This window comes from Mesorhizobium sp. B2-3-12, from assembly GCF_006442205.1.
GTDB lineage: Bacteria > Pseudomonadota > Alphaproteobacteria > Rhizobiales > Rhizobiaceae > Mesorhizobium.
In genome coordinates, this window is the sequence record NZ_VFVR01000006.1 from 336,164 (window position 1) to 391,449 (window position 55,286).

General features: G+C 63.7%; 57 protein-coding genes and 2 tRNA genes (2 of these 59 running past the window's edge). 23 read left to right on the forward strand and 36 right to left on the reverse strand.

The annotated features are described in order from the left end of the window. Window positions 1–2,785: the 5' portion of an autotransporter domain-containing protein gene (locus FJ948_RS30915; protein ID WP_281405366.1), read on the reverse strand. It extends 1,283 nt beyond the left edge of the window; 2,785 of the gene's 4,068 nt are visible here — the first part of the coding sequence; it begins with the start codon at window positions 2,783–2,785; its stop codon lies off the left edge, out of view. A 309-nt stretch (window positions 2,786–3,094) separates the two neighbouring features. On the opposite strand from FJ948_RS30915, the gene FJ948_RS19490 reads away from it, so the two are divergent. Next, window positions 3,095–3,991, forward strand: a complete 897-nt coding sequence (locus FJ948_RS19490; protein WP_140707177.1) for a helix-turn-helix domain-containing protein — start codon at window positions 3,095–3,097, stop codon at window positions 3,989–3,991. Window positions 3,992–4,091: 100 nt separating this feature from the next. Here the strand turns inward: FJ948_RS19490 and FJ948_RS19495 are convergent, their stop codons facing one another. Further along, the gene (locus FJ948_RS19495) at window positions 4,092–4,745 is read right to left on the reverse strand and encodes a glutathione S-transferase family protein (RefSeq protein ID WP_140707179.1); all 654 of its coding nucleotides are present in this window, start codon (window positions 4,743–4,745) and stop codon (window positions 4,092–4,094) included. Window positions 4,746–4,891: 146 nt separating this feature from the next. Here FJ948_RS19495 and FJ948_RS19500 point away from each other — a divergent pair, with 146 nt between their 5' ends. After that, window positions 4,892–5,071 carry a CsbD family protein gene (locus FJ948_RS19500; RefSeq protein WP_140707182.1) on the forward strand — a complete coding sequence of 60 codons (180 nt, stop codon included), beginning with the start codon at window positions 4,892–4,894 and terminating at the stop codon, window positions 5,069–5,071. Between the two features lie 34 nt (window positions 5,072–5,105). Here the strand turns inward: FJ948_RS19500 and FJ948_RS19505 are convergent, their stop codons facing one another. Together FJ948_RS19505 and FJ948_RS19510 are read right to left on the reverse strand one after the other, a co-directional pair. Further along, window positions 5,106–6,239, reverse strand: coding sequence for a metallophosphoesterase (locus tag FJ948_RS19505; protein WP_140707185.1), 1,134 nt, complete (start codon window positions 6,237–6,239; stop codon window positions 5,106–5,108). Window positions 6,240–6,320: 81 nt separating this feature from the next. Beyond that, window positions 6,321–6,953 carry a TetR/AcrR family transcriptional regulator gene (locus FJ948_RS19510; RefSeq protein WP_181173721.1) on the reverse strand — a complete coding sequence of 211 codons (633 nt, stop codon included), beginning with the start codon at window positions 6,951–6,953 and terminating at the stop codon, window positions 6,321–6,323. 38 nt (window positions 6,954–6,991) lie between these two features. Here FJ948_RS19510 and FJ948_RS19515 point away from each other — a divergent pair, with 38 nt between their 5' ends. Together FJ948_RS19515 and FJ948_RS19520 are read left to right on the forward strand one after the other, a co-directional pair. Further along, window positions 6,992–7,873, forward strand: a complete 882-nt coding sequence (locus tag FJ948_RS19515) for an NIPSNAP family protein (RefSeq protein WP_348642998.1) — start codon at window positions 6,992–6,994, stop codon at window positions 7,871–7,873. Between the two features lie 186 nt (window positions 7,874–8,059). Then, window positions 8,060–8,851 (forward strand): SDR family oxidoreductase, encoded by a 792-nt coding sequence (locus FJ948_RS19520; protein ID WP_140707189.1) that lies wholly within the window; start codon window positions 8,060–8,062, stop codon window positions 8,849–8,851. A gap of 12 nt (window positions 8,852–8,863) precedes the next feature. Here FJ948_RS19520 and FJ948_RS19525 read toward each other — a convergent pair whose 3' ends face one another. After that, on the reverse strand, window positions 8,864–9,829 hold the full coding sequence (locus tag FJ948_RS19525) for a LysR family transcriptional regulator (RefSeq protein ID WP_140707191.1): 966 nt from the start codon (window positions 9,827–9,829) through the stop codon (window positions 8,864–8,866). A gap of 105 nt (window positions 9,830–9,934) precedes the next feature. Between FJ948_RS19525 and FJ948_RS19530 the strand changes: the two genes are divergently transcribed. From FJ948_RS19530 to FJ948_RS19545, 4 genes are all read left to right on the forward strand, one after another. Continuing rightward, window positions 9,935–10,414: a cupin domain-containing protein gene (locus FJ948_RS19530; RefSeq protein WP_140707193.1), complete on the forward strand. Its 480-nt coding sequence runs from the start codon at window positions 9,935–9,937 to the stop codon at window positions 10,412–10,414. A 155-nt stretch (window positions 10,415–10,569) separates the two neighbouring features. After that, window positions 10,570–11,967 carry a class II fumarate hydratase gene (gene fumC, locus FJ948_RS19535; protein WP_140707195.1) on the forward strand — a complete coding sequence of 466 codons (1,398 nt, stop codon included), beginning with the start codon at window positions 10,570–10,572 and terminating at the stop codon, window positions 11,965–11,967. A gap of 364 nt (window positions 11,968–12,331) precedes the next feature. Beyond that, on the forward strand, window positions 12,332–12,754 hold the full coding sequence (locus tag FJ948_RS19540) for a DoxX family protein (RefSeq protein WP_140707197.1): 423 nt from the start codon (window positions 12,332–12,334) through the stop codon (window positions 12,752–12,754). 123 nt (window positions 12,755–12,877) lie between these two features. Beyond that, a complete protein-coding gene (locus FJ948_RS19545) occupies window positions 12,878–13,282 on the forward strand; it encodes a DoxX family protein (protein ID WP_140707199.1) in 405 nt (134 codons plus the stop codon). 7 nt (window positions 13,283–13,289) lie between these two features. Here the strand turns inward: FJ948_RS19545 and ppx are convergent, their stop codons facing one another. Both ppx and FJ948_RS19555 read right to left on the reverse strand, forming a co-directional pair. After that, a complete protein-coding gene (gene ppx, locus FJ948_RS19550; protein WP_140707200.1) occupies window positions 13,290–14,825 on the reverse strand; it encodes an exopolyphosphatase in 1,536 nt (511 codons plus the stop codon). Then, entirely contained in the window at window positions 14,825–17,017 is a 2,193-nt protein-coding gene (locus FJ948_RS19555) for an RNA degradosome polyphosphate kinase (protein WP_140707202.1), read from the reverse strand. The genes ppx and FJ948_RS19555 overlap by 1 nt, the downstream gene beginning before the upstream one ends. Before the next feature lie 168 nt (window positions 17,018–17,185). On the opposite strand from FJ948_RS19555, the gene FJ948_RS19560 reads away from it, so the two are divergent. The 3 genes from FJ948_RS19560 to FJ948_RS19570 all read left to right on the forward strand — a co-directional run bounded on the left by FJ948_RS19560 (window position 17,186) and on the right by FJ948_RS19570 (window position 18,930). Then, window positions 17,186–17,431, forward strand: a complete 246-nt coding sequence (locus tag FJ948_RS19560; RefSeq protein ID WP_015318409.1) for a zinc-finger domain-containing protein — start codon at window positions 17,186–17,188, stop codon at window positions 17,429–17,431. 10 nt (window positions 17,432–17,441) lie between these two features. Next, the gene (locus tag FJ948_RS19565; protein ID WP_140707203.1) at window positions 17,442–18,680 is read left to right on the forward strand and encodes an FAD-dependent monooxygenase; all 1,239 of its coding nucleotides are present in this window, start codon (window positions 17,442–17,444) and stop codon (window positions 18,678–18,680) included. Between the two features lie 64 nt (window positions 18,681–18,744). Beyond that, the gene (locus FJ948_RS19570; protein WP_140707205.1) at window positions 18,745–18,930 is read left to right on the forward strand and encodes a hypothetical protein; all 186 of its coding nucleotides are present in this window, start codon (window positions 18,745–18,747) and stop codon (window positions 18,928–18,930) included. 10 nt (window positions 18,931–18,940) lie between these two features. Here FJ948_RS19570 and FJ948_RS19575 read toward each other — a convergent pair whose 3' ends face one another. The 7 genes from FJ948_RS19575 to FJ948_RS19605 form a co-directional block, all read right to left on the reverse strand. Beyond that, the gene (locus FJ948_RS19575) at window positions 18,941–19,606 is read right to left on the reverse strand and encodes a TIGR02117 family protein (protein ID WP_140707207.1); all 666 of its coding nucleotides are present in this window, start codon (window positions 19,604–19,606) and stop codon (window positions 18,941–18,943) included. 140 nt (window positions 19,607–19,746) lie between these two features. Further along, complete coding sequence (locus tag FJ948_RS19580; protein WP_010915400.1) at window positions 19,747–20,550, reverse strand: amino acid ABC transporter ATP-binding protein; 804 nt, start codon at window positions 20,548–20,550, stop codon at window positions 19,747–19,749. A 75-nt stretch (window positions 20,551–20,625) separates the two neighbouring features. Further along, on the reverse strand, window positions 20,626–21,783 hold the full coding sequence (locus FJ948_RS19585) for an amino acid ABC transporter permease (protein WP_140707209.1): 1,158 nt from the start codon (window positions 21,781–21,783) through the stop codon (window positions 20,626–20,628). Between the two features lie 4 nt (window positions 21,784–21,787). Continuing rightward, on the reverse strand, window positions 21,788–22,975 hold the full coding sequence (locus FJ948_RS19590) for an amino acid ABC transporter permease (protein ID WP_140707211.1): 1,188 nt from the start codon (window positions 22,973–22,975) through the stop codon (window positions 21,788–21,790). Window positions 22,976–23,037: 62 nt separating this feature from the next. Beyond that, a complete protein-coding gene (locus FJ948_RS19595; RefSeq protein WP_140707213.1) occupies window positions 23,038–24,066 on the reverse strand; it encodes an amino acid ABC transporter substrate-binding protein in 1,029 nt (342 codons plus the stop codon). A gap of 436 nt (window positions 24,067–24,502) precedes the next feature. Then, window positions 24,503–25,387, reverse strand: a complete 885-nt coding sequence (locus tag FJ948_RS19600; RefSeq protein WP_140707215.1) for a DUF2182 domain-containing protein — start codon at window positions 25,385–25,387, stop codon at window positions 24,503–24,505. Window positions 25,388–25,396: 9 nt separating this feature from the next. Next, on the reverse strand, window positions 25,397–26,032 hold the full coding sequence (locus FJ948_RS19605; RefSeq protein WP_140707217.1) for a DUF1326 domain-containing protein: 636 nt from the start codon (window positions 26,030–26,032) through the stop codon (window positions 25,397–25,399). Between the two features lie 346 nt (window positions 26,033–26,378). Between FJ948_RS19605 and FJ948_RS19610 the strand changes: the two genes are divergently transcribed. Together FJ948_RS19610 and FJ948_RS19615 are read left to right on the forward strand one after the other, a co-directional pair. Beyond that, the gene (locus FJ948_RS19610; RefSeq protein WP_140707218.1) at window positions 26,379–27,566 is read left to right on the forward strand and encodes a cystathionine beta-lyase; all 1,188 of its coding nucleotides are present in this window, start codon (window positions 26,379–26,381) and stop codon (window positions 27,564–27,566) included. A gap of 207 nt (window positions 27,567–27,773) precedes the next feature. Next, entirely contained in the window at window positions 27,774–28,853 is a 1,080-nt protein-coding gene (locus tag FJ948_RS19615; RefSeq protein WP_140707220.1) for an HPP family protein, read from the forward strand. Between the two features lie 88 nt (window positions 28,854–28,941). Here the strand turns inward: FJ948_RS19615 and FJ948_RS19620 are convergent, their stop codons facing one another. Beyond that, window positions 28,942–29,838, reverse strand: a complete 897-nt coding sequence (locus tag FJ948_RS19620) for a crotonase/enoyl-CoA hydratase family protein (protein ID WP_140707222.1) — start codon at window positions 29,836–29,838, stop codon at window positions 28,942–28,944. 84 nt (window positions 29,839–29,922) lie between these two features. Between FJ948_RS19620 and FJ948_RS19625 the strand changes: the two genes are divergently transcribed. Beyond that, window positions 29,923–30,516 (forward strand): TetR/AcrR family transcriptional regulator, encoded by a 594-nt coding sequence (locus tag FJ948_RS19625; protein ID WP_181173722.1) that lies wholly within the window; start codon window positions 29,923–29,925, stop codon window positions 30,514–30,516. Window positions 30,517–30,637: 121 nt separating this feature from the next. Here the strand turns inward: FJ948_RS19625 and FJ948_RS19630 are convergent, their stop codons facing one another. The 5 genes from FJ948_RS19630 to FJ948_RS19660 all read right to left on the reverse strand — a co-directional run bounded on the left by FJ948_RS19630 (window position 30,638) and on the right by FJ948_RS19660 (window position 35,945). Beyond that, a complete protein-coding gene (locus FJ948_RS19630) occupies window positions 30,638–31,864 on the reverse strand; it encodes an anion transporter (protein WP_140707224.1) in 1,227 nt (408 codons plus the stop codon). Between the two features lie 143 nt (window positions 31,865–32,007). After that, on the reverse strand, window positions 32,008–32,838 hold the full coding sequence (locus FJ948_RS19635; protein ID WP_246677551.1) for a glycosyltransferase: 831 nt from the start codon (window positions 32,836–32,838) through the stop codon (window positions 32,008–32,010). 318 nt (window positions 32,839–33,156) lie between these two features. Further along, complete coding sequence (locus FJ948_RS19640) at window positions 33,157–33,945, reverse strand: GGDEF domain-containing protein (protein ID WP_140707228.1); 789 nt, start codon at window positions 33,943–33,945, stop codon at window positions 33,157–33,159. 198 nt (window positions 33,946–34,143) lie between these two features. Then, window positions 34,144–34,362, reverse strand: coding sequence for a hypothetical protein (locus FJ948_RS19645; RefSeq protein WP_140707230.1), 219 nt, complete (start codon window positions 34,360–34,362; stop codon window positions 34,144–34,146). A gap of 1,241 nt (window positions 34,363–35,603) precedes the next feature. Continuing rightward, on the reverse strand, window positions 35,604–35,945 hold the full coding sequence (locus tag FJ948_RS19660; RefSeq protein WP_140707234.1) for a metalloregulator ArsR/SmtB family transcription factor: 342 nt from the start codon (window positions 35,943–35,945) through the stop codon (window positions 35,604–35,606). A gap of 437 nt (window positions 35,946–36,382) precedes the next feature. Between FJ948_RS19660 and FJ948_RS19665 the strand changes: the two genes are divergently transcribed. After that, window positions 36,383–36,658 carry a hypothetical protein gene (locus FJ948_RS19665; RefSeq protein ID WP_140707236.1) on the forward strand — a complete coding sequence of 92 codons (276 nt, stop codon included), beginning with the start codon at window positions 36,383–36,385 and terminating at the stop codon, window positions 36,656–36,658. Between the two features lie 720 nt (window positions 36,659–37,378). Here the strand turns inward: FJ948_RS19665 and FJ948_RS19670 are convergent. Further along, window positions 37,379–37,455: transfer RNA gene (locus FJ948_RS19670), tRNA-Arg, on the reverse strand. Between the two features lie 44 nt (window positions 37,456–37,499). After that, window positions 37,500–37,805, reverse strand: coding sequence for an ETC complex I subunit (locus tag FJ948_RS19675; protein ID WP_127276639.1), 306 nt, complete (start codon window positions 37,803–37,805; stop codon window positions 37,500–37,502). A gap of 124 nt (window positions 37,806–37,929) precedes the next feature. On the opposite strand from FJ948_RS19675, the gene FJ948_RS19680 reads away from it, so the two are divergent. Next, window positions 37,930–38,006 (forward strand) — tRNA-Pro (locus tag FJ948_RS19680). A 21-nt stretch (window positions 38,007–38,027) separates the two neighbouring features. On the opposite strand, the gene FJ948_RS19685 is transcribed toward FJ948_RS19680, so the two are convergent. Next, entirely contained in the window at window positions 38,028–38,894 is an 867-nt protein-coding gene (locus FJ948_RS19685; RefSeq protein WP_140707238.1) for an NAD(P)H-binding protein, read from the reverse strand. A gap of 125 nt (window positions 38,895–39,019) precedes the next feature. On the opposite strand from FJ948_RS19685, the gene FJ948_RS19690 reads away from it, so the two are divergent. Further along, window positions 39,020–39,922 (forward strand): LysR family transcriptional regulator, encoded by a 903-nt coding sequence (locus tag FJ948_RS19690; RefSeq protein ID WP_140707240.1) that lies wholly within the window; start codon window positions 39,020–39,022, stop codon window positions 39,920–39,922. A 105-nt stretch (window positions 39,923–40,027) separates the two neighbouring features. Continuing rightward, a complete protein-coding gene (locus FJ948_RS19695) occupies window positions 40,028–40,288 on the forward strand; it encodes a hypothetical protein (protein ID WP_246677552.1) in 261 nt (86 codons plus the stop codon). A gap of 192 nt (window positions 40,289–40,480) precedes the next feature. Here FJ948_RS19695 and hdaA read toward each other — a convergent pair whose 3' ends face one another. The 3 genes from hdaA to FJ948_RS19710 all read right to left on the reverse strand — a co-directional run bounded on the left by hdaA (window position 40,481) and on the right by FJ948_RS19710 (window position 42,996). Further along, the gene (hdaA, locus tag FJ948_RS19700) at window positions 40,481–41,185 is read right to left on the reverse strand and encodes a DnaA regulatory inactivator HdaA (RefSeq protein ID WP_140707336.1); all 705 of its coding nucleotides are present in this window, start codon (window positions 41,183–41,185) and stop codon (window positions 40,481–40,483) included. A gap of 1 nt (window position 41,186) precedes the next feature. Next, window positions 41,187–42,362, reverse strand: coding sequence for an AI-2E family transporter (locus FJ948_RS19705; RefSeq protein WP_140707338.1), 1,176 nt, complete (start codon window positions 42,360–42,362; stop codon window positions 41,187–41,189). Window positions 42,363–42,441: 79 nt separating this feature from the next. After that, on the reverse strand, window positions 42,442–42,996 hold the full coding sequence (locus tag FJ948_RS19710) for a CDP-alcohol phosphatidyltransferase family protein (RefSeq protein WP_140707244.1): 555 nt from the start codon (window positions 42,994–42,996) through the stop codon (window positions 42,442–42,444). 217 nt (window positions 42,997–43,213) lie between these two features. On the opposite strand from FJ948_RS19710, the gene purM reads away from it, so the two are divergent. The 3 genes from purM to FJ948_RS19725 are packed head-to-tail and all read left to right on the forward strand — an operon-like array spanning window position 43,214 to window position 45,555. Then, window positions 43,214–44,323: a phosphoribosylformylglycinamidine cyclo-ligase gene (gene purM / locus FJ948_RS19715; protein ID WP_140707246.1), complete on the forward strand. Its 1,110-nt coding sequence runs from the start codon at window positions 43,214–43,216 to the stop codon at window positions 44,321–44,323. After that, complete coding sequence (gene purN / locus FJ948_RS19720) at window positions 44,320–45,033, forward strand: phosphoribosylglycinamide formyltransferase (RefSeq protein WP_140707248.1); 714 nt, start codon at window positions 44,320–44,322, stop codon at window positions 45,031–45,033. The genes purM and purN overlap by 4 nt, the downstream gene beginning before the upstream one ends. A 12-nt stretch (window positions 45,034–45,045) precedes the next feature. After that, complete coding sequence (locus FJ948_RS19725; protein WP_140707250.1) at window positions 45,046–45,555, forward strand: histidine phosphatase family protein; 510 nt, start codon at window positions 45,046–45,048, stop codon at window positions 45,553–45,555. A 38-nt stretch (window positions 45,556–45,593) separates the two neighbouring features. Here the strand turns inward: FJ948_RS19725 and FJ948_RS19730 are convergent, their stop codons facing one another. The 5 genes from FJ948_RS19730 to FJ948_RS19750 form a co-directional block, all read right to left on the reverse strand. Then, window positions 45,594–45,836 (reverse strand): DUF680 domain-containing protein, encoded by a 243-nt coding sequence (locus FJ948_RS19730; protein ID WP_140707253.1) that lies wholly within the window; start codon window positions 45,834–45,836, stop codon window positions 45,594–45,596. A gap of 209 nt (window positions 45,837–46,045) precedes the next feature. After that, window positions 46,046–46,279, reverse strand: coding sequence for a DUF680 domain-containing protein (locus tag FJ948_RS19735; protein WP_140707255.1), 234 nt, complete (start codon window positions 46,277–46,279; stop codon window positions 46,046–46,048). Window positions 46,280–46,709: 430 nt separating this feature from the next. Continuing rightward, the gene (locus tag FJ948_RS19740) at window positions 46,710–46,937 is read right to left on the reverse strand and encodes a DUF680 domain-containing protein (protein WP_140707257.1); all 228 of its coding nucleotides are present in this window, start codon (window positions 46,935–46,937) and stop codon (window positions 46,710–46,712) included. 44 nt (window positions 46,938–46,981) lie between these two features. Next, the gene (locus FJ948_RS19745; RefSeq protein ID WP_140707259.1) at window positions 46,982–47,185 is read right to left on the reverse strand and encodes a DUF680 domain-containing protein; all 204 of its coding nucleotides are present in this window, start codon (window positions 47,183–47,185) and stop codon (window positions 46,982–46,984) included. 43 nt (window positions 47,186–47,228) lie between these two features. Next, a complete protein-coding gene (locus tag FJ948_RS19750; protein ID WP_140707261.1) occupies window positions 47,229–47,432 on the reverse strand; it encodes a DUF680 domain-containing protein in 204 nt (67 codons plus the stop codon). Between the two features lie 474 nt (window positions 47,433–47,906). Here FJ948_RS19750 and FJ948_RS19755 point away from each other — a divergent pair, with 474 nt between their 5' ends. Together FJ948_RS19755 and FJ948_RS19760 are read left to right on the forward strand one after the other, a co-directional pair. Further along, the gene (locus tag FJ948_RS19755) at window positions 47,907–48,584 is read left to right on the forward strand and encodes a response regulator (protein ID WP_140707263.1); all 678 of its coding nucleotides are present in this window, start codon (window positions 47,907–47,909) and stop codon (window positions 48,582–48,584) included. Beyond that, entirely contained in the window at window positions 48,581–49,933 is a 1,353-nt protein-coding gene (locus tag FJ948_RS19760) for a sensor histidine kinase (protein WP_140707265.1), read from the forward strand. The genes FJ948_RS19755 and FJ948_RS19760 overlap by 4 nt, the downstream gene beginning before the upstream one ends. Window positions 49,934–50,106: 173 nt before the next feature. On the opposite strand, the gene FJ948_RS19765 is transcribed toward FJ948_RS19760, so the two are convergent. The 5 genes from FJ948_RS19765 to FJ948_RS19785 all read right to left on the reverse strand — a co-directional run. Next, window positions 50,107–50,985 carry an ABC transporter permease gene (locus FJ948_RS19765; RefSeq protein ID WP_140707267.1) on the reverse strand — a complete coding sequence of 293 codons (879 nt, stop codon included), beginning with the start codon at window positions 50,983–50,985 and terminating at the stop codon, window positions 50,107–50,109. Window positions 50,986–50,997: 12 nt separating this feature from the next. Beyond that, on the reverse strand, window positions 50,998–51,852 hold the full coding sequence (locus FJ948_RS19770; protein WP_140707269.1) for an ABC transporter ATP-binding protein: 855 nt from the start codon (window positions 51,850–51,852) through the stop codon (window positions 50,998–51,000). Window positions 51,853–52,010: 158 nt separating this feature from the next. Beyond that, window positions 52,011–53,015 (reverse strand): ABC transporter substrate-binding protein, encoded by a 1,005-nt coding sequence (locus tag FJ948_RS19775; protein ID WP_246677558.1) that lies wholly within the window; start codon window positions 53,013–53,015, stop codon window positions 52,011–52,013. A 184-nt stretch (window positions 53,016–53,199) separates the two neighbouring features. Next, the gene (gene dapB / locus FJ948_RS19780; protein ID WP_140707340.1) at window positions 53,200–53,979 is read right to left on the reverse strand and encodes a 4-hydroxy-tetrahydrodipicolinate reductase; all 780 of its coding nucleotides are present in this window, start codon (window positions 53,977–53,979) and stop codon (window positions 53,200–53,202) included. Window positions 53,980–53,987: 8 nt separating this feature from the next. Then, on the reverse strand, window positions 53,988–55,286 hold the 3' portion of the coding sequence (locus FJ948_RS19785; protein WP_140707273.1) for an ATP-dependent helicase. The gene runs 795 nt beyond the window's last position; only the last 1,299 of its 2,094 coding nucleotides appear in the window; its start codon lies beyond the right edge, outside the window — the gene reads right to left on this strand; the stop codon is at window positions 53,988–53,990.

Genomic DNA, 55,286 nt, shown 5'->3' on the forward strand with positions numbered 1-55,286 from the left:
TGACGTAGCGGCGCTCGATGTAACCGCCGTTTGCGTAGACCGCGTCAACCGTTGCCCCGCCGAGCGCGGCAGCGCCGCCGACATTGGCCGCCGAAGCCGTCTGCGGATCGAGATCGACGCGGTATGTCGCCGCTGCAGTCATGGTCAGCGATCCCGACACTGTCATCGACGAGCCCGGCGTGCCATCGCCAGGCGCGAACGTGCCGCCGGTGACGTTGATATCGGCGGCGCTGCCGGTGCCGCTCAGCGTCCCGCCATTGAGCGTGGTCAGCCCCGCGATGCCGCCGTTGTTGATGGCCACGCCGGCATTGTTGATCAGCCCGTCCTTCAGCGCGCCGGCATTGGTCAGCGTACCGCTGTTGACGACAAGTCCCGAGAGCGTGCCGCCGGCTGCCACCTCGATCGAGCCGGTCGCCGCGTTGACGATGCCGGCAGCGGTCGCGGTCAGCTCTCCACCTGCTGCCACGGTGAGCGAACCCGAGTTGGAAAGTTTGCCCTGCAGCGTGTAGTTGCCGGCCGTGCCGATCGCGAGTGTCGCACCACTGGCGTTGACGAAGGTCGAATTGCCGGTCACCGCTCCGGTGACATTGAAGATGCCGGCGTTGTTGGCGATCACGCCGTCGATCGAGCCGGCGGTCGCGGTGACCGTGCCGCTGTTGGCAAAGCCGCCGGAGACGGCCCCAGCGCTGGTGAAAGTCGCGGCGTTGTCGACACCGCCGACAATGCGTCCACTGGCCGCGAGCGCAAGCGTGCCGGCACTTACCGTCGTAAGGCCCGTGTAGGTGTTTGCACCCGACAGCGTGAGCGTGCCCGGCCCCAGCATCGTCAATGCACCATTTCCGGAGATCACGCCGTCAACTGTGAGCGTGGTGTTCGCGCCGGGCGCAAAGCTGCCGCCGCCGGCGCCAAGCACGATGTCGCGATTGGTCGCGAAGCTCGCGGTCGTGGCCAGCGTGCCGCCGTCGAGGGTCACTCCACCGGCGATCGCACCGAGATTGGCGTCCTGCGAGATCGAGAGCGTGCCCTGGCTGATGGTCCACGGTGTCAGTGCCGTCGTCGTGCCGGTGAGCATCCAGGTACCGGTGCCGGTCTTCTGATAGATGCCGAAGCCGCGATACTGCGCCGACGCGCCGATGGCCGAGACATTGAACGTGCCGTCGGTGTCGCCGCCCAGCGCGAAAGTATCGGCAGTCGAAAAGGCGACGACGCGGCCACTGATGACGGATGTGGAGGCGAGGGTAAGGCTGTTGACGCCACCGGTGAACTGGATGGCGCTGGTCTGTGTCACGCCGTTTCTGGCAAAACCGCCGGTGATGGTGCCGGCGTTGACGATCGCCAAGGAACCGCCGGTGATGGCGACTCCGCCGCCGCCATCCGCGCCGTTCGTTCCCCCGGTTGTGGGCGCGCCACCGGAGCCGCCCTGGACCGAGCCGCCGGCGCCGATGCGAAGGTTTGCGCCTTGCCCAACGATGCCGGCGCCGCCCGTTCCGCCTGAGCCGCCGACCGATGTAGCGAAGCCGTTGCTACGCCCGCCGGCGCCGCCGACGCCGCCGCTAACCTGGCCGGAAATTGCGATGGTGACGCCGGCCGCAACCTGCAGGCCGGTGCCGCCTGTGCCGCCGGTGCCGCCCTTACCGCCAAGATTCGGTGTCGTCGCGGCGCCGCCTATGCCTCCCGCACCACCCGTGATGCTGCCGGTGCTGGTCCCAAGACTGCCCCCGGCGAAAATTGCCCCGGTGCCTCCGGTGCCTCCGGTGCCGCCGGTGCCGGTGAACGCCTTCAGAACAACGTTGCCGCCGTTAGAGCCCGGAACGCCGGATGAGGCCTGTCCGCCTGTCCCTCCGGCCCCGCCGGTGATTGCGCCGCCATTGAGCAGCGTGGCGTTGGCGTTCGAGAACAGGACGCCGGCGCCGCCGGAGCCGCCGGAGCCGCCATTGCCGCCGATACCCGTCACTGTGCCCGTATTGAATGTAGGCCCGCCTTGCCCGCCAATCCCGCCGGCGCCGCCCCTGGCTCCGGTAACGCTGCCGGCGACCTGATTGGTGAAGGATGCGCCGGGCCCTGAAAACAACAGGCCGGCGCCACCGCTACCGCCCATGCCGCCGGTTCCGCCCGTGGCTGTCTGGGCGGTCGGATAGGCAGCGCCGCCGTTGCCGCCATTCCCGCCGATGCCGCCCGCCGCCGACACGGCGGCGTTCGTGAACGTGCTGCCGGGAGCAACGAACTCGCGCCCGGCGCCTCCAGCGCCGCCACCACCGCCGCCTGTGCCGCCGTCGGAATAGCGGTTGCCGCCCTTGCCGCCATTGCCCCCATTACCCGCAGCGACAACGCCGTTGCCGTCGAAGCCGCCACCGCCGCCGCCGCCGGCCGTCTCGTCGCCGCTGTTGCCGTTCGATCCCGGCTTGCCGTTGGCACTGCCGGCGGTGCCTCCGAGGCCGCCAGGCGTGCCACCGTCGCCGGCACCGCCGGCGCCGCCCGCGCTGCTGCCCGCCGCACCGCCGCCACCGCCGCCGAAGCCGGTGCCATCCGTGCCAGCGGCACCGGAGTAACCGACACCGCCCGCGCCGCCGCTCGTTGCCACGCCGGAATTGCCACCATCGCCACCACCGGCATCGATAACCGTACCGCCGCCAGCGCCATTGCCGCCGGAGCCGCTTGCCCCGTCATTGCCGCTAGCGCCACCTATGCCGCCGTTCCCGAAGATCAGACCGCCGCTGCCACCATCGTCGGCATGCGCGGAAGCGGTGAACAGCGATGCCATGACGACGCCGCAGGCGATGGTCATTAGAAGGTGGTCCCGAACCGCGACCGTCGGGCGCGCATACCTTTCGATCTTGCAGTTCATTTGGCCCCCGGCTTTGCATACTCAAAAAACTTCAAACGCCGGCTCGATTCATGCATCGGCATGGCTCGCGCGAGAACGGACTCTTTTGCGTGTATTTCGAAGCGCTCGCGGGTGTCGCATCTGAGCCACTACCTGCACGTGTGTTGTTGACGCGATCGGCTATGTGGGTAAAGCCGGGTCGTCGGGGACGACGAGTGCCCTACATTTTGGCGCAGTCGTATCGGTAACAACCGGCGTGGATGGCATCGCATGATCCAGCAAGAGCTTCGCTTTCATTCGCCAGACGAGATCCTCGCGCATCAGGCCTTCGCCGAGGCACGCGCCGTCTGGATCGAAGGCATGCTCGGCCTTTACGAGAACAATCCATTTCTCAGCCGGCTGCTCGCCGCGACCCAGCGCTCGGCGGTGTTCTTCAACACGCTCGTCCTGGATGCCGCGCACGACCCGACCGACCGTTCGACCTGGCCCACGATCGCCCTCGTGCAGGAGGTGATGGCCCCCTATGGCGTATCGAGCCGCCGCAACATCGAGACGATCGTCGCAAGGTTCGTCGAGACAGGCTTTCTGTCCCGCCATGAAGTTGCCGCGGACAGGCGCGTGCGCCTCTTGGTGCCCACCGAAAAAATGGTCGCGCACGACCTCGATTGGGTCAGGGTCTATTATTCGCCGCTGGCCGTGATGTTTCCTGGCTGCGGCTACGCACCGCCGATGCGGCGCGATCCGATATTCAGGACTGCCGTGAGGCGCGCGAGCCGCCCCGGTCTTGGAGACGCGGTGAAGCTGCTGGCAAACAATCCGGCGATCACCTTCATCATGAACAGGGATGCCGGGATGATGGTGTTGATCAAGCTGGTGCAGACCGGGGCCGCCGCGGGCCCAGCCGCTCTGGACTTCAGCGACCTCGCGAAACGGTTTGGCATCTCGCGGACACATGTCCGCCGGCTGCTGCGGGATGCCGAACAGGAAGGACTGCTTGGATTGTCGAAGGCCAGCGTCACCCTCGAACCACGTCTCGTCGCGGCCTTCGATCGTTTCCTCGCCGACTGCATGGCGGGATTCCATGCCCTGTTCCACTTCGCGATGAGTTCTCCCGAGATGGCAAGCAGCACCGCGATCGGGTGCAAAGGTCCTACAGGATCGAGCTGATCGGCGGCAGGATCTCGTGGTGAAAACCACGGCCCGAACACGACACGGGATCGCCGGCGATCACGGCCCTTGCCTCGGCTTGCACGCAGGACCGATCAGCCTATTCGTCCGGTCCCGGCTCCGGCCATGTCTCCCTGGCTGCTTCGGCATACCATTGGCGCATGGCCGGCGTTGCCAGAACCGCATCGACATAGGCCCTGGTGTCGGGCGCCAGATCCCCGCCATAGGTGTCGAAACGGGTGACAACGGGCGCATACATGGCATCGGCGGCGGTGAAATGGCCGAACAGGAACGGGCCGCCCTTGCCGTACTTCTCCCGGCATTCGCGCCACAGCGCCTCGATGCGCGTCCGCTGCGCCTCGCCTTCGGCATCGAGCGGCTTGTGCGCCTTTGGCCGGCGCAGGTTCATCGGCCAGCCATAGCGCACCTCGCGAAAACCGGAATGCATCTCGGTCGCCGCCGCGCGTGCCAGCGCCCGGGCGCCGATATCGGCCGGCCAGAGGTTTTTGTCCGGAAACAGGTCGGCGAGATATTCAAGGATGGCAAGGGTTTCCCAGACAATCCTGCCCTTGTGATTCAAGACGGGCACCTGACCGGTCGGCGACACTTTCGCCAGGTTGGCCGCGGTTTCGGGCGTGCGCAGCCGCACGAACCCTTCTTCGAACGGTATATCCAGGTGCCGCATCGCCACCCAGGGCCTGAGCGACCAGGACGAAAAGCACTTGTTGCCGATATGGAGCGTGAATTCCGACATGTGTCCCCCTTCGAATTGTTACTCGCACCCTAGCTTGCCGGCCCGGCGACCGAAAGGCACCAGTTTTGCCGGCACGGGCAGCCACCGTTGGAACCGAAACCGCGCCGGCTCGTTTGCTCAGGCGAACCAAACCCGGGAGATGCGAAATGGTGAACAAGGATCAGGTCGCCGGTGTGGCCAAGCAGGTAAAGGGCTCGGTCAAGCAAGCCGCCGGCAAAGCGACCGGCGACAGGCAGACGCAGGCGGAAGGCACGGCCGACAAAGCCACCGGCAAGGTGCAGAAGGCCTATGGCGACGTGAAGGACAAGGTCAAGAAATCGCTTTGACAACTGTGAAAAGGGCCGCGTCGAGCGGCCCTTTTCATGTCCTCAACGATTTGCAGAAGGCATTGGTGAAAATCACATCGCCATGATCGTCGCTGGCTTCGCCCAGAACGACGTCCAGGCTGTCGCCGGTGACACGGGCCAGGGCGAAGCCGCCCATATAGGCGGCCTTTGGCTTGAAGAGATCGAGACCGTCGCGCTGATAGATCATCGGCACCTCGTGCTGATGACCGTGGAAGACAGCAATGACGTTGTAGCCTTTCAAGGCCGCCAGCAATGCCTGGCGATCCGCATCGCTCCACCAATGCGGCGCGCCCTTGCCGTCTCCGTCGAATGCTCTTTTGACGGGGTCCCATCGCTCGGTCGAAAAAACGTCCCAACCATAGTGCTGGAACAGGATGACCGGGCGGCCGTCCGCCGCATAGGTCGCCAGATCCTGCTTGAGCCAGGGCAGGCTGTTGTCGGCGCCATGGCCGCTGTCGCCGGCGAAGCGATGGGTCTGCACCAGATGCAGGCCGCCCCAGTCCCATGAATAGCAGTCGGTGTCGACGTCGTAGCTGGTGGCCGGCACCGGCGGCTTGAAGAACACGCCGGCACGGTGATTGACCTCGACATAGTCGCGCATTTCGCGTCGATACCAGTCGACATGGTGCGGCGGGCCATTCTGGTCGAGGTCATGATTGCCGAGCCCGACATAAACCGGAACATGCACACGGTCGGGCCCCATGCCTTGCTGATAGCGCTGGCTGAACTGCAGGAGCTGAGTGCCCTCGCTGGGTTCGGTGATCTGGCCGCCGCCGTCGTCGGTGATGTCGCCGCCGAGGACAAGGCCGAGCGGCGTGCCGATGCAGCTGCCGGCCGACCGCAGGCCCGTGGCGATGCCGTCGATCTGCGCCGGCCAGTCCTTGTCACCGATGGCGTTCAACGCCGCGACGTTACGCAGCAGCGCCGCGTCCGTCTTGCCTTCCTGCTGGCAATTGGGGCTCAGGCCGCTCGCCATGCGGCAGGCATGGACATCGGCGACGAACAGGAAGGTGGCGTCGATGGCCTGGACGCGCTGCCCGGTCTGGCCGAGTGCCGGATGTGAAAGCGCACCGGTCGCGGCGAGACCGGCGGCCTGTATCAGAAAGCTGCGGCGTGAAAGCAATTTTGGCGGCCAGTGATTCATCATCGGCGGAATTTCAGCACACGCGGCGTCTGTCCGTCCAGTTTGGTCGAGACATCGGCCGCGCAGCCCAGCCTGTAGCTTGCCTCAACTCGTGCCGAACCGCGGCAGCACCCGGCGGCGTCGCCTCGTGCCTGGTTCGCGCTGCGGTGATGTGGCCTGCGAGGCGCACCGCTCCAACGCCGCAAGGCAATCGCGCAACGGCCCGGCGTCCTGCGCCGTCTTGGCCATCGACATGGCGCCGGAATAGGCGGCGACCGCGAATACCGCGAAATGCTGGGGATCCGTGGCTTGCTCCCTGCCCTCCTGCTGATCGGCGCTGATCTTGTCGGCGATCGCCTGGCGCCACGCCGAAAAGATGCCGGCAAGCGCAATCCGGAATTCGGGATCGGCGAGCGAGAGCTCATGCGCCAGATTGTTGAGCGGGCAGCCGCGCACGAAACCTTGCTGTTCCAGTTCCGCGGCAACGGCCTCGAACACCTGACGCACGCCCTCGCGCGCCGAAGCCGCCCGCCGCACCGGCGCGATCCACGTCTCGTCGACAGCCGCCGCCACGCGCTCTTCGATGACGGCCAGCGCCAGCGCCTTCTTGGTCGGGAAATGATGATGCAGCGCGCCACCGCTGACGCCCGCCGCCGCCATCAGGTCGCCAAGGCTGGAAGCATGGTAGCCGCGTGCCTGAAACGCGGCTTCGGCGACATCGAGCACTTTCCTGCGCATGCCTTCGGGGTCGTTGCTGCGTTTGCCCCGAACTCGTCTTGGCCGGTTGTCGATCTCTGCTGACATTGCCGAACAGTAGCATGTTGACAAAACAGGGCAACCGGTCTGTTTTGTCAAACAGGACGATCACCCTGTTTTGGAGAACGCGGATGAGCCAGACCCCAAATGCCACGCCGAAGCCGGCGGCAGCACGCGCCTCGCCGATCGTCGAATTGCGCCAGTACACGTTGAAACCTGGCCGGCGCGAAACGTTGATCGAGATCTTCGACACCGAGTTCATCGAAAGCCAGGAGGACGCGGGGATGAGCATCATCGGCCAATTCCGTGACCTGGACCGCCCCGACATGTTCGTCTGGATGCGCGGTTTCGAGAGTATGGAGGCCAGGAAGGACGCTCTGGTCGCGTTCTATGACGGCCCCGTATGGTCGGCGCACCGCGATGCCGCTAATGCGACGATGATCGATTCCGACGATGTGCTGCTGCTGCGGCCGGCATGGCCGGATGCCGGCTTCGATCTCTCGAGGTTGCGCCGGCCAACGGCCGCCATGGCCAAAAGCACAAGCGATCGGAATCGCTTGCCCGGTGTGGTTGAGATTTCGATTCATCATTTGCGGACGGGCGCCGAGGCCGACTTTGCCGAGCACTTCCGGGTCGAGATGGTCCCTCGGCTTGCCCAAAACGGCGCCCGCCTGCTCGGCGCCTTGCTGAGTGAGCCGGCCGTGAACACCTTCCCGCGGCTTCCCGTACGCGCCGGAGAAAACGGCTTCATCGCCGTCATCGGCTGCCATGACGCCGATGCCAGCCATCGCCTCGCCGCTTCGCCGGCGTGGCAGGCGCTCGGCCAGAGCATGCAAGCGGTTTGCACAAAACCGGCCGAGACGTTGCGGCTGGTGCCCACGGCCCGATCGCTGTTGAGGTGATCAGCGGCCGGACGACATTGCCGCGATCGCCGCAAAGGCCGGATCTTGGCCGGTCGACCGCCGAAGTTCATACCCTGCGATAGCCTGATGGCTTGACCCCGTCGCGCACATGCGGTGCGATCCCTCCGGTTGATGCCAAGTACATGGTGACAAGTACATGGTGACAAGCGCATGGTGAGGTGAGCGATGAGGCTTCGCGGCAAGCGGGCGGTGATCACCGGTGGCTCGGACGGCATCGGCCTGGCGATCGCCGAGGCGTTTCTGCGCGAAGGCGCAGAGATCCTGATCGTCGGCCGCGACGCGGGCAAGCTCGAAGCCGCTCGCGAAAAGCTGACGGCTTCTGGCCCAATCGGCAGCGTTGAGCCAATCGGCAGCGTTGAGACGGTGTCGGCCGATCTCGCCGCCAGACCCGGCGTCGCTGCGGTGGTCGAGCACGTAAAGGCTGCCGCCCGGCCGCTCGACGTTCTCGTGAACAATGCCGGTGTCGCCTATCTCGTGCCGTTCGAGACCGTCAGCGAGGCGCAGTTCCAGCACTCCTTCGCGCTCAATGTGTCGGCTGCCTTTTTCCTCACCCAGGGGCTGTTGCGGTATTTCGGCGCCGGCGCATCCGTCATCAACATCTCGTCCTATTTCGCCAACAAGATGATCCCGAAGCGGCCGTCCAGCCTCTATTCCCTGTCCAAGGGCGCGCTGAATTCGCTGACCAAATCGCTAGCCTTCGAACTCGGCCCGCGCGGCGTCCGCGTCAATGCCATCGCGCCCGGCACGGTCGACACCGCCATGCGGCGCAAGACCGTCGAAAATCTGCCGGTCGAGGCGAAGGCGGAGCTGAAAGCCTATGTCGAGCGCAGCTATCCGCTGGGCCGCATCGGTCGACCCGCAGACATCGCCGGCATGGCAATCTATCTCGCCAGCGACGAGGCCGCCTGGACCAGCGGCGCGATCTTTGCCATCGACGGCGGGTACACGGCCGGGTGAACTGCCTGGCCGCTATGGCGCGGCAACTTCACCAGCGGCGCTTTCCACAAATCCAAGAGCGCCCACAACGTCCAGGATCTGAAGGCGAATCCAGCGATGAGGGAGCTCGTCGTCTCGGCGTGCGTGCCAGTACATCCTGATTTCAGGAACGGCAATGGGAAGTGGCGGCTCGAAGATGGCGAGAGGCAGGGTCTTGGCTGCCCAAACCGCGAACTGCCTGGGAACCGCGGAAAGGTAGTTTCCGTTTGCGACGGCCAACGCGACAGCCTGAAAGTGAGGCAGTGCCAGGCTTACACGGCGGCTTCGCCCAATTTTACGGAGCGCCTCGTCGGTGGAGCCCGACATCGATCCGTCGATAGAGCGAAGAACGTGCGGCAGTTCGCAAAAAAGCTCAAGCGGAATCGGCTCGCCGCCTGCGATCCCCGCCAGTCTGATTGCAGCATTGTTTTGCGCCGCAATGATTGCGAAGGGCGAATGGAACAGCGGTACACTGGAGACCCAGTCCAAGACCTCCAGCGGGCGTTCGAGAGCCACATCGATTTCATCGTCCTGGAGCAGCCGCGAAACATCGCCGCGCGCGCTGTCGAGAAACCGTAACGACGCATGCGGCGCGGTAGCCGCGACGCGCACCGCCAGTGTCGGCATCAGCAGCATGGAAAAGAAGTCCGCCCCCATGAGCGTGAAGGTTCGCTCAAGTTCCGCCGGCTCGAACGAATACGCCGAATGAAAGGCGCGTTCGATCTCGCGCAGTGCCGCGCGCACCGGCTCCGTCAGGCTTTCGGCGCGCGGGGTCGGCACCATGTCGTTGCCGCGCCGCACGAACAGCTGGTCGTTGAGGACATGACGCAGGCGATTGAGCGCGGCGCTCACGGCGGGCTGGCTCAGCCCGATCTGCTCGCCGGCGCGCGTCACGCTTCGTTCGCGCAAAAGCGCATCGAGCACCCTAACCAGATTGAGGTCGAGCGCATTTAAATTCATGGCATCAATCCGCCCCATACGATCATTGGATTTCCATCGGCGGCATGCACCTGATCAGATCCTTCCGACGGCGACCCGTCCGAGGGCAACAAAGGAGGAAGAACCATGACAATGACCGTCGGGACCATTACAGGCAAGGAACTCTTCTGGTTCAACAACACACTGGTTGCCGTTCGGATCTCGTCGGCCGAGGGCGAGGACGCCATCTGTGTCGTCGAGCACCGAATGCCCCATGGCGACTCTCCGCCGATGCATGTGCATCGACACGAGGACGAGGTGTTTCATATCCTAGAAGGACAGCTGCGCTTTCGGATCGACGGACAGGAGCGGGTCGCTGGTACCGGCGAGACCCTCATTGCCCCGAAAGGCCTGCCGCACACATACAGGGTCGAATCTCCAGAAGGTGCGCGCGCTCTGACCGTCACGCGCGGCCCCGGGTTCGAGACGATGCTGCGTCGGGCGAGCCGCCCCGCCGGAAAGCCGGAGTTGCCGCCGCTGTCGGAGCCGACGCCCGAGATGATCGAGGCTCTGGTGCGGATCTGCGCTGAAAATGGCATCGATATTGTCGGTTCGCCCTTGAGTTGAGAACGCGAAGCCGCCGATCTCTCCTCCAAAGGTTCCAGTGGGGAGATCGGAAGCATCTTCAACCGATTTGCATCCGCAGCCGCGTTATTCTCCGCTTGAAGCCATTTGTGCAACGCGATACGCCCTTGCGCAAATCGACAGACCGGAGACTTGCCGTGAGCGCGCCAAAGACCAGAACCGAAACCGATACGTTCGGCCCCATCGAGGTTGCCGCCGACCGTTATTGGGGTGCGCAGGCGCAACGCTCGCTGGGCAATTTCAAGATCGGCTGGGAAAAGCAGCCGGCTTCGATCGTGCGCGCGCTGGGCATCGTCAAGCGGGCGGCGGCGGAAGCCAATATGGAGCTGAAGCGGCTCGACCCGGCCATCGGCAAGGCGATCATCGAGGCCGCGCAAGAGGTCATCGACGGCAAGCTCAACGACCACTTTCCGCTGGTGGTCTGGCAGACCGGCTCGGGCACGCAGTCCAACATGAACGCCAATGAGGTGATCTCGAACCGGGCGATCGAGATGCTGGGCGGCGACATGGGCTCGAAGAAGCCGGTGCACCCGAACGACCACGTCAATATGAGCCAGTCGTCGAACGACACCTATCCGACGGCCATGCACATCGCTTGCGCCGAGCGGATCATACATGACCTGATCCCGGCTCTGCACCATCTGCACAAGGCGCTCGCAGCCAAGAGCCGGGACTTCAACCACATCATCAAGATCGGCCGCACCCACACGCAGGACGCCACCCCGCTGACGTTGGGCCAGGAATTTTCCGGCTATGCCGCGCAGGTCGCCTCGTCGATCAAGCGCATCGAGCAGACGCTGCCCGGCCTACAGGAACTGGCGCAGGGCGGCACCGCCGTCGGCACCGGCCTCAACGCGCCGGTCGGCTTCGCCGAGCGGGTGGCCGATCGCATCGCCGCCATATCGGGCATCGCCTTCGTCACCGCGCCGAACAAGTTCGAAGCGCTCGCCGCCCACGATTCCATGGTGTTCTCGCACGGCGCCATCAACGCGGCGGCCGCGGCACTGTTCAAGATCGCCAACGACATCCGCTTCCTTGGCTCAGGTCCGCGCTCGGGCCTTGGCGAGCTCTCTCTGCCGGAGAACGAGCCCGGCTCCTCGATCATGCCCGGCAAGGTCAACCCAACCCAGTGCGAGGCGATGACGCAGGTCTGCGTGCAGGTATTCGGCAACAATGCGGCGCTGACCTTCGCCGGCAGCCAGGGCCATTTCGAGCTCAATGTCTACAACCCGCTGATGGCGTATAATTTCCTGCAGTCGGTGCAGCTGCTGGCCGACGCTTCGGTCTCCTTCACCGACAATTGCGTCGTCGGTATCGAGGCGCGTGAGGACAACATCAAGGCGGCGCTCGACCGGTCGCTGATGCTGGTGACGGCCCTGGCGCCGACCATCGGCTACGACAACGCCGCCAAGATCGCCAAGACGGCGCACAAGAACGGCACGACGCTGCGCGAGGAAGCGCTGGCCACCGGACTGGTCAGCGAAGCCGATTATGACCGGCTGGTGCGGCCGGAGGACATGACGCATCCGGGATGACGCGATCCACCTGTTTGTCTTCGCAGCCATCTCAAACGTTCGCAATTTGCCGGGACCTCTCGTCATCGTTGGCGCAGCGACGCGAAGCGGCGCAGACCCTAGGATGACGACGGGCTGAGCGTTTCGGCCTATCTCCAAGGCAAGCGATGCGATACCAGCGCCATCCTGTCAGGCCGAGTAACCAACATTTTTCGGGGTGAGAATTTTCTCCCGTCGCCGCACCGTCCGATACAAATTTCGCGCATCCTGTCCGTTCACGGAAATGTATGCCCTGTGAACAATGTGTCGCCACATAGCCGACTTTGGTGAACAGTCGGCATCGTCTATCTCTGGGGTCATTCAAAACCCATTCGGAGAGTCACCCATGTCCATCAACGCTTCCGCCGCCGGCGCCGGCACCACGTCCAACAGCGCTGTCACCATCCTCATCGGCCGTATCCTGCTCGCGGTCATTTTCCTGCTTTCCGGATTCGGCAAGCTCACGGCCATTTCCGGCACCGCCGCCTATTTCGGCGGCCTCGGCCTGCCGGTACCGACGGCCACGGCCGTCATCGTCGGCCTGATCGAACTGCTTGGCGGCCTCGCCGTACTCGTCGGTTTCCAGACCAGGATCGCCGCCTGGGTGCTCGCTGTCTTCACGATCGCGACCGGTCTTGTCGCCCACACCGGCTGGGCCGACCAGATGCAGATGATCCAGTTCCTCAAGAACGTCGCCATCACCGGCGGCTTCCTGCTGCTGGCTTCCTCGGGCGCCGGTGCCTATTCGATCGACGCCAAGCGCGGCTGAGCCCTTCCTTCCAAGGACCTGAAAAAAGCGGCGCGGAATTTTCCGTGCCGCTTTTTCGTTGTCAAATTGCAGGCGTAGACTGCGATTGGCTGCCGGTGGCCCGCGCCGGCAAGGGAGGTCGCCATGGTCCGCAACGCATTGCTTCTGGTTTCGCGGCTGCTGTTTGCCGTGCTGTTCGTCCCGTCCGGCTTCCAGGCACTCGCCAACATTGCCGGCACAATCAATTATTTCGCCGGCCTTGGCCTGCCGCTGCCGGCGCTCGCCGCCTGGGGCACCGGGCTTTTCGAGCTGATCGCGGGGCTGCTGATCCTCGTCGGGTTCCAGACGCGAATCGTGGCGCTGCTGCTGGCCGCCTTCTGCATTGCGGCGGGCTATATCGGCCATTATGGCCAGGGCGGCGGCGATGCGACGCTGGCTTTCCTGCACCAGCAGATGCTGATGAAGGATATCGCGATTGCAGGCGGTTTCCTGGCGCTTGCCATGGCCGGCGCCGGCGCATGGTCGGCCGACGGGCGCGGTGCGGCCTGAGGCCGCCCTATTTCACCGACACGCTCGGTCCGCCTTCGACCGACAGCACCAGCCGGCGGTTGGTGATCCGTGCCAGTTGCGCCAGCCGGCCAGCCGGACGCTCGCCATAGAGGTTCGAGAGCGAAGCCGGCAACACCAGCGCCAGCACGCCGTTGGGGCGGTTCTCCCATTTCAGCCTCGGCATGACGCCGGGCATCGCCGCCGTCAGCAGATAGACAACCCGCATCATCGCCGCCAGCACACGGGCGCGCTCCAGCAGGCTCGGCGGTGCCAGCGCCTTGATCTCGGGCGCGATCCCCTCGTTGAAGACGCCGTCATGGCGGTAGGCGTTGGTCAGCGCCAGATAGGCGCGGCCGGGGTGATCGACACCGATGAAGGACGCATGCGCGATGATGTTGAGCGATTGCTTGCCGCGATATTCGGGATGGGCGCGCCAGCCGATATCGGCGAGCAGGCAGGCGGCGTGGCGATAGCGCGCTTCGTCTTCCGTCTCGTCGATGCCGAAGGCCTTGAAGGCCTTGCCGGTCCATTCGACCAGATCATGCGCGTGGTGGACCGAACGCGAGCGCAAAAGCGCAAGCTCCTCGGCGGCCGAGATCAGCGGATCGGCCTTCTGCTCGGCCGCGTCGAGCAACGAATAGAGAAAGCCTTCGCGCACGCCTTGCGCCGAAACGACGATCCTCGACGGCTGCATGGCCGTCATGATTTCCTGCAGGACGAGAGCGCCATATGGCAGCAGCGAGCGGCGGTTCTTGGAGACGCCCTCGATACCCCTCACCTTTTCGACCTCGCCCCTGGCCACCTGCTTAAGGAAGCTTTGTGCGCTTTCGGCCGAGATTTCGTAGTGGTGCATGACGCCGAGCGGGTAGTTGTTCATCTCCATGTGGAGCCTGGCGAGGTTTCGCCAGGTGCCGCCAACGGCGTAGAAGGTCCTGCCCTGCCCACCCTTCAACAGCTTGGCCCGGGCGAGTTCCTGGCGCGCGATCTTCTGCGCCTGGACAAGCGAGTTCTTCGCCATGTCCTGCAGCCGCAGGCCGCCGAGCGGCAGCGTGATGCCGTCGCCGATCGCCTCGCCATCGATGTCGATCAGCTCCAGGCTGCCGCCGCCAAGGTCGCCGGCGATGCCGTTGGCCGGATGAAAGCCGGAGATGACGCCGAGCGCGGAATAATGCGCTTCCTGGCGGCCCGAGAGCACGCGGATCTCGGTCTTGAGCACATCCTCGGCGCGATGGATAAAATCGGGACCGTTGATTGCCTCGCGGGCGGCGGCGGTCGCCAGCACGTACATGTGTTCGGCGCCGGCCTGATCGGAGAGCGCGCGGAAACGGCGAAACTCGTCCATCGAGCGCGCCACACCCTCGGGGTCGAGTTTCCCCGTCGAAACGATGCCGCGGCCTAGGCCGGCCAGCATCTTTTCGTTGAACAGCGTGGTCGGCGAACGCGCCAGCCCCTCATAGACGACGAGGCGGATCGAATTGGATCCGATGTCGATGATGGACAGCGGTCGGCGGTCCTGCAGCCGGCCCTGGGAATTGGACAGCATCAGGTGGTGGCGTTCTTCTTGCGGCGCTTGAACTGCGCGATCCGCTTGGGCGCATGCGATTTCAGCGCGTCACCCCGTCCCGACAGGCTCGGATTGGTCATGAAATATTCCTGCGCGTTGAACGGTTCCTCGCCCTCCTCCAGCACCACGCGCCGGGAGGTTCCATCAGCCAATACGTCGAAACTTTGCTGATTGTCCATGATGTTGCCCAGCATGATCTGGCCCAAAATCTGTTCATGCACAGTTGGATTGGTGATCGGCACCATGGTCTCGACGCGGCGATCGAGATTGCGCGGCATGAGGTCGGCCGAGGAGATGTAGACGATCGCCTCGTCCGACGGCAAGCCATGGCCGTTGCCGAAACAATAGATGCGGCTGTGCTCGAGGAACCGGCCGACGATCGACTTGACCCTGATGTTTTCCGACAGGCCCGGCACCTGTGGCCTGAGACAGCATATGCCGCGCACGACGAGATCGATCTCCACACCGGCGCGGCTGGCGTCGTAGAGCGCGTCGATGATGATCGGGTCGACGAGCGCGTTCATCTTCATCCAGATGCGCGACGGCCGCCCCTCCAGGGCGTGGGCGACTTCACCAGAAATGTGCTTCAGGATGCGGCTTCTCAACGTGAACGGTGAGATCGCCAGCCGCATCTCATCGGTCGGCTCGGCATAGCCGGTGATGAAATTGAAAAGCTGGGCAACGTCGCGGGCGATCGTCGGATCGGTGGTGAAGAAGGACAGGTCGGTGTAGATGCGCGCGGTCACCGGATGGTAGTTGCCGGTGCCGAGATGGACGTAGTTGCGCAGCTTGCCGTCCTCGCGCCGCACCACAAGCGACATCTTGGCGTGGGTCTTGAGTTCGAGGAACCCGAACACGACCTGCACGCCGGCGCGCTCGAGATCACGCGCCCAGCGGATATTGGCTTCCTCGTCGAAACGCGCCTTGAGTTCGACCAGCGCCGTCACCGACTTGCCGGCCTCGGCGGCGTCGACCAGCGCGCGCACGATCGGACTGTCGTTGGAGGTGCGGTAAAGCGTCTGCTTGATGGCCACCACTTCGGGATCGGCCATCGCCTGGCGCAGGAACTGCACCACGACGTCGAAGGATTCGTAGGGGTGATGGACGACGATGTCCTTCTCGCGGATGGCGGCGAAACAGTCGCCGCCATGCTCGCGGATGCGCTCGGGAAAGCGTGGGTTGTAGGGTATGAATTTCAGGTCGTCGCGGGGAACGGAGACGATCTCGGAGATCTGGCTGAGCGCCAGCGGACCCGTCAACACGCTGATGCGGCTCGACGAGACGCCAAGCTCGCCGGCGACGAAGTCGCGCAATTCGCCGGGCATCAGCATGTCGAACTCGATGCGGATCACGGAGCCGCGGCGGCGGCGCTTCAGCGCCGTTTCGAACAGCCGCACCAGGTCTTCCGATTCTTCCTCGACCTCGATGTCGCTGTCTCGGATGATACGGAACGTGCCGGAGCCCTTGACCTCGTAGCCGGGGAACAGCTTGCCGATGTAAAGGCCGACCGCCTCCTCCAGCGGAATGAAGCGGACATGGTGCTTGCGGTCCGGCAGACGGATGAACCGCTTCAGCGCCACCGGCAGGCGCAAGAGCGCGCTCATCTCCTCGCCGTTCTTGCGGTGGCGAAGCTGCAACGCCATGGAGAAGCCGAGATTGGGAATGAACGGAAACGGATGCGCCGGGTCGATCGACAGCGGGGTGAGCACAGGAAACACCTGGTCCTGGAAATGTTCTTCCAGCCAGACTTTCTCGTCCTTGGTCAGCGCATCCCGGGTAATGGTCTCGATGCCTTCCTTGTTGAGCAGCACGGTGAGTGCCGAAAGGCTCTTCTGCTGGTCCTCCTGCAGGCGCTCGACTTCACGCAGCAATTGTTCGAGCTGCTGCTCGGGGGTGCGCCCATCGGGGCTCTTCAGCACGATGCCCTCGCGTACCTGGCCGGCAAGGCCGGCGACGCGCACCATGAAGAACTCGTCGAGATTGGCGGCCGAAATCGACAGGAAGCGGACGCGCTCCAGCAGCGGGTGATGGGTGTTCAGCGATTCCTCGAGAACGCGGCGGTTGAACTGCAGCCAGGAGAACTCGCGGTTGACGAAACGGTCCGGATTGCCTTCCGGGCTGGCTGCCGCGACATTGTTGAATTCGCTCTGTACCGGCTTCAATTCGTTCATGATTCCTGCTCTTCCGCGCGCCTTGGCCGGTTAACCGGCTTAACTTATCCTGTGGCAGGCTTTTGCGACAGTTCTCTGACAGGGTTTTGCGACAGTTTGATTTCATCGAACTTGCAAACAGGCCTGATATGATCCAGATGCAGAAGAGACTGCGTTAAGGAGACGACGATGGCAGGCGGTTCCATTCCCCATTTCCAGAACGATGCGGGCCATCCGGCGATCGACATCGGGGTCAAGGAATTCATGTGCACGGGCGCCAACCCGCCTTTCGACCATCCGCATGTGTTCCTCGACATGGGCGACGACAATGAGAAAGTCTGCCCTTACTGCTCGACCCTCTACCGCTATTCGCCGAAGCTGAAGGCGACGGAAACGCTGCCGGCGGGCTGCCTCTATATCGACCAGGCCGCCTGACCTCCCGATCATGAGCGAGACGCGGTCCCGGCAAGTCGTCATCGCCGGGGCTGGCATCGCCGGGCTGACAGCGGCGATTGCCTTCGCCGAACGCGGCTACTCAGTGAGGGTGTTCGAACAGGCGCAGCGCCTGGAAGCAGCCGGCGCCGGCATCCAGCTCTCGCCCAATGCGACACGCATACTTCGCCAGCTTGGCGTGCTCGACACGCTTGTCGCCAACGCCGTCAAGCCGGAAGCCGTGGTGCTGAAGGACGCAGCAAGCCTACGCCAACTGGCGCGCGTGCCGCTGGGCGGAGCCGGCGAGCAGCGGTGGGGCGCGCCCTATCTCGTCGCCCACCGGGCTGATCTGCAAGACGCCCTGATGGCGCGCGTCGCGCAAATGCCCGACATCCACCTCACCACCGGCGCGCAGGTCAGCAGCGTCGCCTCCGGTTCACTCGGCATCACCAGGACGGACGGAGTCGGCCGCAAGATCATCGACACCGAAGGCTCTCTGCTGGTCGGTGCCGATGGCGTTTGGTCAGCGGTGCGGAGGTTTGCCAGCCCAGGCAACGGAGCCGGCTTCGCGAACAGCCGCTTCTCGGGCGAACTGGCCTGGCGCGCGACGATAAGCGCCGACAGCGAAGCCGGGCAGGCCTTTGCCGCGATCGGCGCCGGCGGCTGCGTCACCACCTTCCTGCACCCAGGATTCCACATGGTCGCCTACCCCGTCAGCGGCGGCCGCGCCTTCAACCTGGCCGCCTTCACCCCAGGCGAGCGCATTGCCGAGGGTTGGTCAGGCCATGCCGATCCCGTCGTCCTTTCCGGCGCCATGCGCCGCACCGCGCCGGCACTGGCGCGGTTGGTGGAACTCGCCGAACCGTGGACCGCCTTTCCCATCCACACGGTCGAACAGCGACGCTGGACGGCGCCGGAAGGCATCGCGCTGATCGGCGACGCCGCGCACGCGATGACGCCATTCGCGGCACAGGGCGCGGCCATGGCGATCGAGGATGCGGCGACGCTTGCCAACCTCGTTGCCGACTTCTCCGGCGACCTGGCGCAAAGCCTTACCATCTGGGAGAAGCTGAGACGGCCGCGCATCGAAAAGGTGCTGAAACGCGGCGCGGTCAACCGCCTCGCCTGGCACGCCCGGGGACCGGTGGCATTGGTGCGCAATCTCGTCCTGGCGGCGCGGCCGGGAGAGAAGCTCGCCGCGGATTTGGACTGGCTCTACGGCTGGGAGGCGCGAAAGGTTGTAAGGCGGTGAAATGCAATCGCGACAACCAAGCTCGTATTCGACAAACGGTCACCGCAGGCAGTAAAATGCGCATATGAGCAAAGTCATCCGATATCGGATCGATCCGGCGAACCCGCCACCGCTGACGGAAGCTCAGAAGGCGGAAATCGCCAAGCTGAAGGCTCGGCCCGAAGGTGATGTCGATACCAGCGATATTCCCGAACTGAGCAAGAAGTTTTGGCGGCGAGCTGTGACTTGGCGCAGACGGCCTAAACCCTAGAACGCTCGCCTCAATTATACAGCCGCATCGACAGCCCAAGCGAAGCCGGCAGCGGGTTCCACCAGCCGGTGCGCAGGCCGGCGGTGCGCAGGGCAGCCGCTGTCCAGGTGTTGCAGCCGATCAGCGCGTTGAAATGGCCATTGGCCTCATAGAAGCGGTCGAAATTGGAATAGGCGACATTGTCGATGACGACCGGGCCGCCCGGTCCCTGCTGAAAACTCGCTTCGATGAAGTCGAGCAATGCGGCAAAATGGTCATCGCCGACGTCGAAACCGGCGATATTCGGGCGCGGCTCGGTGATGTCGCCGGCGACGTCGACATGCATCACCGAGGCATCGAGGGTCAGGGCCTTCAAGACGGGCACCGCCTTCAACCGCGACCAGGTCGGCGTTTCCAGATAGAAGGCGCGCCCGCCCCAGCCGAAGACGAGGTAGCGCACTTCGGGTGCGTCCGAAGGCAGGCCGGCATCGGCCAGGAAACGGAAGCGCCGGCGCACCTCGTCGTCGACAGGAATGGCGATGTCGGTGTGGATCGGGTTCTTCAGCACAAATATGCGCCGCGTGCCCTCGCCGGCGGCCGCCGCCGGCCAGATTGGCCGTGGCACCAGCGTGCCGAGCGTCACGGCGAGCGCGACCGCGATCAACAGCAGACCAAGAAAACGGCCGAGCTTTTTCATCAATGGCAGCCTTGCAAACGCATCACGGCGCGACGCGCACGGCAAAACCGTCTCACAATTTTCCCGGAATTGCTCTGACTATCCATACGCGAAAGAGCCCGGCGCTGTTTCAGCCGGGCTCTTCGTAATCGTCCAAGCGCTCAGTGCAGGATCTGCGACAGGAACAACTTTGTCCGCTCATGGCGCGGGTGGTCGAAGAACTCGGCCGGCGTGTTCTGCTCGACGATCTGGCCCTGGTCCATGAAGATCACCCGGTTGGCGACTTTCCGCGCAAAGCCCATCTCGTGGGTGACGCACAGCATGGTCATGCCCTCTTCGGCCAGCCCAACCATGGTCTCCAGCACTTCCTTGATCATTTCCGGATCGAGCGCCGAGGTCGGCTCGTCGAACAGCATGATGCGCGGGTTCATGCACAGCGAGCGGGCAATCGCCACGCGCTGCTGCTGGCCGCCGGACAGCTGGCCCGGATATTTGTTGGCCTGCTCGGGGATCTTGACGCGCTTGAGGAAATGCATGGCGATTTCCTCGGCCTGCTTCTTCGGCGTCTTGCGCACCCAGATCGGCGCCAGCGTGCAGTTCTCCAGGATCGTCAGATGCGGGAACAGGTTGAAGTGCTGGAACACCATGCCGACCTCGCGGCGCACCTCGTCGATCTTCTTCAGATCGTTGGTGAGCTCCTTGCCGTCGACGATGATCTTGCCCTTCTGGTGTTCTTCCAGCCGGTTGATGCAGCGGATCATGGTCGACTTGCCGGAGCCGGACGGGCCGCAAATGACGATGCGCTCGCCCCGCATCACCTTCAGGTTGATGTCCTTCAGCACATGGAACTCGCCATACCATTTGTGCATGGCGATGATGTCGATGGCGACATCGGTGGTCGAGATATGCATCTTGGCGGCGTTGACCTTGATCTCTTCGGCGCTGACGGCGTTTTCGGTGGCCATGGCCAGTTCCCCTTATCGTTGAATTCGATGCATGTCGTTATCCCAAAACCGCTACACACTTTTGGGCGACATGCATCAGCGTCTGTAACCGGTGTCGAGCCGGCGTTCGGTATACATTGAATAGCGCGACATGCCGAAGCAGAACAGCCAGAACACGAAGGCGGCGAAGACAAGGCCGGACTTCGCGGTCTGCGCCGTTGCCCAATTGGCATCGGAGAAGTTCTGCTTGACGATGCCGAGCAGGTCGAACATCGAGATGATGAGGACCAGGCTGGTGTCCTTGAACATGCCGATGAAGGTGTTGACGATGCCGGGAATGACCAGCTTCAGCGCCTGCGGCAGCACGATCAGCCCCATCTTCTGCCAATAGCCGAGGCCGAGCGAATCGGCGCCTTCATACTGGCCTTTCGGGATCGCCTGCAGGCCGCCGCGCACCACTTCGGCCATGTAGGCGGCGGCAAACAGCGACACACCGATCAGCGCCCTCAGATACTTGTCGAAGGTGACGCCGGCCGGCAGGAACAGCGGCAGCATGACGCTGACGAAGAACAGCACCGTGATCAGCGGTATGCCGCGCACGGCTTCGATGAAGATCACGCACAGCATTTTGATGATCGGCATCTTCGAGCGCCGGCCGAGTGCCAGCACGGTGCCCAGCGGCAGCGACACGGCAATGCCGACGAAGGACAGGCTGAGCGTGATCAGCAGCCCGCCCCAGCGCGAGGTTTCGACATGCGGCAAGCCGAACACGCCGCCGACCAGCAGGAAGAAGGAAACGACCGGCAGCACCAGGAAAAGCAGGATCGCGTTCAACCCCTTGCGCGGCACGCGTGGCATCAGCATCGGCACCAGCAGCGCGACGAACAGGATGGCGACCAGGATCGGCCGCCAGCGCTCCTCGACCGGATAGGTTCCGAACATGAACTGGCCGAACTTGGCGTTGACGAAAGCCCAGCAGGCGCCGCTCCAGCCGTCGGGCTGAATGCCGCCCTGCGCGACGGTGGCGCAGACCGTGCGGTCCGGCCCGGTCCACTGTGCGTTGATGAACGCCCAGTTGATGACTTGCGGCAGAACCCAGGCGACGATGACGATGCCCAGGATGGTGAGGATGGTGTCGCCGACCGAACCGATCAGGTTCCTGCGCACCCAGGCGACGGGGCCACTGACGCTCGCCGGCGCGGGCTGCGCCAGCGCCATTTCGGTGCGCACCCAGGACATATCGTGTTCCTGCATGGTCCTACCTCTCCACCAGCGCCATTCTGGCGTTGACCACGTTCATGACGGCCGAGGTCACCAGGCTGAGTATGAGATAAGCGATCATCATGATCAGCACGCCTTCGACCGCTTGTCCGGTCTGGTTCAGAACCGTGCCGGCGGTCGCCGTCAGGTCGGGATAGCCGATGGCGATCGCCAGCGAGGAATTCTTGGTCAGGTTGAGATACTGGCTGGTCAGCGGCGGAATGACGATGCGCATGGCCTGCGGCACCACGACCAGCCGCAGGATCGATCCGGACCGTAGGCCAAGCGCGGCGGCCGCCTCGGTCTGCCCCTTGCTGACGCCCCTGATGCCGGCACGCACGATTTCGGCGATGAACGCCGCCGTGTAGCAGGACAACGCCAGATAGAGCGACAGGAACTCTGGCTTGACCTGAAAGCCGCCGGTCAGGTTGAAGGTCGACTGCTTCGGCAGATCGAAGCTCAATGGAAAGCCGCTCAGCACGTAGGCCAGCAGCGGCAGGCCGACGATCAGCGCGGCGGAAGTCCAGAACACCGGAAATTGCTGGCCTGTCGCCATCTGCCGCTGACGCGCGGTGCGGGCGACGAACCAGGCCATGGCGATGCCGACAATGAGCGCAACCAGGATCAGCCAGGAGCCCTCGCCCCAGACGGCGCGCGGAAAATAAAAGCCGCGCTGGTTCAGGAAGGATCCGAACGGCAGATGATAGGAGTCGCGCGGCGCCGGCAGCACGGCGAGCACGCCCGAATACCAGAAGAAGATGACCAGCAGCGGCGGGATGTTGCGGAAAATCTCGACATAGACCGTGCAGATCTTCTGGATCAGCCAATTCTGCGACAGCCGCCCGATGCCGATGACGAAGCCGATGATGGTGGCGGTGATGATGCCGGCGACGGCAACGATGATGGTGTTGATGAGGCCGACGACGATGGCGCGGCCATAGGTCGAATCCGATGTGTAGGCGATCGGCGTGTCGGAGATGTCGAAGCCGGCGCGCCCCTTGAGGAAGCCGAAACCGGAGGCGATGTGCAGGCGCTGCAGATTGTCGATGACGTTCTGCACGATCCACCAGACGGAGCCGAACAGCACGATAACGACCAGCGTCTGGAAGAACAGACCGCGTATTCTCGGGTCATTGACGAAGGAGCCGCGGCTCGGCTCCTCGCGTAGAATTTCCTGCGATGCCATTTCACGTCCCCTGTGAAAGAGAAACCGGAAGGCAGGTGCCTGCCTTCCGGATCACATTTCGATCAGCGGATCGGCGGAGCGTATTGCAGGCCGCCCTTGGTCCACAGCGCATTGATGCCGCGGGCGATCTTCAGCGGGCTGCCCGAACCGACATTGCGGTCGAACATCTCGCCGTAATTGCCGGTGGCCTTGACGATGTTGACCACCCAGTCGTTGGACACGCCGAGATCGGTACCGATCTTGGTGTCGGCTTCCTGGCCGAGCACGCGCTTGATCTCCGGGCTGGCGGAGTTCTTCATCTCGTCGACATTGGCCTTGGTGATGCCGAGTTCCTCGGCGTCGAGGAGTGCGAAATAGGTCCACTTGACGATGTGGTACCACTGGTCGTCGCCCTGGCGGACGGCGGGTCCGAGCGGCTCCTTGGAGATGATCTCGGGCAGCACGACGTGATCGGCCGGCGAGCCGAGCGTCAGGCGAATGCCGTAGAGGCCCGACTGGTCGGTGGTGTAGACGTCGCAGCGGCCGGCATCATAGGCGGCGTTGACCTCTTCCAGCTTCTCGAAGACGACTGGATTGTACTCCATCTTGTTCGCCTTGAAGTAGTCGGCGAGGTTGAGCTCGGTGGTGGTGCCGCTCTGCACGCAGACGGCGGCGCCCGAAAGCTGCAGCGCCGAATTGACGCCCGGCAGCTTCTTGGCGTTGATCATGAAACCCTGGCCGTCATAGTAGGTGACGCCGATGAAATTCAGGCCAAGCGCGGTGTCGCGATTGATGGTCCAGGTGGTGTTGCGCGACAGGATATCGACCTCGCCCGACTGCAGCGCGGTGAAGCGTTCCTTGGCGCTGAGCGGCGTGAACTTGACCTTGGTGCCGTCACCGAAGACGGCGGCCGCGACGGCGCGGCAGAAATCGGCGTCGATGCCTTGCCAATCACCCTTGTCGTCGGGTGCCGAGAAGCCGGCCAAACCGGTCGAGACACCACACTGGATGAAGCCCTTCGCCTTGACAGTGTCGAGCGTGCCGGCCGAAGCGGCCGACGCCATCAATCCAAGCGTGGCGGCGCCAAGAATGCCGATAGCAATATGTTTCATGACCCACAGACCCTTTTCTGTTTTCAGGCAAAACCCTGATCTTTTTCTCCCGTGTGAACGCAGCTCCCATCCCGGCCCATTCCCGAAACCCCGCATCGCAAATCGACGCGCCGCCTAGCATTCACGAACAGCATCGAAGGCGATAATTCCTGTGAGGTCAAGGAAAATGACCGAAACCGAACCCGTTTGAAAATCGATAGCCGGAAATGCCTGAATTGCAGACGGACGCGCCCCCGATTTAATCGGAAGCGCGAATTAAATCGGCAAAGCTCATTTGACGCAAAGGCGGGTCGCGGCGATGAAATCCGTCATCAGAAATACCTCCACGTTACTGAAGTGGGCGCGCATTGAATTGACGTACCGGAAGGTCGCCGTCTGACCGTTACCAGGCGATTGCCGGGCAATATTGCTTGCGGACAAAAGCCGGTGCCCACGCTCAAAGCGGAGGAAAGACGAGCCAGACGCCGATCGCGGCCATCAATGCCCCGGAGAGGCGCGGGATCAATTGCCCGGTCGGGATCATCTTCTCCAGGAGAACGAGGATGGCGATGCCGGCGATCCACAGAACGTTCATGACACCGCCGACGAACAGCAGGGCCATCAGCGCCCAGCAGCAGCCGAGACAATAGGCGCCGTGATCGATGCCGAGCCGAAGCGCGCCGGGCGCGGTGGTGCGGAACCCACCGTGGCTGGCCAGGAACGCGATCGGCGCCTGACATTGGCGCAGGCAAACGCCCTTGATCGGTGCCCATTGATAGAGGCCGGCGGCGATCAGGACGAGGCCCCCGAGGAGCGCGCTGTCGGTCGCCATCGAGGCATTGAGCAAAGCGAGACGGGCGAGCAGCCATTGCGCACCGGTCGCCACGATGCTGAAGGCGACCCAGACGACGAGATAGCCGGTAAAAAACCACGCCGTCGAAGCGATGGGGCTGCCATCCGCCAGCGCCTTGCGGCCGACGCCGGCATAGAGCAGCAGCATCGGCGCGACCGAAGGCGTCATCATGCCGACCATCATCACCGCCCACATCGTGAAGATGAAAGCGAAATCGGCCGTTGCCCAGGCCCGCAAACCCGGCTCCATGGCGGCGCCCATATCCATGCCGCCCATGTCATTGCCGCTCATGTCCATGCCGCTCATGTTCGACATGTCCATCCCTGCCATGTCGCCCGCCGCGCTATCCGAGGCGGGATTAACAGGCATGACCATGTCGGCGGCGAGCCACAAGACATAGGCCCAGGCGAGCACGGTGATCACGATGAGCGCGGCCGTCACGACCGCGCGGTCGCGCCGCAGCACCGCCTCGAGAGCCGTGTCGCCCATTGCATCAGGTCAATGCACGACGCCGCTCTGCGTGAGATGCAGATTGGCGAAATGGCTGTGCGTGTCGGCCACCTCGAACTTGATCGGCCCCGTCGCCTTGGTCCAGCCGCGCCCGATCTCGGCGATTGCGTATTCGAAGCCATGTGGCAAGTCGATGCGCGCCCGGTGCTCGGCGCCGGTAACGGGGTTCTTGATCGGCTCGCCATGGCCGTCGGTTACGCCCTTGACGTGCAGCCGGCCGGTTCGCGCGCCGACGTCGACCTCGAAATCGATCGCGGCGAAGATCGGATCGTGGAATTTTTCCAGCGTGGTCGAAAAGACCTGGAATATCGTCGCGCCCGGCTCGGTGTCCTGACCGCCCAGTATGCGAAGCAGGGCTTCACGCTGAGCTTCGCTGGCCCTCTCGTCGATAACCACCGCGGCCTGACCCCTGCCCTGGTGTATGGCGCCGGGCCAACTGAAAATGCCGACGAAGCGCAACCCGTCGAGCTTGGTGTCGCCATGATGGCCGGTTTCGATCTCCATGCCGGCGACGGCCTGGCAGAATCCGTATGTCGGCATGGCGTTGAACTGGCACGGGCAGCCATAGGCGCAATTGCAGTTGATGAATTCGCGCGCCTTCATTGTCCATTTGACGTCAGGCATGGCATTCCTCCCCTTGCCGCGCTCGGTGAGCGCGAACCCGGATCGGAGACCAGGAGGTAGCCGGCGAAGAACCATCCGGCGCATCTGATCGAGGCAATCCGGCGATTAGTATTAGGAATTGATTATATATCTTTCGCAGCCGGCTACAATAGGTTGCCCGGTTGATAACCGAGCTTCCGACGACGCCCGCCGCCGGTGGCTGGAAAGGTTCAGGACGTGATCACGGCGGTGTCTTTCAGCCCGGGAATTGGCATATTCGAAGTCCATTCCTGGCGGGCGGAGGGCTGTTGCACGGCCCACGACGCCGCATTATGGCTAGCGCCTTGTCAAAACAAGGCGACCAAGAATGGCGAAAGACGGCGGCAAGCAGGGTTCCGGCAAGGTGGGCATCAACACGCTGCTTGCCCATTCAGGCAACAACCCGCATGACTATTTCGGCTTCGTCAACCCGCCCGTGGTGCATGCCTCGACCGTGCTGTTCCCCAATGCGGCGGCGATGGCGGCACGCAGCCAGAAATACACTTACGGCACGCGCGGCACGCCGACGACCGATGCCCTTACCCAGGCTATGGACGCGCTGGAAGGCTCGGCCGGCACGATCGCGGTGCCCTCGGGCCTGGCGGCGGTGACCATCCCGCTGCTCGCCTTCGTGTCGGCCGGCGACCATCTGCTGATCGTCGATTCCGTCTATCACCCGACGAGGAACTTCGCCGACACGATGCTGACGCGGTTGGGCGTCGAGGTCGAGTATTATGCGCCGGAAGTCGGTGCCGGCATCGCGGCGTTGATCAAGCCGAACACCAAGGTGGTGTTCACCGAATCGCCGGCCTCCAACACGTTCGAGGTGCAGGACATCCCGGCGATCGCCAAGGCGGCGCACGCGGCCGGCGCCATCGTCATGATGGACAACACCTGGGCGACGCCGCTCTATTTCCGGCCGCTCGACCACGGTGTCGACATCTCGATCCACGCGGCGACGAAATATCCGGCCGGCCATTCCGACGTGCTGCTCGGCACCGTTTCGGCCAATGAGGCCTGTTGGAAGCAGCTCTACGAGAGCTTTTGCACGCTTGGCTGCTGCGCGGGTCCCGACGACGTCTATCAGGTGCTGCGTGGCCTGCGCACGATGGGCGTACGCCTCGATCATCATCAACGCAGCGCGCTGGCCATCGCGTCGTGGCTGGAAGGCAAGAAGGGCGTGGCGCGGGTGCTGCACCCCGCCCTGCCCAGCCATCCGGACCACGATCTCTGGAAGCGCGACTTCCGCGGTTCGAGCGGCATCTTTTCCATCGTGCTTGCCGGCGGCGGTCAGAAGCAGCAGCACGCCTTCCTCGATGCGCTGAAAATCTTCGGGCTCGGCTATTCCTGGGGCGGGTATGAGAGCCTCGCGGTGCCGGTCTGGCTTGGCGACCGCGTCGTCGCGAAAGCCTCCTACGAGGGTCCCTTGATCCGCCTGCAGATCGGCCTCGAGGATGTCGACGACCTGAAAGCCGACATCATGCGCGGGCTGGCGGCAGCGGCACGCGCGGATTGATCTCAAACAGAGTCAGCAAAGGGCCGCAAGCCCTTGACGCTGATGACAAAGCGCAAGCCGCTGCGAGCACGCCGGCGAAGGCCGGCGCGCAATATTATTCTCTCACGTCATGACTTTGCGGATTTGTTTGACTTTCAAATCGGCGAATTCGGCTGCATTGCGTGCCGCACGCATTCTCGACAGATCCAGTCCTCGCAAAGTTTTCCAATGGCCTTTCGTCTTTTTGTCCCCATCCTTGCCGGCGCGACGCTGCGCGAACGCCTCCTGGCGTGTATCGGCGCCACGATCGGCATCGCGCTGACCGGGGTGATCAGCGGGCTGGCGATGGGCGGCGGACCGCATGTGGCCCTGCTGGTCGCGCCGATGGGCGCGTCGGCCGTGCTTCTGTTTGCCGTCCCCGCGAGCCCGCTGGCGCAGCCCTGGTCGATCATCGGCGGCAATTCGATATCGGCGCTGGTCGGCGTCACCGTGGCGCATTTCATCCATGACCCGGTGGTGGCATCGGGTCTCGCGGTGGCGCTCGCCATCGCCGCGATGTCGTTCACGCGCTGCCTGCATCCACCAGGCGGTGCAGCCGCGCTGACGGCGGTGCTTGGCGGACCGGCCGTCATCAGCGCGGGCTTCCTGTTTCCGTTCGTGCCGGTGGCCCTGAATTCGACCATCCTGGTCGCGTTGGGCTTCCTTTTCCACAAGCTGGCGCGGCGCAACTATCCGCATGTCGCCGCTCCCGCCGCGAACAGCCACGGCACCGCCGATCCCCCGGTGCAGCAGCGCGCCGGCTTCCGGCCCGAGGACATCGATGCCGCGCTGACGGCGCTCGATGAAACCTTCGATATCGACCGTGACGACCTCGAAAGGCTGCTGCGGCAGGTTGAGCTGCAGGCCATGGTGCGCTCGCACCGGACACTGTTGTGCGAGGACATCATGTCGCGCGACGTGGTTTCGGTGGCCGAGCAAGCCTCGGCCGACGCGGCACGCCAGCAACTGCTCGATCACAACATCCGCACCTTGCCGGTGGTCGACGCGGATGCGCGGCTGGTTGGCGCGGTTGGCCTGCGCGAGCTGACGAAAGCCACGGACACGGTGAAGGGCGTGATGGCGAAAGCCGGCACCGCCTCGCCCGAGACGCCGGCGATGAGCCTGCTTCCGATGCTGACCGATGGCCGCAGCCATGCCGTGGTCATCGTCGACGCGGAGCGGCGCATTCTTGGCCTGATCACGCAGACCGACCTTTTGGCGGCGGCCGCGCGCGTGCAGACGGCGGACAAGGGATTGGCCGCGGCCTAGAATAGCGAGCCTGGATCGCTCCTGCCGATCCGGAACCTTTGGACGCCTATGTCAGCGCCTTCGCCAATCCGGCGGCGGAAAGCATCGACTATTTCAGCCGCTTCCATCCCAATATGAAGGGACGCTTGCTGGTGGCGCCGTGATCCAGGGCCGAGGAGGCCCGCCGTGCCTCATCGGGTCGCGCGACATGCGTCCACGAACCGTCGTGTCCGGGCCTCTGTCTGCTGATCCAGGTATCCAGCGCCTCGCGCAAATCGGCTGTCGGGGCCATGCGGGCGAACTGCTCTGCCTCGACCAGCAAGCCTTCGGCAATGCTGTGGTTGAGCCCGCGCGCCACCGCCGCAAGGATCGCCGCGACCGCCAGCCCGGAGTGCCGAAGGATCCGCCTGGCCAGATTGAAAGCAGCCGGCATCAGATCGTCATGGGCAACCACCTGGTTGACGAGGCCAAGTTCGAGGGCCCGTGGTGGCGGGAACCAGTCGCCGGTCAAGAGAAGTTCGAGCGCGCGCTTGCGCCCGGCGAGCCTGGGCAGGCGTTGCGTACCGCCGAAGGTCGGCGGCATGGCGAGGTTGATCTCCGGTTTGGCGAACAGCGCGCGATCGCTGGCGATCGCCAGCGGCACGGCCTCGGTGATCTCGCAGCCGCCGCCGAAGGCAATCCCGTTGACGGCTGCGATGACAGGCTTGCGAAAGGCTTCCAGCCTTGCCGTCAGCCGCTGCCCGCGCATGACGAAGTCGCGCAGCGCGACGTCGGTGCCCAGCGCCACGCTGGCCGAGAACTCCTCGATGTCGGCGCCCGCCGAGAAGGCCCGCTCGCCCGCTCCCGTCAGAATGACCGCCCGGATACCATCGTCGACTTCGATATCGTCGAGGATCGCGAGCAAGCGGTCGATCAGGGCATAGTTCAACGCGTTCAGCTTTTCCGGCCGGTTGAGGGACAGGACGGCAATGCCATCGCTGGCTTGGTTCAGGACAAGATCGGTCATTTGGCTTCCTTCCAGCATGTTGACGAGATGGAAGGTACGCCGTTCGCACCTTGTGTATATTCACTAGTCGGTATACTTAGACTCATGCCAGAAGCACAAAGCCCCACCCGCAAGCGCATCGTCGATGCCGCCACCAGATTGTTCTACGCGGAAGGGATCGGCCGTGTCAGTGTCGACGCCGTGGCCGAGGAAGCGGGCCTCACCAAGCGGACGCTCTACTACCACTTCAAGAGCAAGGACGATCTCATCGCGGCCTATCTCGACGGCCGTGATCAGCCCAATCTGAAACGGATGGCTGGCTGGTTCGAGGCCGGACAAGGCGGCGTGGACAAAAAGGTCGAAGCCATCTTCACCGATCTGGCCCGCGCCACGCGCCATCCGAAATGGAAGGGGTGCGGCTTCCTGCGCACCGCCGCCGAACTTGCCTCGATGCCTGGACACCCGGCGGTCAAGGCCGGGGCGCGGCACAAATCCAACTTCGAGACATGGCTGGGCACGGAATTGTCCGGGCACGATATCGAGGAGCCGCGGGCACTGGCCCGCGAAATCGTGCTGCTGATAGACGGCTGCTTTTCAATCATGCTGATCCATCGCAATCCCGACTACGTCGAAGCCGCGGGGCGAGCCGCGGCGACGCTGGTCAGGGCGCGGATGTCGGTCAGCCAGGTCCAGGGCTAGAGCAATTCCAGGAAAAGTGTGAAACGGTTTTCCCGGGAGAAGCGCTAGCGCTTCCCCTTGGGAATTGCGTAAAAACAAAGAGTTAGAGCCGTTCGGCGATTCCGTGAAATGCGGAACGGCTCTAGGCCCCGAACGCCAGCCATGCCGTGCCGGCCAGGAGCGTGATCAGCGTCAGTGGCAGACCGACCTTGAAGAAAGCGCCAAACGAAAGCTGCGTGCCCGAGGCACGCGCCTGTTCGGCAACGATCAGGTTGGCGACCGAGCCGAGCAGCGTGAAGTTACCGGCGAGCGTCGAACTCATCGCCACGACCAGCCAGGCGCGCTCGGGGTTTTCCAGGCCGGGTATGAATGGCCTGAGCGCCAGCACGGCCGGAACATTGCTCATGATGTTGGACAGCACGGCGGTGAAACCAGACAGCCTCCAGACGTCGTCGAGCCCGATGTTCTTGGCCGAGGCGATCATGTCCGGCGTCAGCAGCGTCTTTTCGGCGCCGGCAACCACCACGAACAGACCGGCGAACATGAACAGCAGCGGCCCGTCGATCTCGCGATAGATGCGTTCCGGCTTTATGGCGCGGGTGAGCAGCAGGATGGCGCCGCCAATGAGCGCCGCCTTGGCCACGGGAACGCCGGCGAAGAAGGCGATTGCCAGTCCTATGCAGACGACCACCGCCTTCAGCACCTGGCCGCGATGCATGCGGCCACGCGAGACATGCGGCGTCAGTTCGCCGTTGGGCGTGAATTCGGCGCGGTAGACGATGCGCACGATGACGATGACCGCGACGAGGCCGAACAGAGCGACCGGCGCCAGCGCGGCCGAAAAGGCCGGATAGGAAATGCCCGACAATGCGCCGATGACCATGTTCTGCGGATTGCCGGTGATGGTGGCGACGCTGCCGCAGTTCGAAGCGGTGGCGGTGGCGATCAGATAGGGGATCGGGTTGCGGTTGATGACGCGGGTGACGTGGACGACGATCGGCGCCATGACCAGGCAGATGGCGTCGTTGACCAGGAAGGCCGACAGCACGCCGGTCAGAAGCGTCACCATCACCAGCAGCATGAACGGTGCGTGCGCGTGCTCGATGGCGATGGCGCCGAGACCACGGAAAGCGCCCGACACCTTCAGATGCGCCACCACGATCATCATGCCGAGCAGAAGCGTGATGGTGTCGAAATTGATGGCGCGGTAGGCGTCCTCCATGCTGAGCGCGCCGATCGCGATCATCGCCGCGCCGCCAAGCAGCGCAATGCCGGCCCGGTCGAGCCGCAAGCCGGGGATGCGGCCGATGGCGACGCCGGCGTAAGTCAGGACCAGGATCAGCAGTGCCGCCGCGCCCATCAGTGTCATCGGTAGAAGCCCTGCTCGATCTGTTGCGCACCGATGCCGGCCGCCCGTGATTCACGTGATGCCAGCTTTAGCCCGATGTCGGGATCGATGCCAAATGTGGATTGTTGGCCAAGAAGATCCGGCAGGCCAGACGGCGGACGCCGCTACCGCCGGTAGAAATCCAGCCGTTCCTGCAACGCCTGCGGCGAAAACAGCTGCTCGACGGTCTGCCGCGCCTTGCGACCAACAGTCGCCCGCAGCCCCGGATCGGCTTTGAGGTTCGCAAGAATCCTCGCCGCCTGTTGCGACGTTTCGAACAGGAAGCCGTTTTCACCATGGCGGATATGGTCGACGTAACCGCCATGCGAATGACAGACCACCGGCAGGCCGCAGGCCATCGCCTCCAACACCACGCGGCCGAACGTCTCCACCACATGAGAGCTGGTGCGATAGTAGAAGACGTCGAGTGTCGGCAGAAACCGTTCGGCGGCAAATTCACCTTGCGGCAGCAGTTCGAGCTGCGAATGCGGCGCGAGCCTGTCCTTGAGCGGCATGCCGCCCTGGATTCGCACCACATCGCCATCGGCCAGCAGCGCCTCATAGAGCGCCACGTCGTCGGCATGATGCTTGTCCGCCGTGTCACGGCTCAGCCGCCCCACCGTGAACGGACGATTTGTCCCTGCCCGCCGGGGCGAGAAGCGATCGATGTCGATCGGCGAGGGATGGACGACGCCTTCGACTTGCAGCACGCGCCTCTGAAAGTCGGAGATCAGCACCAGTTCGGCAGCTGGCCAGCCCAGCAGCCGCTGTCTGCGCGTCGTCAGCGCCATGACCTTGGGATGAAAGGTGTTGAAGACATAGATCAGCCGGCGCGGCCGCGCGATCAGATAAGGCCACAGCTTGTTGCGCCAATGCGCGCCAAGAAAGACATAGGTGCCGCCATCCGGCACATTGCGTGTTGCCGGCGAGACGCGGCGTATCGGAAATTCCCGCATCAAGTCTTTGGACGCGCGTGACGAGGTTGCCCAGAGATGCACCCGCGAATCGGCGCTCAACAGCCGATACAACTCCAGCGTTTCGCGATCACTGCCGCCAAACGGGTTCTGAAAGCCGTTGAACAAATGGATCATGGTTGCGGTGCTTACCGAGCTCTACCTGGACGTCTCGCCATTCAGTTGCCCGCACCCAAGGCCGTGGCCGAATATTTCCGGCGACGCCTCATACATCACTTGCGCTGAGAAAGCATAGAGGCAAGCAAGCGTCAGCTGAGTGCCAAGGCAGCGGCCAGTATCAGCCTGTTGCAGTCCTAACCCTCAATGCACGGTGGCGGCGCTGGGCTGAGACACCAGCGAGGCTTCCGCCGGATCGAAGCTGACCTGATCGCGTCCGTTCGACTTAGCGGCATAAAGCCTTCTGTCGGCGGCGGAGAATATCGCCTCGTAGGTGGTCGGCCCGCTGAAGCTGGTGCCGCCGATGCTGACGGAAAGCGGACAGGAGAGGCCGCCGGGCGAAAAGTCCATTTCGCGAATCCGTCGGCGGATGCTTTCGGCGATCAGCCAGGATTGCGAGGGGTCGACACCCGGCAGAAACACGCCGAACTCCTCACCACCGATCCGGCCGACGATGTCGCTGCCGCGCAGCTGACCCTTGATCGCCTGCGCGATCAGTCTGAGCGCCTGGTCGCCGCAGTCGTGGCCCAGGCGGTCGTTGATCGCCTTGAAGTGGTCGGCGTCGATGATCAGCAGCGCGCCGGAACGGGTCTCTTCGGGCTTGCGGGTCTGCTCGAGATAGGCCTCCACCAGCATCGAGAAGGCGCCGCGGTTCAGCACCGCCGTCAGGCTGTCGGTCGCGGCGATGACGCTGAGGTCGCGCTGGGCAATGGCCAGCTGACGGATCTTCCACATCAGGAAAAACAGAAACGAGCCACCCAGCACGAGGGGCAGCAGCAGGTCGGTCAGTTGCGCGCGCCTGACAGCCTCGGGCGAAAGATAGGGGAAATTGAACGAATCGACGAAAAACGCCACCGCAATGAAGAATGCCGTGCCGGCGGCGGTGACGGCGATCACCCTGCCCCAGCTGGTCGGCGACAGGTCCAGCTTCATCCTCTTCCACTCCGTTAGCGGCCCCTACTATGACGCGCCAACGCAAACAAAATGATAAGACTTTTCTTCCAATTCGAGATCGGGTGGCGGAAAGACGATGAGGAAATGCGAGCGGGGCACGATCGCCGACAGGCGGCCGTGCCCCGCTGATGGAAGCGGATTTGTTCAGCGGATCTTCGAATAACGAAAATTCCGAAGTCAGTTGGACGCCGGACGAACCGCCTCGACCACGAAGGATGCCGCGATCAGATCGTCGGCATCGAGTCGCAAGGAACCGTCGCCAGCCCCCATTATGGTGGCGACCTTGTGAAATGTTTTCATCTCGTGGCCCGAAATTTCGGCATTCTGCATACGTTCCCTGAGTTCGGCGATACGCCGCCCCAAGGCAGGGGACGTTCCAATTTCACGTTTCGACATGGCTTATCCTTCCCAACCCGCGCTTGTTTGCCCCACCTCCTTCGCCGAACCGCACATGTCTTTATGAGGTCTTTATATGAGGCTCGACGAATACAACGCCCCCGAACGTGTAGTTTTGCCCAAGGTTCCAACGGGGCCAGATCACGAAATAATTCCGGGCGAGCCACGCGCGGGTCTGGCCCCGTGTGGCTTTCGTTACCTGCCGTGGCAGCACTGGTGGGGAAGGTGAATAAGTGACCGCATCAGCTTATGCGTTTTGAAATTGAGGCGATCCGTACGAAGCGGCGATTTTTTTGGCCGTCAATCAGGCTGGCGCGCTGGAATTGTGCCCCACCTCGGCACTCTGGATCATGTTTCCCCACCGGATGCTATTTCGACTCCACGCCCGGCTCAGGCTCAATGGCGATCGTGTCGCCATCCCCATGCACGGCGTCACGGTCCCAATCGTTGGTTTTGTCAGGTGTTCTGGCAACCGCCTTTCGGGCATCCCTGTCTTTGTCCCTGCGGGGCTTTGGGCCTGGTATGTCACGTGACGACTTCGGTTCCACATGGGCCTCCTTTGGTTCTCCAGCCAGAAACAGGGTCGGGAGGATTGGGTTCCAAAACAGCCCGCTGCCGCGGGGGCGGCTGCCATTTGGCTAGGGGCGAGCGCGACATTTCCACGCTGCGGAGACGACAGGCTCACCGAGAAGTGAATTCGCGCCGCTGCACACCAGATGTCAGCCTCGGCCGGGCGCGCATCCGCGAGAACGAAGAGGGGTGAAAAGTGTTACCTGTGTCTCCGGTATAAACCGTAACCCATGTGCCCGGAACGGACCCTTGCAATTATGGCGATCCCGACAGGATTCGAACCTGTGACCATGGGCTTAGAAGGCCGAAAGAGCGAAGGTTTCTCGACAACGTTCCAACTTCGGGCACAAGGCGAGGGCTTCGTCTTCCAAAAGGAGCGCGATCATATCAGCTATGGGCACCTCACCCTTTCAAGCGAAAGCTCTGATATCGACGGGGGATCGGAACCTGGGTTTACCTGGCCCGCTTAGGCCAAGCATTCCTACTCTTTTAGCACTGGCGGCACCGAAGGACCGGGACCAAGGGCCGTGACAGCCGAGAGACGTTCGCGCTTCACCAGTTCAGGCTTTTCGTATGTCTTCTTCATGGGACCCCCGTTTGCCCTCAATGGGCAGAAACTGCCCTGTCCATGCGAATACTGTCAAGGGCATCAAAACGGCTCGATATCATCGCTATCGAGAAACATGCGCGGCCCGGTGGGATGCCTTTGGCCTGAGATCGCCAAAGGTGTCCTCCAAGAAGGCCAACAACTGGCGCACGGCGGGCGAATCGCAGGAGTAGTATATCCACTGGCTTTCCCGCCGGGTGCTCACCAGTCCGGCCCTACGCAGCTTGGCCAGATTTTGGGAGAGCGCCGCTTGGGTGTGGTTGCTACCTACCTTCTCCAACAGTTCGTTTACTGACTGTTCCCCATCGAGCAAATGAGCCAAGACCAATAGTCTGGTCGGGTTGCCGACTGCCTCAAGGAATTCACAAGCTTCAACGCATCTGCCCTTGGAGGTTTTCGAAACCATATGCGCCGATCTAGTCCGTCCGGTCCCTCGCCCTTGGCCTGTACCGCTAAGATCGAGAGCCCGTCACCCTGGCGGAGCGGTGGCGGACTCTCCAATATACGCCCGATTGAGGGAACGACCGAGCTGCTCAACAACTTCGTCAGCAAAGGTCAGTTCCACAAAAAAACCCGCCGGCCGGAGCCAGCGGGCTGGTTTTATGGGACTGGCAAATTAAGTCAGCATCGGGATCTGGCTGGTTGGCACCGTAGCAGTCACTGCACTGAGGCGCTCGCGTTTTGCGAAGGTCGGCTTGGCATATGTCTTCTTCAGGCGTGACGCGAAGCCACGGCAAACGACGGCCAAGGTTTCGGCGACTTTTTGCGCCTTTATTTTTGGAACATGTGCAAAATCGAGGTTGGCCTATCAGTTCGCAATCAAGCGACGGTAGGAGAATAGAGATGATAAGAGTTCTCGCGGCAGCAATGTTGACCTTGGGGTTGCTTGGCGGGGCGATGGCGCAGTCCAACGGTTCGGGCAACGGTGCCAGCGGGGGTACCAATGGTGCCAGCGGCGGAGCCACCAACAGCGGCAACACCAATGCAGGCACCACAAACGCTAGTGGTTCCGGTGATCAATCGGGCGCACCGGACAAGTGCAAGACGGGCGCCAACGGCACCACAACGACCACCGACGGCACAACGACCAAGCAGGAAGCGGCCAACTGCCCGAAGTGATCCTGCCCGATCGACGCGTTGAAGCCCCGGCCATCGAGCCGGGGTTTTTGCATAGAAAAAAGCCCGCTGTCCTTGGGGAGCAGCGGGCAGGGTCTGGAGTGTGCTCGGATCAACCAGCATAGGTCAACGGGTGGCGGGCCGGTCGGTGTCACCGTCAATTCACGTGCTGTTTGTCCCGTTGGTCGAAGTCCCTGCCACATCACAGTGGGCAACAGCTTTCACATCACGCTCTGGATTGAAAAGCACACCTACTTCTTCGGTTTATACAGAGACGGTTGGAAGGACCAACCGCATGTTGCACTTTTTCAAATGGACGACGGACGATGGAAATCCCTGCGAACAAGGGTGGAAATAGGACCCACGTCTACGAAGAGGTGCCCACGGATTTGGCTTGGCGTAAGCCCGACCTCGTCGGGGTTATGACGCTCCGCGTGAAGTAGTGGCCGTTGCGAACGAGCGGCGAAGGGGTTGGTTGCGGGCCGGGCGGTGCGAAATATTGTTAGTGTACATCCGGCTTTTGAGTCGATTATTTCGGCAAAGGTCATTTTTGCGTAAAGATCAACGGCGTGCTCGAAAGGCACTATCTGGCCGACGATCAGCAGGCTTCCGACGCGGTGATTTTGCGCATGGAGCGGAACACCAAACGAACAAAGCCTGTAAACGGATTGTAAACGGCTATGTTTTCGCCCCTGTCCATGCTATCTAAGATGTTGAAAAGATTGGCGATCCCGACAGGATTCGAACCTGTGACCATCGGCTTAGAAGGCCGGTGCTCTATCCAGCTGAGCTACGGGACCGTCGGCCGGCCAACGGCCGGCTGGATATTGGCGCTGGCCGAAGTTCAATGCGTCCAGGGCGTCCTGCGGTCATAGCGGAAATTCTCCGCATAGGAAATCTGGCGGCGCTTGGGTTCTTTCGGCTCCTCGACGCGGAAGGCAAGCCCTTCCTTTTCGGCGTAGGCCACGGCCTCTTCCTTGGTGCCGAAAGTGAGCCTGATCTGGCTCCTCATGTCGCCCGATGTCGTGTAGCCCATCAGAGGGTCGATCTTCTTGCGCATCTCGGGATCGAATTCCAGCACCCAATGGCCGGTCTTGGCCTTGCCGGATTGCATCGCGGTTTTGGCTGGGCTGAAAATGCGCGCGGACATGGCCACCTCATTGTTGTGCAAGGCAGCATCGCCGCCCCTAGGCCGTCATTACTGCGCATTGGCACCGGCGGCAAGGTTTTTGCACTTGCCATGTAACACCGAAATGAATAGGCAACAGACCGTTCGGAGTGTAGCGCAGGCTGGTAGCGCATCTGGTTTGGGACCAGAGGGTCGGGAGTTCGAATCTCTCCACTCCGACCATCCCTTCATATCCCACGCGATCTAGGCGCCCTCGCCGGCCACCAGAGCCGCAACCACGGCCGCCATGCTTGTGCTGCCCTTGATCGTCCTCGTTTCGTCGGGGAATGCAATCCAGCCCTCGTTGAAGCCGTCGAGCATGCGCATGCGGGGCAGCGGATTGTTCATGCCTTGCGAACGGAAAAGCACTTCCCAGGTTTCGCGCGGCACCGGCACGGCGCGCACCGGTTTGCCGAGCGCCGTGGCGAAAGCGGCGGCAAGGTCTTGGGGCGATACGCGGCTCGGCCCTTCCAGTTCGACGATGCGACTGCCGGTCCAGTGCTGGCGCATGAGTTCGGCCGCCAGCCGGCCGACATCCTGCGCCGCGACCATGGGCAAGGCCCTGTCGGTCGGCAGGAGGAAGCTGTGGATGAGACCCGTCTCGCGAGCCGAGGTTACGTCCCAAGCTGCATTGTCCAGGAACCAGGCCGGCCGCAGGATGGCGAGCGGCATTGGCAGCACGGTCAGCGCTGCCTCCATCATCGTGCGCTGCGACAGCAGATTGTCCTGGACCGCGTCGGCGCCGACTGTCGACAGGCAGACGACCCTCCTGGGTTTCGCGGCCCGCAGCGCCGCCACGACACTGTCGATGACGGCTCGCGCTTCAGGATAGCCGGGCTCGGGATCGAACACCGGCGGCGGCAGGACGAACGCCGCCTCCGCGCCCTTGAACGCTTCCGTCAGCGCCTCCGCGTCCTCCATGGCGGCGATCGCGACTTCACAGCCGAGCGCCGCCCATTGCTGGCCTTTGGCGGCGTCGCGCACGACGGCGCGCACGCGCTCACCGGCGGCAAGCAGGGCCCGCGCCAGCGCTCCGCCGACTTTGCCGGTAGTGCCAGTAATTGCGTACATGATCCGTCTCCATCTCTGCCGCGTCTCGGGCGATGCGGGATGGCGGATCTCTAGCGCGGCACTCACTGTTGCAGTGAGTGCCATTAAGTCATAAAATTGGTGATCTTAAATCAACGGTGACGGCCATGGCGTTCGATGGGCGCGTAATCTCCAATGTCGGCGTGCTGGCCGCGGTCGCCGAGGGCGGAAGCTTTGCGAGAGCCGCGGACGCGCTCGGCCTGTCGCGATCCGGCGTCAGCCGCGCGGTTTCGCGTCTGGAGGCTCGCGTCGGGGTACGGCTGCTCGACCGGACGACAAGGGCGGTGGCGCTGACCGACGAGGGTCGTCGCCTATACGCCGAGGTCGCGCCGCTGCTGACAGGCATCGAAGACGCGGTGACGACGACCTCCGGCACCTCGACCGCCGTGCGTGGCCGGTTGCGGGTCAATGTCGATGCCTTCTTCTCACGCCAGCTGCTGGCGCCGCACATCGGCGCCTTCCTGGCGCTCTATCCCGACCTGTCGCTGGAACTGGTCGCCCGGCACCAGTTGGGCGACTTGGTTGGCGAAGGGTTCGACATCGCTGTCCGCTTCGGCACGCCGCCCATGTCTTCGCTTGTAGCAAGGAAGCTCACCGAGACGCGCACGATCACGGTTGCCGCACCGGCCTATCTGAAGACACATGGCAATCCCACCGTTCCGTCCGACCTCCTCGACCACGCCTGCATCCAGGTTCGCGATTCGCTGACCGGCCAGCCGATCGAGGAGTGGCGGTTTCGGCGCGGCGCTGAGGTCGTCGACGTCAGGACCATCGGCCGGCTGATGGTCGCCGAGTTCGGCACGATGCTTGGCGCCTGCCTCGACGGTGTCGGCATCGCCAGGATCAAGGCGATTGGCGTCCAGCCTCTCATCCAACAAGGCGCGCTGGTCGAAGTCCTGCCGGATTGGCACGGCGAGAGCTTTCCGCTCTACGCGCTCCACCCTTCGCGCCACCTGCCGCCGGCCAAGGTGCGCGCCTTCATCGACTTCGTGCAGTCGCATCTGGATTGAGCGGACATCGAAGGGCTTTGGGCCAATTCAGGCTCGCTTGCCTCGCCATTGCCGGCTTAAACTCCGGCAAACGGGGGATTTGCGGTGCTTGGGATCGATGCTTGGGTGTCGCTGTTCGGGCCGACCTATTTTGCCTATGCGGGCGTGACGGTTCCCTTCATGGCGACGTGGGCGATCGCCTGCGCGGCCTTGGCGATGTGGAACAATCGCGAGAGCCGCAGGCAAGCCAGGCTCGCCCCGGGCATGGCCGCTTCCCGTTCCTGGCCTGCCAGCATCGGGATTTTTGTGGTGGTCGCGGCCTGCTATATCGCCGCGCACTCAGCCGTCTATCTGTTGGTCCGGCATTTCGTCAGAATGTGGCTGTGATCGGCCGCAAGTGGAGGCAAGCTCGCCGGGCGAGAACCCCAACCACCTCATTCCCGGCGAGCCTACAACCTGGTTTGGAACGCAACCAGGACCGGGGTCAGCCGGCAAGCTCTCGCTGCAAAACGTGTGCCAGTCATTATTTGCCGAAATGGGACGGCGGTTGCTGGGCCGCCAGCTGAACATCGAGGCACTCTAAATCTCGAATTCGCCCTGCCCCTCGTCCATGGCGTTGACGGTTTCGGCGGCCAGCGTCCTCGTGATCGGCATCTTGCGCTCCAGCGCGGTGCGGTCCAGGCGCTCCACCACACGCATCGCGGTTGCCAGCGAACGCTCGATGCGCCGCACCAGGTACTGCACGACATGCGGCTCGACCTCGACCTGACGGTCGGCGAACAGCTTGGTGATGACGCCGGCGAGCAGGAGATCGTCGGGTTCGTGGATCTCGACGGTCGCCGCCGCCTTCAGCCGCGAGGCCAGATCGGGCAGCGAAACGCCCCAGGCCGACGGAAAGCGTCGCGCCGTCAGTAGCAGCGTCGAGCCGGCACCGCGCACGGCATTGATCAAATGGAACAGCCCTTGCTCGTCGACCGCGCCGATATCGATATCGTCGATCAGCGCCGGCCGCGCACCGAGATTGGCGATGGCGTCGCCCATGCGCCCGGCGTCTACGGCCACCGCTTTGGCGCGGGCGCGCCAGATCGAGGCCAGATGCGTTTTGCCAGAACCGGCGGGGCCTGCCAGCACCACCACCGGTGCTGGCCAATCCGGCCAGCGATCGACCAGTGCGGCGGCCTGGTTGTTGGTGCCGGAGACGACCAGTTCGTCGCGCGAGTAGCCAGTGCCATGGCCTAGATCGAGCGGCAGCTGGCGCGGCGGATCGGTTCGCTGGGCGGTCACTTCAGCGACGCGGTTGCGTGCGGTGGCCGCCGCCACGATCGGCCGGCAGCGGTGGCGCTGGTGCTGTCGCGTGGCCCTTGTATAGCGGCGATTCCAGATAGCGGGCAATGGCGAAGCGCACCAGAACAGCCACCGCCGCGGATGCCGGAACGGCAATCAACAGGCCGACAAAACCGAACAGGGCGCCGAAGGCGAACAGCGCGAACATCAGCCACACCGGATGCAGGCCGACGCTTTTGCCGACCAGTCTGGGCTGCAGGATGTTGCCTTCGATGAACTGGCCGATGAAGAAGACCACGGCAACGGCGACGATCATCGTCCAGTCCGGCCAGAACTGGACGAAGGCGACGCCGATGGCCAGGACCAGCCCGGTCAGTGAGCCGACATAGGGAATGAAGGAGATCAGCCCGGCGAACAGGCCGATCAGGATGGCGAAGTTCAATCCGGTCAACGTCAGGCCGGTGGCATACATGGCGCCCAGGACAAGGCACAGCGTGCCCTGGCCGCGCACGAAGCCGGCGGTGGCGGTGTTGATGTCGCGCGCGATGGCGCGCACCGTCGCCACGTTGTCGCGCGGCACCCAGCTGTCGATGACGGCCACCATGCGGTCCCAGTCGAGCAGCATGTAGAAGGCCACGACCGGCGTGACCACGAACAGGCTGACCACCGAGACCAGCGCCACGCCCGAACTCCAGATCGACGTGAAAACCGTGGTGAGCAGGCCGAAACCGGAGGTCAGCAGCGAGTTCAACCCATCGCGCAGGCCATTGGCGTTGACGCCGAATTTCTGTTCCAGCCATTTCGGGTCAAAGGAGGTGATCAGGCTCTGCAGCCGGGTCAGGTACTCCGGCAGCTTGCCGGCGAAATCGGCCATCTGCGTCGCCAGCACCGGAATGAGGATGACGAAGGCCAGCACCAGCACGATGAGGAAGGTGATGAGGATGACCACCGTCGCCATGAAGCGGCTGAGGCCGAGCCGCTGCAACCGGTCGGCGACCGGATCGAGGAAGTAGGCAAGCACCATGCCGGCGACGAATGGCAGCAGGATGTCGCTGAAGACATAAAGGAAAAGCGCCAGGATCGCGGCACCGGCAAGCCAGAAGAAGATCTGTCGGCGGAACGTCGACGACGCCTCCGCCTCTGCCGCCGTCTCGCCAGCCGGCACGACGACGACCATCTGGTCGTCGACAGCCTTGCCCCGCGCCACCGTTTTGCTGGCGGCCGGCTTGCGGACAGCCTTGCCGTCGATGGGCTTGTCAGCCCTGTTTACCGCCTTCGCCATAGCCGTTCATATGCCTCAGCCAAGCCACGAGATAGGCCGCGGCCGAAGCCACGGTCAAGACCCCGGACAGCAATATGAGGGCTGGCCGCAGGGGGTCGAGGTGCACGGCAAAGGCAAGTTCGCCCAGCACGACCGCCGCCAGCACGATCTGGATGGCGGTATTGGCCTTCGATACGAAAAGCGGTTTCATCTCGACCGGATGAGCCATCACCGTGGACAACAGGACCGCGCAGACGATCAACGCGTCGCGCGACACCATGGTGACGACCAGCCACAGCGGCAATTGCCCGATGAAGCCCATGACCACGAACACCGAAACCAGGAGCAGCTTGTCGGCCATCGGATCGAGATAGGCTCCGAGCGTCGACTGCTGGTTGAAGCGGCGGGCGATGAAGCCGTCGACGGCGTCGGAAATGCCGGCAATGACGAAGCCGGCAAAGGCCCAGTCCCAACGCGCCTGCAGCATGGCCAGCACAATGGCGGGCACCAGCACGAGGCGCAGGATGGTGATCAGGTTGGGGATGGTCAAAGGCTGGGGCCCGTCCTCTCAGGTCAGGGATAGATGATGGAGATGACCGCCTGGCGCAAGCGTCGCAACAATGACGCGACCGCGGCCAAGGCGGGACATTGCATCGAGCTTGGGCTATCCACGCTTTTGTCGGCCCAAACGGCGCCCGGTTCGGCCGTTATCCTTGCGGACCGAAACCGTTCATGCGAAGAGCCCGCAAACGAGCAGGAAAATTGCGATGAGCAAGCGCGAAACCGGCCAGCCCAAAATCGGCCAGAATAAAACGGCCAAGCGCACAAACGGGCTCACCTATGCCGAGGCCGGCGTCGACATCGATGCCGGCAATCTCATGGTGGAGAAGATCAAGCCGCTGGTGCGCGCGACGCGCCGGCCGGGCGCCGATGGCGAAATCGGCGGCTTCGGCGGTTTGTTCGACCTGAAGGCGGCCGGCTTCACCGATCCGGTGCTGGTTGCAGCCAATGACGGGGTCGGCACCAAGCTGAAGATCGCCATCGATGCGGGAAAACACGACACGATCGGCATTGATCTCGTCGCCATGTGCGTCAACGACATCGTCGTGCAGGGCGCCGAGCCGCTGTTCTTCCTCGACTATTTCGCCACCGGCAAGCTCGATCCGGACCAGGGCGCTTCGATCGTCGGTGGTATCGCCGAAGGCTGCCGCCAGGCCGGCTGCGCGCTGATCGGCGGCGAGACGGCCGAAATGCCCGGCATGTATCACGGCAAGGATTATGACCTCGCCGGCTTTGCCGTGGGTGCCGCCGAACGCGGCCAGTTGCTGCCCACCGACGATATCGTCGAGGGCGACGTGCTGCTCGGCCTTGCCTCCTCCGGCCTCCATTCCAACGGCTTTTCGCTGGTGCGCCGCATCGTTGCCGCCAGCGGCCTTGCATGGAGCGATCCGGCGCCGTTCAACGACGAGGCGACGCTGGCCCAGGCGCTGCTCGAACCGACGCGCATCTACGTGAAATCGATCCTCAAGGCGATCCGCAACACGCATGGCATCAAGGCGCTGGCACATATCACCGGCGGCGGCTTTCCCGAAAACATTCCGCGCGTGCTGCCCAAGGATTTCTCGGCCGAACTCGATCTCGAAGCCATCGACGTGCCGCCCGTATTCTCGTGGCTGGCCAAGACCGGCGGCGTGGCGCCGGAGGAAATGATGCGCACCTTCAATTGCGGCATCGGCATGATCCTGGCTGTCGCTTCGGGTCAGGCGGCGCAGGTCGCCGCCGTGCTGCAGGAAGCCGGCGAGACGGTGACGCCGATCGGCCGCATCGTGCCGCGCCGCGACGCCGGTGTCATCTATCGGGGCTCGATCGGCCTATGAGCACGCAGAGGAAACGCACCGTCGTCCTGATATCTGGGCGCGGCTCCAACATGACCGCGCTGATCGCGGCGGCCAGCGATCCGGCCTTCCCGGCCGAGATCGTCGGCGTCATCTCCGACAAGGCCGACGCCGCCGGCCTCGGCATCGCCAGGGCACGCGGCATCGCCACCCAGGTCATTTCCCGCGCCGACCATGGCAGCAAGCAGGCGCATGACGCGGCGATCGATGCGGCACTTGCCGCTTTCAAAACCGAAATCGTGGCGTTGGCCGGCTACATGCGCATCCTGACATCAGGCTTCGTCCAGAAATGGCAGGGCCGCATGATCAACATCCACCCTGCCCTGCTGCCTGCCTTCAAGGGTCTCGATACCCATGCGCGCGCGCTGGCCGCCGGCATCCGCATCCATGGCTGCACCGTGCATTTCGTCACGTCGGAGATGGATGACGGCCCGATCATCGCCCAGGCGGCGGTGCCGGTGATGGTCGGCGACAATGCCGATACGCTGGCCGCGCGCGTGCTGAAAACCGAGCACCGGCTCTATCCGCTGGCGCTGGGTCTGGTCGCCGAAGGCAAGGCGCGCATGGAGGCCGGCCGCACGGTGCTTGCCCACTTCGCCGACGATGCCGAGAACGGCACCTCGGTGGTGATGGCGCCCGATCCGCTGCGCGAGGAAGCCGACCTGGAGCATCTGGCGCGGATCACGCCCTGAGCGAGAACGGCGATGAAACAGCTGCTCCTGCTTCGCCATGCCAAATCGAGTTGGGACGACCCCGACCTCGATGATTTCGACCGGCCGCTTGCGGAACGCGGGTTGAAGGCGGCCCGATTGATCGGCCGCGAGCTTGCCGCGCGCGACTGGCTGCCGGATCTGGCATTGGTGTCGCCGGCGCTGCGCACCCGTGATACGTGGCGGCTGGTGGCCGCGGAACTGCCGGTGCATCCACGGGTCGCGTTTGCCGATGCACTCTACGAAGCTTCCGCGGCGGATATCCTGAGCCAGATTCGCAAGGCCGACCCGTCGGGCGAATGCCTGGTGGTTGTCGGCCACAATCCAGGCCTCGAGAATCTGGCAAGGCAGCTTGTGGGGCCGGGATCGGAAGCCAAGGCGCGCAAGAGGCTCGAGGAAAAGTTTCCGACGGCGGCTCTCGCGCGCTTCGTCCTTGAAGACGACTGGCCCGGCCGGTCGGCCGCGCGGCTGACACATTGCCTGTGGCCGAAGGATTTGCGCTAGAAATGCGGGCGGCGGATGGGATCCGCCGCGCCAAGGCATCAGTTGCCCCAGATGCCCTGGCCGGGCTCCGGCCAGTCGGTGGTGGCGGGCTTCATCTTGGCGTCCGCAGCTTTGTGCCCTGATATAGTCGTGTCGTCGACGGCACCGGTGACGGCATGGTCCACGCCGGCGACCGGGGCGGCCGGCTGGTTGGCATTGTCTGAGCCGAAGTGGTCGCTGCCGGCGAATGCACTTGCGGTTGCGACGAGGATAGCGGCGGTAGCGAGGGCAAATCTGTTCATTTCAATCTCCTGGTTCATCCGTTAGGCGGCGTCATGGGAGGACGGGTCCGCTGAGGACAAGACCAGAAACAGCCAGAGTTTATTCCTGGACCTGAAATGTTTTTCGCAGACTGCGAAGAACGTCGGCCATCGGCCTTGCCTCGAAAAACAAGAGCGGCGGGTCAGGCCCACCGCTCTTTGTCGTCGAGGCAATCGAGGTCCTGCGTGGATCAGTTGCCCCAAATGCCTTGGCCGGGATCCGGCTGATTGGAGTCCGGCGTCAGCTTGAAGCCGTGGTGTTCGATCGGCTTGCTGGTCGAGGCCGTACGGACGTGGTCGATTTTGCCCGCGGGCGCGCTGACAGCCGGCTGATTGACGTTGTCGGAGCCATAATTGTCGCTGCCGGCGAAGGCGCTGCCCGTGGCAACGAGGATGGCGGCGGCGGTGAGTGCGATCCTGGTCATTTTCTTTACTCCAGTGGTTCTGGTCTGTCCGTCAAGTGGCGTGCCCTTGGGAGGAATTTCGCGTCGCTCGGACCATCTGGAAGTGGGTTTTTCATTCGCCGGCTTCCAATCACGAAGATGTGCCTTCACGACTAGATTCCGAGCTTCAAGATTTGACCAAGGATTTGTTGGAAATATTTTTCGATAATTATATCAATATCTTAATTTGCGCTTCACAAAGCATTTCGTTGTGTTTCGCCAAGCCCCGTCTCGCGGTGCGCTCACGGCGCGTCAACATTAATTGAACCGGTCGGTTCGACCCGCGACGAGAGCCCGCCTGCCTCGATGGTGTCCGGCATGGCCGGCCCCGTCTATCAAACGGACTTGTGTCAAAAAACAAGAGCGGCGGGCCAAGCCCACCGCTCTTTGTAGTCAAGTGCTGCTATATGGATTAGCGGCCCCAGATGCCCTGGCCCGACTGAGCCGGTACGTTGGCATTGGCGTCGCCCTGTGCCTTGTCCGTCTTCAGGATCGAACCGGTGTGGAAGGTGTCGACATTGGAGGTCGACTGGGTGGCAACCGGCTGGTTGACGTTGTTGGAGCCGTAATTGTCGGAGCCGGCAAAAGCGGTGCCCGTGGCAACGAGGATGGCGGCGGCGGTGAGAGCGATCTTGGTCATTTCAAATACTCCTAAGTTCAAGATTGGGTCGATATCGGCGGGGATTAGTGGCCGAAGAGGTTGCGGTCGGCACCCTGTGGGGCCTGGGCCTGGACGGTTTCGGTCGACTTCGAGGTCGAAGCGGTGACCGAATGGTCGATGGCGACGGTCGGCTGGTTGGCGTTGGCCGAGCCGTAATTGTCGGAGCCGGCGAAAGCGGTGCCGGTGGCAACGAGGATGGCCGCGGCGGTAAGAGCGATCTTGGTCATGTTAAGTACTCCTGAAATTCGATTGGTTGGATATCGGCCGGAATTAGTGGCCGAAGAGATTACGGTCAGCGCCCTGCGGAGCCTGGGTCTGGACGGTTTCGGTCGACTTCGAAATCGAAGCGGTAACCGAATGGTCGACAGCGGCGGCGGGCTGATTGACGTTGGCCGAGCCATAATTGTCGGAGCCGGCGAAAGCGGCGCCCGTGGCGACGAGGATGGCGGCAGCGGTAAGAGCGATCTTGGTCATTTTGGTTACTCCAGTTTTTAGTTCTGTCCGTCTAGTGGCGTGCCTTCTGGGAGGATTTCGCGTCGCTCGGACCACCTCCAGATGGGGGAGGCGTTTTGGGATTTCCAGTCGCATCGGCTTTGCAGTATTTCATTATATTATAGACAATGCATATTGCATCGCACCATTGGCGGCGAATTTTTCGTAATATTTTCAGACATTTACGGAATATGGCCCAGCCGAAACCGGAGGCGAATCGGGGCCTATTGTTCACCCTTTGCGATACAATCCGTCAACCAGAACCGAACCGTTCGGTTCGATTTGTGTCCCGGAACGGGGCGATTTGGCCTGGCAGAACCAACCCCATAGCGCTGCCCGGCCGCATTTGCCTTGCGCCGAGATCGATACTATCGATCATTTCAGGGCCGATTGCCGGATCGAGGCCGTCGATCGAGCCCCGATGAGACCGCAAAGTGGGCCGGGACCACGATAGACATGCGATTGCTGCTTGTTGAGGACAATCGCGAACTGGCGGACTGGCTGGGCAAGACCTTGCGCCAGGCGAACTATGTCGTCGACATCGTCCATGATGGCGAGGATGTCGAGCATGCGCTTGCGGCGGGCGACCACGCGCTGGTCATTCTTGATCTGGCTCTGCCCCGCATGGGCGGACTGGAAGTGCTGCGCATGCTGCGAGCCCGCGGCAACCGGGTGCCGGTGATCGTACTGACCGCCAATGCCAGCCTCGACGGCCGGGTCAAGGGCCTCAACGAAGGCGCCGACGACTATCTGGCCAAGCCCTTCCAGATCGAGGAACTCGAAGCGCGCATCCGCGTGCAACTGCGCCGCGCCAATGATCGGACCGCACCGGTCGTTGCCTGCGGCGATCTCGTCTTCGACACCAACACAAGGCTGTTCTCGCTCGGCGGCGAGGCGCTGGCATTAACGCCGCGCGAACATGCCGTGCTCGAGCAATTGATGATCAAGGCGGGACGCACCGTCAGCAAGGCCGCGTTGTCGGCGGCCATCTATGATTTCGAGAACGACGCCGATCCCAGCGCCATCGAGATCTATGTGCACCGTGTGCGCAAGAAGCTCGAAGGGTCGCGGGTCCAGATCACCACCTTGCGCGGCCTTGGCTATCTCCTGCGCCAGGACGATCTGGCGCCATGAGGACCAGCAGCCTGCGCCTGCAATTGCTGGCATGGGTGGTGTTGCCGCTCGCCGGGCTTGCCACCATCAATCTGTGGACCAGCCAGCGCAATGCGCTGGCGACCGCCGATCTGGTCACCGACCGGATGCTGGTCGGTTCGGCCCGCGCCATCGCCGAACAGGTCGCCATGGCCGACGGCGTCCTCGATGCCACGATACCCCCTGCAGCGATCGAGATGTTCGACACCGGCGACCGCGACAGTGTGTATTACCGCGTCGAGACCGCCGGTGGGCGGTTGCTGACCGGTTATCCCGATTTGCCCGTGGCTCCTGGGGACAAGAGCATCGAGGCAGCCTATCGCGATCACCCGTTGCGGCTTGCAACGCTTGGCCATGCCGTGGTCGGTGCCGGGGCTGATTCGCCTGTTATGGTCACCGTGGGGGTCACGCTCGCCGGGCATGATGCGATGGTGAAGCGGCTGTGGTTCAGCGCCTTCGTCCAGCAACTGGCGCTGGTGGCGATCGCCGGCGTGTTCGTGCTGCTTGGCCTGCGCCGTGGCCTGGCGCCATTGATCAGCCTGCGCGACGCGGTGCGTTCGCCAAGCCGCAGCGACCTCGATCCGGTCGACGTGCCGGGCGCGCAAAGCGAGATCCGGCCGCTGATCGACGCGCTCAACGCTTATATGGAACGCGTGCGCGCGCAGATGGGCGCGCAGCGCCGCTTCATCGCCAATGCCGCGCACCAATTGCGCACGCCACTGGCGCTGCTGTCGACGCAGGCAAGCTACGCGCTGCGCGAAACCGCCACCGAGGCGCGCCAGGAGGCACTGGTGGCGCTGCAGGCCAGCTCCGGCAAGCTGGCGCGGCTGGCCGAACAATTGCTCACCCTGTCGCGGGCCGAACCAGGCAGCCGGCGCCCGCGTGCCGACCGCATCGATCTCACCGAAGCCGCCCGCCACGTACTGGAAACGCAGGCGCCGGCGGCGATCGCCCGCAAGATCGACCTCGGCCTGGAGGAAGCCGGCCCGGTTGCCGTTATCGGCGACGGCACGATGCTGCGTGAAATGATCGTCAACCTCGTCGACAATGCGTTGCGCTACTCGACATCGGGCGGCAGTGTCACGGTCAGGCTGGCGACCATCGATGGCGAAGCGGTGCTGACGGTCGCCGATGACGGGCCAGGTATCCCGCCTGAAGAACGCGATCACGTGTTCGAGCGTTTTTATCGTGTCGCCGGTTCGACCGAGGAAGGCAGCGGCCTGGGGCTCGCCATCGTGCGCGAGGTGGTCGAAAACGCCGGCGGCCGCGTTACCCTGGGGGATAGCGCGGCCGGCGGACTGGTGGTCGAGGTCAGGCTGCCGCTCGCCTAGAGCGGTTCAGCGTTTGATAGAATCGCCGAACCGCTCTAACTCTTTGTTTTTACGCAATTCCCAAGGGGAAGCGCTACGCGCTTCTCCCGGGAAAACCGTTACACACTTTTCCTGGAATTGCTCTAGCCCGAGCCCGCGTCAAGCGCGGGGCTCGTACTTCTCTCAGAACAAAATCAAGCGCCCTGCTCGTTGAACGGGGCCGGCCGCCACTTGACGACATAATTCTCGAAGCGGGTGATGATGAATTCCACCACCAGCGCCATGACGGCCAGGATGATCATGGCGGCGAAGACGCCATTGGCATTGAAGGCGCCCTGCGCGGTCGAGATCAGCAGGCCCATGCCTTGCTTGGCGCCGAGGAATTCACCGACCACGGCGCCGACCAGGGCAAAGCCGAAGCTGACATGGAGGCTGGCCAGGATCCAGCTCATCGCGGACGGGATAATGACGGTGCGGGTGATCTGGAAGGGCGAGGCGCCGAGGATCTGGGCGTTGGCGATCATCGCCCTGTCGGCCTCGCGAACCCCTTGGAAGGCGTTGGCGAAAACGACGAAGAACACCATCACCACGGCGAGCGCCACCTTGGACGCCATGCCGAGACCGAGCGCGATGATGAACACCGAGCCCAGAACGACGCGAGGCACGGAATTGGCGATCTTGATGTAGATCGAAAAGACATCCGCCAGCAGCCGGTTGCGGCCAAGGATGATGCCGGCGGCGATGCCGCCGAGCGCACCGATGACGAAGCCGAGGAAGGTTTCCTCCAGCGTCACATAGATCTGCAGCCAGAGCGGCCCCTGCGAGGTGCCTTCGGTGATCCACGACCAGATCTGCTCCCAGATACCCGACGGACTGGCGAAGAAGAACGGGTCGATGATGTTGTAGTCGGCGCCAAGTTCCCACAGGCCAAGGAAGACGATCAGGATCGCGAACCGCAGACCGATGACCAGGGCATGGCGCCGGCGCAGCCGCGCCCGCGCCCGGGCCTCGGCGATGGCGATCGAGGTTTCGCGCGTGGCGGCCCTGTCGGCCGCCGGAGAGATGGCTGTCATGTCGTTCCCCTCTCAATGGCCGGTTTGCAGGCCACGGCTCTGGCCGAGCTGCACTTCCTCGCGCAGATCGTTCCAGATCACCTTGGCGATCTCGACGAATTTCGGGTCGTAGCGTATGTCGGCCATGACGCGCGGACGCGGCAGGTCGATGCGGTAGACACTTTTGACGGTCCCAGGCCCGGCGGTGAGCACATAAACCTTGTCGGCCAGCGCCACGGCCTCCTCCAGGTCGTGCGTGACGAAGACGACGGAGGATTTCTGTTCCGACCACAGGCCCAAGAGTTCGTCCTGCATGGCGGTGCGCGTCTGCATGTCGAGCGCGCTGAACGGCTCGTCCATCAACAGGATCTTGGGTTGGTTTATGAAGGTTTGGGCCAGCGCGACGCGCTTGCGCATGCCGCCCGAAAGCTGGTGCGGATAGTGCTTTTCAAAGCGGGCGAGGCCGACGCGGGCAATCCAGTCGCGCGCCTTGTCGTAGGCCTCGGCCTTCGGCGTGCCGCGATAGAGTGGACCCGCGGCGACATTGTCGATCACACTGCGCCAGGGGAAAAGCGCGTCCGCCTGGAAGACGAAGCCGATGTCGCGGCTGATATCGGTGACAGGATTGCCCATGACGCGGACATTGCCGGTGGTTGGCCGCAGCAGGCCGGTGACGAGGTTGAGCGTAGTCGACTTGCCGCAGCCGGTTGGCCCGACGACGCAGGCGAACTCGCCGCGCGCCACCGTCATGGTGAAATCGCGGATCGCCGTCATCATGTGGCCGTCGGGCGTGACGAAGCGCAACGTCACGTCGTCGATGGCGATGGCGGCATCGGCCGGCGGCGCGGCTGGAGACAGCTTCTGCGCCGCCATGGTTTGTAATTGCATGGCACACTCCTGTGGCGGTGGTGCTGGGATACCGGCGGCCCATGGGCTCGCCGTTCATCGGCACCCGGGGAGGCGCCGCTGCCGAATTGATTCAGGCAGCCGGCGCAAGGTGTTGTTTTTCAACAGGCGCGGAGAGAGTCCGCGTCTGTTGCGGCCGCCTACTTGGCGGCGTCGACGAATTCAGTCGTGAAGGTTTTCGAGAGGTCGATCTGCTTGCCCTGCAGGCTTTTCGAGAAGGTCGACAGCACTTTCAGAACCGTCTCCGGGCCATCCGCCGGCATGCGCCCGTCGGGCGTGAACATCGCCTTGCCGCCGGCGAGCCCCTTGATATAGAGGTCCTTGTTGCCGGCATAATAGTCCTTCGGCATCTTGTCGGCGATCTCCTCGGCCGAATGGCCGGCGATGAACTTCATCGTCTTGACGAAGGCATTGGCGAGCTTCTGTGCCTCGTCCTTGTGGGCTTCGACCCAGGAAGACTGGACGTAGAAGGATGCCGCCGGATAGTCGCCGCCCAGCGCTTCCTTGGTCTTTTCAGGCGTGCGCATGTCGACAAGGATGTTGGCCTCGCCGGTCGAAAGCAGCTTGGCAATCGTCGGTTCGGTGGTCATGCCGGCCTGGATCTGGTCCTGCTTGACAGCGGCGATGAAGGTGTTGCCGGCACCGACCGGCAGAAGCGTGTAGTCGCCGGGCTTCAGGCCGTTGCGGACGGCGAGATACTGGGTCAGGAAATCGGTCGAGGAGCCGAGGCCGGTGACACCGAGCGTGGCGCCCTTGAAGTCGGCCGGCGACTTGATTTCCGGGTGCTTGGCCGAGACCAGTTCGACTTCGCCTGGGGCCTGGCTGAACTGGACGATCGACTGGATGTATTTGCCCTTCGACTGCAGGTCGACGGTGTGGTCATAGAAGCCGACGACGCCTTGCACGGCGCCAGCCAGCAATTCGTTCTCGGCTTCGACGCCGGCCCGCGAGTTGACCAGCTCGACGTCGAGCCCCTCGTCCTTGAAATAGCCGAGCTGCTGGGTGAGCACCGCGGGCAGGTAGATCTGCTTCTCCATGCCGCCGACGATGATGGTGATCTTGTCCGCGGCCGACGCCGCGGTCGCGCCCGTGGCGACTAGGGCAAGCGTCAGCGCCGCCGAACGCAAGATGCACTTCGAGATCAAACCGGTCACGTAATTTCCTCCACCTGGGCGGCGGGCCAATCGGGCCGCGCCGCATTTCCTCCTGCCGGCCGCTCCCGTACCGGTCACGTGGCGGACGCCACAAAACCGTCATGGCATGGCCAAGCTTTCAGCTGGCTTTCAGCCGTTTTAGAGGCTGTTTGATGAATTCTCGCGGAATTGCCGATCAGACCGTGCCGAAACCAAGCACGTCGCGCATGTCGTATTCGCCGGGAGTGCGGCCCGCCACCCAGAGCGCCGCGGCGATGGCGCCACGCGCGAACATGATGCGGTCGCCGGCCGAGTGCGACACGGTGACGGTCTCGCCTTCGGCGCAGAAGGAGACGCTGTGCTCGCCGACAATGCTGCCGCCGCGCGCCACCGCCAAGCCGATCTCGCCCGCCGGCCGCGCGCCGGTGACGCCGTCGCGGACGCGCCTGGCCACGGTATCCAGTTCGACGCCGCGGCCACTGGCAACAGCCTGCCCCAGCATCAGTGCGGTGCCCGACGGGGCATCGATCTTTTGGCGATGATGCGCCTCGAAAATCTCGGCATCCCAGTCGTCAGGGCCGAGTGCCCGCGCCGCCTGCCCGACCAAACCGACCAGCATATTGAGCCCGAGCGAAAAACTGCCGGAGCGCACGACGGCGATGGTTCTCGCGGCATCGGCGATATCAGCCAGTTCGCCGGCATCGAAGCCCGTCGAGCCAATCACCAGTGCTGGCCCGCCGCGCCTTGCGCAGACGCTGGCCAGTTCAGCCGATGCGGCCGGTGTGGTGAAATCGATGACCACATCGGCCAGGCCGAGCGCCTCGTCGCGGCTGACCAGCCCGTCGCCGACACTGCCTGGGCGGTGAAAGCGGGCGGCAAGCGCCAGACGCGCATCGGCGAGCACGGCGTCCGCCATCTGGCGGCCCATACGGCCCAGCGCGCCAGCGATGGCAATCCGGACCGGCGGCCGCTCCATGACTTCCGCTATTTCCACATGCCGCGCATGCGCGCGCCGATATCGACGCGCACCTCCGGCCGGGCTGCCCTGCCCTGCGCCGCCTGTGCGGCCGGCCACGATATCTGCTGGAATGCAGCGAGGATCGAGGCCGGGATGAAGCGGGTGCGCGAGGCATAGAGATGGCGGTCGCCGCGCGCCGCCTGGCCGTGCGGAAAGAAGCGCTGCGGCATGACCAGGTTGAGGCTGTCCTTGGCCCGGGTCATCGCCACGTAGAGCAGCCGGCGCTCCTCCTCGATGTCCTCCTTGGTGCCGACGCCGAGATCGGCCGGAATACAGCCGTCGACGGTGTTGAGCACGAAGACGTTCTTCCACTCCTGGCCCTTGGCCGAGTGGATGGTCGACAGGATCAGATAGTCCTCGTCGCGATGCGGCGGCCCGGCTTGGTCGCTGGTCGCATCCGGCGGGTCGAGCGTCAGCTCGGTCAGGAAGCGTTCGCGTGAGGCGTAGCTCGACCCGATCTGCTCCAGTTGCAGCAAGTCCGCCCGGCGAGTGATCGCATCCTCGTGGATGCGCTCCAGATGCGGTTCGTACCACAGTCTGATCTGTTCGAGATCGGCTGGCCATTTGGCGCCGGCCCGCAAGCCGGAATAGAGCGATACAAAAGACGGCCAGTCGTCGGCGGCGCGCTGCGGTGGGCGCCAGCCGGCCAGGCCCATCGCCTCGTCCAGCGCCGTCGTCATGGTTTCCACGATCTGCGCGGCGGCGGACGGACCGATGCCTGGCAAGAGCTGCAACACACGAAAACCGGCGACACGGTCGCGCGGGTTCTCGGCAAAGCGCAGCACCGCCAGCACGTCCTTGACGTGGGCGGCATCGAGGAATTTCAGGCCACCGAACTTGACGAAAGGAATGTTGCGCCGCGTCAGCTCGATTTCCAGCGGGCCGCTGTGATGCGAGGTGCGAAACAGCACAGCCTGCGATTTCAGCGCGGTGCCGGCCTCGCGCTCCGCCAGGATGGCGTCGCAGACGAAGTTCGCCTGCTCGACCTCGTCGCGCACGCTCACAAGTCTCGGCCTGTCGGCGGATTTGCGTTCCGACCACAGATTCTTGGTGAAGCGCTCCGATGCCTGGCCGATGACCGCATTGGCGGCAGCCAGAATGGTCTCGGTCGAGCGATAATTGCGCTCCAGCATCACCACATCGGCGGTCTGGGCGAACTGCCGGGGAAAATCGAGGATGTTGCGCACTTCGGCGGCGCGGAACGAATAGATCGACTGCGCGTCGTCACCGACCACGGTGAGACCCGCGCCATCAGGCTTGAGCGC

Coding starts and splice junctions, on each gene's coding strand:
- FJ948_RS19490 (WP_140707177.1), top strand. CDS start 3,095: ATGATCCAGCAAGAGCTTCGCTTTCATTCGCCAGACGAGATCCTCGCG.
- FJ948_RS19495 (WP_140707179.1), bottom strand. CDS start 4,745: ATGTCGGAATTCACGCTCCATATCGGCAACAAGTGCTTTTCGTCCTGG.
- FJ948_RS19500 (WP_140707182.1), top strand. CDS start 4,892: ATGGTGAACAAGGATCAGGTCGCCGGTGTGGCCAAGCAGGTAAAGGGC.
- FJ948_RS19505 (WP_140707185.1), bottom strand. CDS start 6,239: ATGATGAATCACTGGCCGCCAAAATTGCTTTCACGCCGCAGCTTTCTG.
- FJ948_RS19510 (WP_181173721.1), bottom strand. CDS start 6,953: ATGCGCAGGAAAGTGCTCGATGTCGCCGAAGCCGCGTTTCAGGCACGC.
- FJ948_RS19520 (WP_140707189.1), top strand. CDS start 8,060: ATGAGGCTTCGCGGCAAGCGGGCGGTGATCACCGGTGGCTCGGACGGC.
- FJ948_RS19525 (WP_140707191.1), bottom strand. CDS start 9,829: ATGAATTTAAATGCGCTCGACCTCAATCTGGTTAGGGTGCTCGATGCG.
- FJ948_RS19530 (WP_140707193.1), top strand. CDS start 9,935: ATGACAATGACCGTCGGGACCATTACAGGCAAGGAACTCTTCTGGTTC.
- FJ948_RS19540 (WP_140707197.1), top strand. CDS start 12,332: ATGTCCATCAACGCTTCCGCCGCCGGCGCCGGCACCACGTCCAACAGC.
- FJ948_RS19545 (WP_140707199.1), top strand. CDS start 12,878: ATGGTCCGCAACGCATTGCTTCTGGTTTCGCGGCTGCTGTTTGCCGTG.
- ppx (WP_140707200.1), bottom strand. CDS start 14,825: ATGCTGTCCAATTCCCAGGGCCGGCTGCAGGACCGCCGACCGCTGTCC.
- FJ948_RS19555 (WP_140707202.1), bottom strand. CDS start 17,017: ATGAACGAATTGAAGCCGGTACAGAGCGAATTCAACAATGTCGCGGCA.
- FJ948_RS19560 (WP_015318409.1), top strand. CDS start 17,186: ATGGCAGGCGGTTCCATTCCCCATTTCCAGAACGATGCGGGCCATCCG.
- FJ948_RS19565 (WP_140707203.1), top strand. CDS start 17,442: ATGAGCGAGACGCGGTCCCGGCAAGTCGTCATCGCCGGGGCTGGCATC.
- FJ948_RS19570 (WP_140707205.1), top strand. CDS start 18,745: ATGAGCAAAGTCATCCGATATCGGATCGATCCGGCGAACCCGCCACCG.
- FJ948_RS19575 (WP_140707207.1), bottom strand. CDS start 19,606: ATGAAAAAGCTCGGCCGTTTTCTTGGTCTGCTGTTGATCGCGGTCGCG.
- FJ948_RS19580 (WP_010915400.1), bottom strand. CDS start 20,550: ATGGCCACCGAAAACGCCGTCAGCGCCGAAGAGATCAAGGTCAACGCC.
- FJ948_RS19585 (WP_140707209.1), bottom strand. CDS start 21,783: ATGCAGGAACACGATATGTCCTGGGTGCGCACCGAAATGGCGCTGGCG.
- FJ948_RS19590 (WP_140707211.1), bottom strand. CDS start 22,975: ATGGCATCGCAGGAAATTCTACGCGAGGAGCCGAGCCGCGGCTCCTTC.
- FJ948_RS19595 (WP_140707213.1), bottom strand. CDS start 24,066: ATGAAACATATTGCTATCGGCATTCTTGGCGCCGCCACGCTTGGATTG.
- FJ948_RS19600 (WP_140707215.1), bottom strand. CDS start 25,387: ATGGGCGACACGGCTCTCGAGGCGGTGCTGCGGCGCGACCGCGCGGTC.
- FJ948_RS19605 (WP_140707217.1), bottom strand. CDS start 26,032: ATGCCTGACGTCAAATGGACAATGAAGGCGCGCGAATTCATCAACTGC.
- FJ948_RS19610 (WP_140707218.1), top strand. CDS start 26,379: ATGGCGAAAGACGGCGGCAAGCAGGGTTCCGGCAAGGTGGGCATCAAC.
- FJ948_RS19615 (WP_140707220.1), top strand. CDS start 27,774: ATGGCCTTTCGTCTTTTTGTCCCCATCCTTGCCGGCGCGACGCTGCGC.
- FJ948_RS19620 (WP_140707222.1), bottom strand. CDS start 29,838: ATGACCGATCTTGTCCTGAACCAAGCCAGCGATGGCATTGCCGTCCTG.
- FJ948_RS19625 (WP_181173722.1), top strand. CDS start 29,923: ATGCCAGAAGCACAAAGCCCCACCCGCAAGCGCATCGTCGATGCCGCC.
- FJ948_RS19630 (WP_140707224.1), bottom strand. CDS start 31,864: ATGACACTGATGGGCGCGGCGGCACTGCTGATCCTGGTCCTGACTTAC.
- FJ948_RS19635 (WP_246677551.1), bottom strand. CDS start 32,838: ATGCGGGAATTTCCGATACGCCGCGTCTCGCCGGCAACACGCAATGTG.
- FJ948_RS19640 (WP_140707228.1), bottom strand. CDS start 33,945: ATGAAGCTGGACCTGTCGCCGACCAGCTGGGGCAGGGTGATCGCCGTC.
- FJ948_RS19645 (WP_140707230.1), bottom strand. CDS start 34,362: ATGTCGAAACGTGAAATTGGAACGTCCCCTGCCTTGGGGCGGCGTATC.
- FJ948_RS19660 (WP_140707234.1), bottom strand. CDS start 35,945: ATGGTTTCGAAAACCTCCAAGGGCAGATGCGTTGAAGCTTGTGAATTC.
- FJ948_RS19665 (WP_140707236.1), top strand. CDS start 36,383: ATGATAAGAGTTCTCGCGGCAGCAATGTTGACCTTGGGGTTGCTTGGC.
- FJ948_RS19675 (WP_127276639.1), bottom strand. CDS start 37,805: ATGTCCGCGCGCATTTTCAGCCCAGCCAAAACCGCGATGCAATCCGGC.
- FJ948_RS19685 (WP_140707238.1), bottom strand. CDS start 38,894: ATGTACGCAATTACTGGCACTACCGGCAAAGTCGGCGGAGCGCTGGCG.
- FJ948_RS19690 (WP_140707240.1), top strand. CDS start 39,020: ATGGCGTTCGATGGGCGCGTAATCTCCAATGTCGGCGTGCTGGCCGCG.
- FJ948_RS19705 (WP_140707338.1), bottom strand. CDS start 42,362: ATGGTCGTCGTCGTGCCGGCTGGCGAGACGGCGGCAGAGGCGGAGGCG.
- purM (WP_140707246.1), top strand. CDS start 43,214: ATGAGCAAGCGCGAAACCGGCCAGCCCAAAATCGGCCAGAATAAAACG.
- purN (WP_140707248.1), top strand. CDS start 44,320: ATGAGCACGCAGAGGAAACGCACCGTCGTCCTGATATCTGGGCGCGGC.
- FJ948_RS19725 (WP_140707250.1), top strand. CDS start 45,046: ATGAAACAGCTGCTCCTGCTTCGCCATGCCAAATCGAGTTGGGACGAC.
- FJ948_RS19730 (WP_140707253.1), bottom strand. CDS start 45,836: ATGAACAGATTTGCCCTCGCTACCGCCGCTATCCTCGTCGCAACCGCA.
- FJ948_RS19735 (WP_140707255.1), bottom strand. CDS start 46,279: ATGACCAGGATCGCACTCACCGCCGCCGCCATCCTCGTTGCCACGGGC.
- FJ948_RS19740 (WP_140707257.1), bottom strand. CDS start 46,937: ATGACCAAGATCGCTCTCACCGCCGCCGCCATCCTCGTTGCCACGGGC.
- FJ948_RS19745 (WP_140707259.1), bottom strand. CDS start 47,185: ATGACCAAGATCGCTCTTACCGCCGCGGCCATCCTCGTTGCCACCGGC.
- FJ948_RS19750 (WP_140707261.1), bottom strand. CDS start 47,432: ATGACCAAGATCGCTCTTACCGCTGCCGCCATCCTCGTCGCCACGGGC.
- FJ948_RS19755 (WP_140707263.1), top strand. CDS start 47,907: ATGCGATTGCTGCTTGTTGAGGACAATCGCGAACTGGCGGACTGGCTG.
- FJ948_RS19760 (WP_140707265.1), top strand. CDS start 48,581: ATGAGGACCAGCAGCCTGCGCCTGCAATTGCTGGCATGGGTGGTGTTG.
- FJ948_RS19765 (WP_140707267.1), bottom strand. CDS start 50,985: ATGACAGCCATCTCTCCGGCGGCCGACAGGGCCGCCACGCGCGAAACC.
- FJ948_RS19770 (WP_140707269.1), bottom strand. CDS start 51,852: ATGCAATTACAAACCATGGCGGCGCAGAAGCTGTCTCCAGCCGCGCCG.
- dapB (WP_140707340.1), bottom strand. CDS start 53,979: ATGGAGCGGCCGCCGGTCCGGATTGCCATCGCTGGCGCGCTGGGCCGT.